Origin of the sequence: Streptomyces sp. NPDC051664, assembly GCF_044453545.1 — a bacterium.
Classification (GTDB): domain Bacteria; phylum Actinomycetota; class Actinomycetes; order Streptomycetales; family Streptomycetaceae; genus Streptomyces.
The window spans coordinates 1-56,548 of record NZ_JBITCU010000024.1; the positions used below are offsets into that span (position 1 = coordinate 1).

Here is a 56,548-nt window from a genome sequence, read left to right on the forward strand (position 1 = left end):
AGCCGGTGGCCGTTCGTCTATGCGGGCACCACACCGATGCCGGAGCAAACCCCCGGATCAGGTCGAACCCGTACACCACTTCCTTGGACGCAACCCCCCCAGACGGCCCGGCTAACCCCGGGTGGCCCCTGACCTGCGCTTACGTGCAGGTCAGGGGCCGTTTCCCCGATAGAACCCTCTGAAGTTGCTCAAGTCTGCTTTGGCTCCGCGGGGCCGGGGGCATCCCCCACTCACGCAAGAAGCGGAAGGAACATGAAGCGGGGGACCTCGCTTCGGGGGACGGAAGGACGTGAGGTCGGTGGGGGCTTTCTTCGGGGTGGTGGCCGGGATCGTTGTGATCGGCTGCGTCGTCGCGATGCGGCGGTCGGCGAACAGCAGCAAGTCGGTGTCCTCCCGGCGCTCCGGGCGCCGCGGTGCGGGTGGCGGCGCGGCCGCCGGTGGCAGCTGGTGGGCGGGCGGCGACGCCGGTGGCGGCGCGTCCTGCGGAGGCAGCAGTCACTCGGGCGGTCACTCCGGTGGTCACTCGTGCGGGGGCGGCTCCTCGTGCGGCGGTGGTTCGTCGTGCGGCGGCGGCGGGGGCGGATGCGGCGGAGGCAGCTGACACGGGGCAGCTGGTCCGCGTCACCGGGTACCCGGCGGGTGAACTCCCGCCGGGTACCTTTTTGTTGGGTCAGGCGGCGCGTAACCGGTGAACACGTGAACCGTAGGGCCCCCGAGGGGATGGAAACCACGTCAAGTTGGGCAAAAATGCTGTGGATCGTGGCACTTCGTGATTCCCTCGATGGAGAGAACATCCAGCCCTCGGACCCCAGTTGGACCTGATCGGGCGCTCCCCACCTCCCACGTATGTCGCCACGGGGGCGTCCCCTGTCCATGTGTCCACGCGTGTTTTGCGGAGCCGACCCATGCTCACGACCCTCCAGACGGCCTATTCCGACACCCGTGCTGCCGACCTGGCCTGGGCGCTGGGGCGCGAACCGCTCCCCGCCCTGGCCGTGCTCGACCTCCGGCTCGGCGGTGCCCAACTGCAACTGCGTCTGCTCGGCGCCTCCCATCAGGTGCTTCTCGAGGAGGACGGCGGCAGCTGCTCCGAGACGGTGGCCTGTATCCCCGGCAGCAGCACACCGCTGCCGCTCGGAGTCGCCAAACGGCTCGGGGAGTGGGAGTACGAATTCGCGGCGCGTGTCGAGACGCTCTCCGCGGACTCCTTCGCGGGGCGTGCGCAGGAGCTCCTCGCGCTGGTGACCGACCATCCGCACGGCCTCGCCGGGACGTTTCCCGGTAGTCCGCACGCCTTCACCGCCATGCTCGCGCAGCGGACGGAGGGCCAGGTGCGGTGGCGCACCTGGCATGCCTACCCGCAGGAGGGGCAACTGGTGGCGACCCGCACCTGCGTGGGCGTGCGGATGCCGGCGGTGGCTCACTGAAATTTCCTGAACACCGTTGCGTGCGCGGCACTTGCACCCTTGTGGGTGACAGGTGGCGACGCCCTCGTGACGTAGCGTTCGCATCATGATCGACCAGCAGGTGTCGCTGCGAGGGAGCGCGGCGCGAATCCCCGTGCGGCCGCGGACCGGCCGGCTCCTCGTGCTGGCCGCCGTGTTCGTCTGCGCCGCCTGCGGACTGGTGTACGAGCTCGAACTGGTCGCGCTCGCCTCCTACTTGATCGGAGACTCCGTCACCCAGGCCTCCGTGGTGCTGTCCGTGATGGTCTTCGCGATGGGAATCGGCTCGCTGCTCGCGAAACGGTTACGCAGCCACGCGGCAGTGGGCTTCGGACTGATCGAGGCGGGGCTCGCACTGATCGGCGGCTCCTCCGCGCTCGTGCTGTACGCGTCGTTCGCCTGGATCGGGGAGTCCCGGTTCGCGCTGGTCGGGTTCTCGCTCGCGATAGGCGTCCTCATCGGTGCGGAGATTCCGTTGCTGATGACTCTGATCCAGCGCGTCGACCGGCAGGACGCGGGCGGGACGGTCGCGGATCTCTTCGCCGCCGACTATGTGGGGGCGCTCGTCGGCGGACTGGCGTTCCCCTTCCTGCTGCTGCCGGTCCTCGGCCAGCTCACCGGGGCGCTGCTCACCGGCATGGTCAACGCGGCGGCGGGCGGGGCGCTGGTGCTGTGGGTGTTCCGCCGGGACCTCACCCCGCGGTCGCGGTGGCTGCTGATCCTCGTCAATGTGTCGGTGATCGCCCTGCTGGCCACCGCCACGGCCCTGGACGACGACTTCGAGCGGGCGGCGCGGCGCGCGGTGTACGGGGACGAGGTGCGGGTCGCCGTGCAGACCGATGTGCAGGAGGTGGTCCTCACCGGGACGGGCCGCAGCTCCCTGGACCTCTATCTGGACGGGCGGCTGCGGGTCAGCGCCCAGGACGAGTACCGGTACTACGAGGCGCTGGTCCATCCGGCGATGGACGGGCGCCACGCCCGGGTGCTGATCCTGGGCGGCGGCGACGGTCTGGCCGCCCGCGAGGTGCTGCGCTACCCGGACGTACGGAGCGTCACGCTCGTCGAGATCGACCCCGGTGTCACCCGACTGGCCCGTACGGATCCTGCGCTCTCCGCGCTGAACGCGCACGCGTACCGCGACCCGCGGCTGACGGCCGTGACGGCCGACGCGTTCAACTGGTTGCGGGCGGGGCGCGGCGGCTACGACGTGGTGATCTCCGATCTGCCCGATCCCGGCATCACGGCGAGTACGAAGCTGTACTCCGCGGAGTTCTACGGTCTGATCGCCGAGGCCCTGGCCCCGGGTGGCCGCCTGGTGGTGCACGGGGGGCCGCCGAATACCCGGCCGCGGACGTTCTGGACGGTCGAGGCATCCGTGCGGGCGGCGGGCCTGAGCTCCCGCACGTACGGCATCAGCGGCCGCCGCACCGGCTTCGCGGCGGGCCCGGACCGCGCGAAGGCCCCGCACGGCTGGGGCTTCGTCCTCGCCCGGCGGGGGCCGCGAGCCCCGGCGCTGGGACTGTCCCCCCGGGCGCCGAAGCTCCGCTCGCTGACCGAAGGGGTGCTGGCGGGCGCGGCCCGGTACGCGGAGCGGGGGCGGCTGCCGGAGCAGGCGCCGTCGACGCTGGTGCATCCGCGGTACTGGGAGGAGCCGTGAGGGGGCGGGGAGGTCTTGGGTGCCGAGTGCAGCTTCCGGGTGCGGAAGCGCTGACGGGGCGGCCGCGCCTGAGTAGGCTCGGTTTCCATGGAGCATGAGGTGTTCGTTCCGGTTCCGGTCCTGTCCCTTCGGCGGACGCTGGGCGATCCTGCCCGGGTCGCGCGCTGTGTACCGGGCCTCCAGCAGGACGCCGACGCGTCCGCGGGCCCCCTGTCCGGCCGGCTCAAGGTCAGGATCGGCAGCCACACGATCACATACCGCGGCACGCTGACTTCGGCCGCGCTGCCGGACGGGGCCGGGATCTCCGTCGAGGGCGAGGGCGTCGAGGCGCGGGGCGGCGGCTCGGCGAAGCTCGCTCTGACGATTCGCCTGACGGAGGCGGACGGCGGTACGACGATCGGTTTCACGGGCACGGCGGGCGGCGAGGGCCGCATCGTGGAACTGGAACACGAGGCGACGCTCGCGGCGGCCCACCGGCTGCTGGACCGCTTCACGCAGCAGTTGGTGACGGAGACGCTGGCGTCCCACGGACCGGCTGCCGACGGACCGGCGGGCGAGTCCGGCGGGGCGGTCGTGGACCTGGCCGTCGACGAAGCCGTGGACCGGGCGATCGAGGAGGCCGCGGAGACGGCGGACGAGACGACGGTGGGGGAGTCCCCCGAGGCGGCCCCCGACGGCTCTTCCGAAGAGTCGCCCGAGGGCGGGCCCGCCCAGGACGACGCCGGGTCACTCCCCGGTACCGGTTCGGTCTTCGACGCGCCCGTCCCCCCGCCGTCGCTCGACCCCGTTGCGGACATGGAGTTCACCGTCCCCGACGAACCGCCCGCCGAGGCCGCGCACGCCCGGCGGACCATGATCGGGCGCAGTGCCGAGGAGGTCGACCACGCGCCGCCGCGCGGGCGGTACGCCCCCGTGCCGTCAACCGAATCGACCACTGCGGGCGCCACCCTGCGCTGGGTGGCTCCGGCGGCCGCCCTCGCGCTCGCCTCCGCGGTCGTGGTGGGCCGGGCGCTGCGGCGCCGGAGGTAGCGACGCCAGTAGTGTCGTCGTGTGAGCAGTAGCGAGAAGAACGTCCGGCTGTCCGTCGGCGACACCGAGTTGACCGTGAACCCCGCCAACGGCTGCCGGATCAGCAGCCTCCGGATCGGCGGTACCGAGCTGCTGCGGCAGGGGGAGCGGTACGGCTGCTTCCCGATGGTGCCGTGGTGCGGGCGGACCGGGTACGGCCACTTCCTCAACGGCGATGTGCCTCATCAGCTGCCCCTGAACTCCCCGCCGCACGCCATTCACGGCACCGGCCGCGACACGGCCTGGTGCACCGCCAAGGCGGGCGAGTCGCAGGCCGCGTTCTACTACGACCTCGCCGAGCCGTGGCCGTATCCGGGCCGGGTGACCCAGACCTTCGAACTGGCCGAGGACTCACTCACGCTCGCGTTCGGTATCGAGACGTACGGGGACTCGTTCCCGGCGCAGGCCGGCTGGCACCCGTGGTTCCTGCGGAACCTCGGGACCGGCGCCGACGTACAGATCGCATTCGACGCCGCCTGGCAGGAGGAGCGGGGCGAGGACCATCTGCCGACCGGCCGCCGGATCCCGGCCATGCCCGGCCCGTGGGACGACTGCTTCGGGATGCCCGACGGGGTCGATGTGACGCTCACCTGGCCGGAGCAACTGGAGTTGAAGGTGAAGAGCCGGGCCGAGTGGGTCGTCGTCTACGACGAACAGGCCGAGGCGGTCTGCGTGGAGCCGCAGTCGGGCCCGCCGAACGGACTGAACACCATGCCCCGGTATGTGACCCCGATCGAGCCGCTGGAGATCGCGACGACCTGGAGCTGGCGCAGGCTCTGAGCCGGACTCGCCCTGAGGGCTGTCCTGTAATCCCCGGTGGATCAGCACGCGGCGTGGGATGCGGTGCATCGCAAGGCGGAGGGACGTCCGCACACTGGATGTATTCGGTGTTCCGACGACGTGGCGAGGTGCCGTAGCTGTCGTCGTGCGCCCGCCGGGGACTACGGGACAGCCCTTAAGCTCGTAGCCATGACTGACGTACGCGCTGAGCTGCTCCAGCAGATCAAGGACAAGGCCGTGGTGCACGGCAAGGTGACCCTCTCCTCGGGTCTGGAAGCCGACTGGTACATCGACCTGCGTCGCATCACGCTGGACGGCACGGCCGCTCCGATGGTCGGTCAGGTCATGCTCGACGAGACCGCCGAGCTGGACTACGACTGCGTGGGCGGGCTGACGCTGGGCGCCGACCCGGTGGCCACGTCGATGCTGCACGCCTCCGCCGCGCGCGGGAAGACCCTGGACGCGTTCGTCGTCCGCAAGGCGCAGAAGGCGCACGGCATGCAGCGCCGTATCGAGGGCACGGACGTGAAGGGCCGCCGTTGTCTGGTGGTCGAGGACACCTCGACCACCGGCGGCTCGCCGCTGACGGCCGTCGAGGCGGTGCGCGAGGCCGGTGGCGAAGTCGTCGCCGTCGCCACGATCGTGGAGCGGGGTGCCGCTCCGGCCATTGCCGAGGCCGGTCTTCCGTACGTCCACGCCTACACGGTGGCGGACCTCGACCTGGCCTGATTGCCGGCCTGATCTGCGATTTTCTTCGAGGGCGGACGGTTTCACGTGAAACCGTCCGCCCTTGTCGTATGCCTTCAGTTCCCCGGTCCGAACGTTGAGGGAGTACGCCGGGTGGAGCCGAAGCGAGAGTCTGGGAAGATGGGGGCGACGATGACGTCGCCCCCAGGTCAGGGAACCAGCAACGCACACCCGCACATCCCAAGGAGCGGACAGATGCCCATCGCAACCCCCGAGGTCTACGCCGAGATGCTCGACCGGGCGAAGGCAGGCAAGTTCGCCTACCCGGCCATCAATGTGACGTCGACCCAGACCCTGCACGCTGCACTGCGCGGCTTCGCGGAGGCGGAGAGCGACGGCATCGTCCAGATCTCCACCGGTGGGGCGGAGTTCCTGGGCGGCCAGTACAACAAGGACATGGTCACGGGCGCCGTCGCCCTCGCCGAGTTCGCGCACATCGTCGCCGCCAAGTACGACGTCACGGTCGCGCTGCACACCGACCACTGCCCCAAGGACAAGCTGGACGGTTACGTACGTCCGCTGCTCGACATCTCCGCCGAGCGCGTCGCCAAGGGCCTGAACCCGCTGTTCCAGTCCCACATGTGGGACGGTTCGGCCGAGACCCTCGCCGACAACCTGGCCATCGGCCAGGAGCTGCTGGCCAAGGCCGCCGCCGCCAAGATCATCCTCGAGGTCGAGATCACCCCGACCGGTGGCGAGGAGGACGGCGTCACCCACGAGATCAACGACGAGCTGTACACGACCGTCGATGACGCGCTCCGTACCGCCGAGGCGCTCGGCCTGGGCGAGAAGGGCCGCTACCTGCTGGCCGCCTCCTTCGGCAACGTGCACGGCGTCTACAAGCCGGGCAACGTCGTGCTCCGCCCCGAGCTCCTCAAGGACCTGCAGGAGGGCGTCGGCGCCAAGTACGGCAAGTCGTCCCCGTTCGACTTCGTCTTCCACGGCGGCTCCGGCTCCACCGAGCAGGAGATCGCCACCGCGCTGGAGAACGGCGTCGTGAAGATGAACCTCGACACCGACACCCAGTACGCCTTCACCCGCCCGATCGTGGACCACATGTTCCGCAACTACGACGGCGTGCTGAAGGTCGACGGCGAGGTCGGCAACAAGAAGTTCTACGACCCGCGCAGCTGGGGCAAGTCCGCCGAGGCGGGCATGGCCAAGCGCGTCACGGAGGCCTGCGCCAACCTGCGGTCCACCGGCACCAAGCTGAAGTAGTAGGTACGAACGGCGGCCGTGGGCCCGGTACTCCCTGGGATGCCGGGCCCACGGCATGTCCGCGAACGAGCACGAGGAGCCCACTGTGCAAGCGAACGCGCGCTATGACTTCGACACCGTCATCGACCGCAGGGGCACCTGGTGTGTCCAGTGGGACGGGGTCGCCGACCGGTTCGGTGTCGACGGGCTGCTCCCGTTCACCATCTCCGACATGGACTTCGAGACGGCCCCCGAGGTCCTGACCGCACTGCGGACCCGACTCGACCACGGCGTACTCGGCTACACCAGCTGGCAGCAGGACGACTTCCGGTCGGCGATCGCGCACTGGTACGAGACCCGGTACGGCACCGAGCTGGACACCGGCCGGCTGGTCTACGGCCCGTCCGTGCTCAGCCAGTTCTCGCAGCTCCTCCAGATGTGGACGGCCGAGGGCGACGGCGTGGTCGTCCACACCCCCACGTACGACGGCTTCCGCAAGGCGATCACCGGCCTCGGCCGCGAGCTGCGGGGCGTGCCGCTGGGGGACACCGGGGCGCTGGAACGGGAACTGGCCCGCCCCGACGCGAAGGTGCTGGTGCTCTGCTCGCCGCACAACCCGACGGGCCGGGTGTGGACGGAGCCCGAGCTGGTCGACATGGCAGCTCTGGCCGCGCTCCACGGGGTCGCGGTGATCAGCGACGAGATCCATGCCGACTTCGTGCACGACGGCCACCGGCATGTGCCGTGGACGCGGGTTTCCGGTGAAGCCCGCTGGGCGGTGATCTCGTCCGCGTCCAAGTCCTTCAATTTCCCGGCGCTGACCGGCTCGTACGGCATCATCGGCGATCCGGCCGACCGGACCGAGTTCCTGCGCCGCATGGAAACGGCGGAGGGCCTGGCCTCCCCGGCGGTGCTGTCGCTCACCGCGCACATAGCCGCGTACCGGCAGGGCGGGCCGTGGCTGGACGCGGTACGCGTGTACGTGGCCGGGAACCTGGCCCTGGTCGCGGAACGCCTGAACGCGGCGTTCCCCGAACTGTCCTGGCAGCCCCCGCAGGCCGGCTATCTGGCGTGGATCGATCTGCGTCCCCTGGGTGTGGACGACGAGGCGCTGCAGCGGGTGCTGATCGAGCGCGAGAAGGTCGCGATCATGCCGGGTGCGGTGTACGGGGCCGAGGGGTTCCTGCGGTTGAACGTGGGGTGCCCGCGGAGCAAGGTCGAGGCGGGCGTGCAGGCGTTGGTGCGGGCGCTGGAGGCCGTGAGGTAGCGGACGGCTGGCCGCCCGGCGGCGAAGGGCGAACGCGTTTTCCCTGGGGCGCCGTGCGTCAGCCGAGCGGGGAGGCGTGTCCCGGCCGGCATCCGGAAGGGACGCTGTTTCCACTGATGTCGAAGTCCCCGCAGGTGAGAAAGACGTGGTTCAACTGGCCGAGCCCGTAGGCGAGCGCGCCGACGACCACGACGACGCCGATGACCGTCCTTCGCTCGCGCGTGGAGAGTTCCGACTCCCCGAAGAGCAGGAGGTGCAGGAGCACCCAGACCAGCAGCGGGGTGCCGATGATGCTGAGGATGCCGCCCGCCAGGAAAAGAGTCTTGTCCGGCCAGCCGTCGTGGCGGGGCACGACGGCGGCGATGACGAGCCACACGCTGGGCAGGGCCAGACAGGACCAGTACATCCAGCCGTGCCGCGGCCCGCGTTCGCGCATCAGCAGGGCGGTCAGCATCACGGCGGTCGACACGGCCCAGAGGGTGAGCAGTTGGTAGTAGAAGACGACGTTGTAGGCGCCGAGTGTGAAGGCGGGCTCCCAGATCGCCAGCGCTCCGCCGCCGGCGATCACGGCGGTCCTCGGTACCACCTGGCCGATGGCGGCGCTGCGGCTGCGGTGGGGGCCCGGGCCCGTGCCTGCGCCCGTATCTGCGCCCGTGCCGGTACCCGCGCCTGCACCCGGGTCTGCGGAGCGGGTCTCGTCGTCATCCATGGAATCCATCTCCGGAACCGGGACATTTCCACACACATTACTCAGCGCTCACGCGCTGCGGGTGCGGGCGCGGGCGACGAGCAGGGCAGCCGGACCCGGACTGGCCGGAGCGCCCCGTAGCGGCGATGCTGCTCGCATGGGTGAGACACCGGCCGGTGAGATCCGTGCTGCCTCCACACCCGGGCGCTGGGTCGTCCTGACCACCGTCCTCGGGTCCAGCATGGCCATGCTCGACTCCACCGTCATCAACGTTGCCCTGCCCCGCATCGGCAAGGACCTCGGCACCGACCTGGCCGCCCTTCAGTGGACCGTCAACGCCTACATGCTGACGCTCGCGGGGCTGATCCTTCTCGGTGGGGCGCTCGGGGACCGGTACGGGCGGCGAAGGGTCTTCGTCGTGGGGGTGATCTGGTTCGCCAGTGCCTCGCTGCTGTGCGGCATTGCGCCGAATGCCGCCGTTCTGATCGGTGCCCGCGCCCTCCAGGGAGTGGGCGGGGCGCTCCTCACCCCCGGGTCGCTGGCGTTGATCCAGGCAAGTTTTCATCCGGACGACCGGGCGCGCGCGGTCGGGCTGTGGTCGGGGTTCGGTGGAGTGGGGGCCGCCATCGGGCCGTTCGTCGGGGGGTGGCTCGTCGACGGCCCCGGGTGGCGCTGGGTGTTTCTGATCAATGTGCCGGTCGCCGCCGTCTGCGTGCCGGTGGCGCTGCGCCACGTACCCGAGTCGCGGGACCCCCAAGCACACGGGCGCTTCGATGTTCTGGGCGCCGCGCTCGGCGCGCTGGCTCTTGCCCTGGTGACGTACGCGCTGATCGAGGCGCCCGGGCAGGGGGCATCCGCTGCGGTGATCGGGACGGCCGTGGGCGGAATCCTGCTCGGAGTGGCGTTCGTGCAGGTGGAGCGGCGGCGGGCGCACCCCATGCTGCCACCGTCGGTGTTCGCGTCCCGGCAGTTCACCGCCGTCAATGTCGTCACGCTCTGTGTGTACGCGGCGCTCGGCGGCTATTTCTTCCTCTCCGCCATCCAGCTCCAGGTCGTGGCCGGGTACTCCGCCCTCGGCGCCGGGACCGCCCTCCTGCCGACCACGGTGCTGATGCTGCTGTTCTCCGCCTCGTCGGGCGAGCTGGGGCAGCGGATCGGACCCCGTATCCCGCTCACCGTCGGGCCGCTGCTCGCCGCCGCCGGGATGCTGCTCATGCTGCGCGTGGGGCCCGGCGACGCCTCCGTCCAGGCGTACGTACAGCACGTGCTGCCCGCCGTCGCCGTGCTCGGACTCGGCCTGGTCACCCTGGTGGCGCCGCTCACCGCGACCGTCCTCGCCTCCGTCGACACCACGCGGGCCGGACTGGCGAGCGGGATCAACAACGCCGCCGCCCGCGCTGCCGGCCTGATCGCCGTGGCCGCGCTGCCGCTGCTGGCCGGGATGGGGCCGGAGGCGTACCGCGACGCCGGTCAGTTCGCAGCGGCCTTCAAGCGGGCCATGCCGATGTGTGCCGGCCTGATGGTGCTGGGCTCGGTGATCGCCTGGGCGACCGTACGGACACCGCCCGCGGTCCGGAAGAGCAAGGCGCGTCCCGCATGCACCGTGCACTGCGCTGTCGAGGCGCCTCCCCTGGAGCCCGCTCGGGACGAGAACGGGGACCCCGGCCGGACCTGACCGGTCCGAGGACGCCCGGCTACCCCCGGCGCGCATGTGCCAGGCACACTTGAACCCATGTCCATCCACGAGAACCTGCTCGGGGGGCCTCCCCCGACCCACCTGCCCGACGACCCCGAGCCGCGCGAGCTCCTCGCGAACGGCACGGCCCCGGCCGATGTCGCCGCGAAGTACCCGACCTCTTCGCTGGCCTGGGCACAGCTCGCCGACGAGGCGTTCGAGGGCGGCCGCGTCATCGAGTCGTACGCCTACGCCCGCACCGGCTACCACCGTGGCCTCGACGCACTGCGCCGGGCCGGCTGGAAGGGCCACGGGCCCGTACCGTTCGAGCACGAGCCGAACCGCGGTTTCCTGCGCGCCCTGCACGCCCTCGCGCGCGCCGCCCAGTCGATCGGTGAGCAGGAGGAGTACGAGCGCTGCTCGACGTTCCTCCGCGACTCGTCACCGACCGCCGCCGAGATCCTGGGTTAAGGCCTCCGGGACGGTATTCGGGCCCCGCAGACGTACCGCCGTCTGCGGGGCCTGCACGTTTCCCCGGGGTCCGCTTAGGATGCGGGCAGGGGACCGGAGCTCCATCACCTCACGGAAGGGGCGGACCGCTACCCGGAAGCTCGTGTCGAGGAGACAGCAATGTCGACGATCCACCCCGACCCCGAAGCCACCGGTGCGGACACCCCGCACCTGGACTTCGCGGGAACGACTCCGTACGAGGACTACGTCCAGGCGGATGTCCTGACCCACCTCCAGCACCTGCGCTCCGACGATCCGGGCGAGATGGTCTTCCTGGTCACCACCCAGGTCATGGAGCTGTGGTTCACGGTCATCGTCCATGAGTGGGAGACCGCGGCGCACGCCCTGCGTGAGGACCGGCTGCCGGTCGCGCGCGATGCGCTGAAGCGGTCGGTACGGGAACTGGAAGCGCTCAACGCGTCCTGGACGCCGCTCGCCCAGCTCACCCCCGCCCAGTTCAACTCCTACCGCGCCGCACTCGGCGAGGGCTCCGGCTTCCAGTCGGCGATGTACCGGCGGATGGAGTTCCTGCTCGGCGACAAGTCCGCTTCCATGCTCGTACCGCACCGGGGCGCGCCCCGCGTCCACGCCGAGCTGGAGAAGGCGCTCGCCGAGCCGAGCCTGTACGACGAGGTGCTCGCCCTGCTCGCCCGGCGCGGCCACGGGGTGCCGCAGTCCGTGCTCGGCCGCGACCTGACGCAGAAGTACGAGCCGTCCCCCGAGGTCGAGGCCGTCTGGACGGAGATCTACTCCGACCCCGAGGGGTACGACGAGCTCGTCCGGCTCGGCGAGGCTCTCACCGACGTCGGCGAACTGGTGTGGCGCTGGCGCAACGACCACCTCGTCGCCACCCGGCGCGCGATGGGCTCGAAGACCGGCACCGGCGGCTCCGCCGGGGTCGCGTGGCTGGAGAAGCGGGCCACGAAGAACGTGTTCCCCGAGCTGTGGACGGCGCGCAGCCATGTCTGAGACCTTCGCCGCGCGGGCCGCGGCACTCGACACCGCCGACGAACTCGCGGATCTGCGCAAGCTGTTCACCCTCGACGACGGGGTGTACCTCGACGGCAACTCGCTCGGCGCGCTGCCACGACACGTACCCGCCCGGGTGCAGGAGGTCCTCACCCGCGAGTGGGGCGAGCTGCGCATCCGGTCCTGGGACGAGAGCGGCTGGTGGACCGCGCCCGAGCGGATCGGCGACCGGATCGCCCCGCTCGTGGGGGCCGCCGCGGGACAGATCGTCGTCGGCGATTCGACGAGCGTGAACGTCTTCAAGGCCGTCGTCGCCGCGAGCCGGCTGGCGCCGGAGGGTCGCGACGAGATCCTCGTCGACGCGACGACGTTTCCCACGGACGGGTACATAGCCGAGTCCGCCGCCCGGATGACCGGGCACCGGCTCGTCCCCGTCGCACCCGGGGACGTGCCCGGCGCGGTCGGGCCCCGTACCGCGGTCGTCCTGCTCAACCACGTCGACTTCCGAACCGGCCGGCTGCACGACCTGCCCGGCCTCACCGCCACCGTGCACGCGGCGGGCGGCCTCGCCGTCTGGGACCTGTGCCACAGCGCGGGCGCACTGCCCGTGGGCCTGGACGCGCACGGGGTGGACCTGGCGGTCGGCTGTACGTACAAGTACCTGAACGGCGGGCCCGGTTCGCCCGCGTACCTGTACGTCGCCGAGCGGCATCAGGCGGTATTCGACTCGCCGCTGCCGGGGTGGACGTCGCATGCCGACCCGTTCGCGATGGATCCCGGGTACGCGCCCGCGGACGGTTCCGTACGCGGCCGGGTCGGAACCCCCGACATTCTGTCCATGCTGGCGCTCGAAGCGGCGCTGGACGTGTGGGACGGGGTGCCGGTCGAGGCGGTACGTGCCAAGTCGCTGGCCCTGACGGACTTCTTCCTGGAATGCGTCGGGGCGTATGCGCCGGAGGGTGTGGTCGTTCCGGTCACGCCGCAGGCGCATGCGGAGCGCGGCAGCCAGGTGTCGTTGCGGTGCGTGGAGGCGGGGATCGCCGAGCCGGTGATGCGTGCGCTGATCACGCGGGGCGTGGTCGGGGACCTGCGGCGGCCGGATGTGCTGCGGTTCGGGTTCACGCCGCTCTACGTGGGGTTCGCGGATGTGGAGCGGGCTGCGCGGGTGCTGGGTGAGGTGCTGGGCGAGGTGTCGGGCAGGGCGCTCGACGGGGTGCTCGGCGAGGTGTGACGCCCGCCGCGTCCCCACGGTGAACCCCGTGGGGACGCGGCGCCGCGTGCTGATACCGTCCCCGCTGGTCAGGCCAGTTGGGCATCTCTGTCGGATGGTTGGAGCAGCATGTCGGATTCCGCCGCGCGTGATCGGGACGCAGTCGAGACCGAGTCGGCCTTCTCGCATCCGGCCGTCGCCCCCGACGCCTCGGCCGCCTACGGCGACCACCCCGACCAGGTGATCGACTTCTACGCCCCGCGCGACGGGCGGGCCGGGGCACCCGTCGTGGTCGTCCTGCACGGTGGTGCGTGGCGGGGGCCGTACGACCGGCTCCATGTGACGCCGTTCGCGGACTTCCTGGCCCGGCGCGGGTTCGCCGTCGCCAACGTCGAGTACCGGCGCGGCAGCGAGCTCCCGCAGCAGCGGGGTTCCGGTCCGGTCGCGGGCCGCTGGCCGGAGACCTTCGACGATGTCGCCGCGGCGATGGACGCGTTGCCCGGACTGCTGGCCGTCGCGCTTCCGGAGGCCGATGCGCGACGGATCGTCGTCACCGGGCACTCCGCGGGCGGGCAGCTGGCGCTGTGGGCCGCGGCCCGGCACGTACTGCCGCAGGGGTCGCCATGGCGGCTTGCCTCGGCGCCGCCGCTGCGCGGGGTCGTCGCCCTCGCGCCGATCGCCGACTTCGCCACGGCGGTGGAGCTGGATGTCTGCTCCGGCGCGGTGGGGCAACTCCTGGGGCGGGAAGCGGACTTCGCCGCGCGGAGCCCGTACGCCGATCCGGCCGCGCTGCTGCCGACCGGGATCGCCACCGCGGTCGTACAGGGACGCACCGATCTGACCGTGCCGCACGCGGTCGCCGAGGCGTTCGTGGACGCGGCGGCCAAGGCGGGCGAGACGGTGGGGCTGACGCTGCTGGAGGAGGTCGGGCACTTCCCGCTGATCGATCCGGCGGCGGACGCGTGTGCGGTGGTGGCGGAGGAGATCGCCCAGTTGGCGTGGTGACAGGGGGTGCCGGGGGCAGCCGGCAGTCGCATTTGTCACCGATTTCCCGGGTCCAGTAGTCCTTGCGACGGATGCCGCAGGATCCGTATCACTGCTGACGACGTCGCGGGCACGGCCGCCTACCTTGGGAGCGTGACCGAGACCAACAGGACCAGAAGCCCCGAGTTCCGGCTGGCCGCCGGGGCGATAGGCGGCCTGCGGCAGGACCTCTTCCATGACGCGTTCGACTACCGTCCGCTGGCGCCCATGCGGACCGACGGGGCGCTGACCCGGCGGCTGTCCGAGCGGATGCGCGCGCGGGCCGCCCGGACGCCGCACGCACTGGTCGGGCTGGCCGCGCTGATCACGGCCCTCATAGGCATCGGCTTGGGGAACGGCTCCGGGCCCTGGTCCGGGATCGGGATCGTCCTGGCCGGGCTGCTCCCGGCGTTGACCGTCGTGATGACGCTGTTCCGGCCGGTCGGCGCGTTCTGGATGTCGATGGCGCTCACTCCGGTGACCGCCGCGATCGCCGGCGGCGAATGGCCGTGGGTGCCGAGCATGTTCTTCTCGCACCTGGTGGTGCTCGTCGTGGTCGCGGCCCGGACCCGGCCGCGTACCGCCGCCTGGATGTGGCTCCTGACCCTGGTGTTCGGCAGCTTCCTGGAGAATTTCGGCTGGCACTACTCGTCGACCACCGGGCCCATGGCCGTGGCCTCCGCGTTCGCCCTGCTCGTGGTGACCGTCGTGCAGACCCGCCGGGAGGCGGAGCGCGAGGTGACCGTGCAGCGCACCGTCACCGCCGTGGAACGCGACCGGCGCACGCTGCTGGAGGAGCGCACCACCATCGCCCGTGAGCTGCACGACGTGGTCGCCCACCACATGTCGGTCGTCGCGATCCAGGCCGAGGCCGCCCCGTACCGGGTGGAGAACCCGCCGCCCGAGCTGGAGCAGGCCTTCGTCACCATCCGGGAGAACGCCGTCGCAGCCCTCACCGAACTGCGCCGGGTCCTCGGCGTCGTACGGGCCGAGGACTACGAGGCGCCGGACGCCCCGCAGCCCACCCTCGCCGAGCTGGACGGACTGCTCGCCAATGTGGCGGACGCGGGCCTGGTGGCGGAGAAGACCGTCACCGGTGCGGTACGCGAACTGCCGCAGGGCGTCGAGCTGTCGGCGTACCGGATCATCCAGGAAGCCCTCAGCAACACGTTGCGGCACGCGCCCGGCGCCACCGCCAAGGTCGAGATCGGCTATGTGCTCGGCGGGCTCGGGCTGCGGGTCGTCAACGGGCCGCCGACCGGCCCGGTGAAGCCCTCGCCGGGCGCCGGGCACGGCATTACGGGGATGCGGGAGCGGGTCGCCATGCTGAACGGCGAGATGACCGCCGGGACGACCGTGGACGGCGGGTACGAGATCGCCGTGTTCATCCCCGTACCGCCGGCCCAGGAACCGACGCAGAGCGAGACCTCATGAACGACATCCGTGTACTGATCGTCGACGACCAGATGATGGTCCGCGAGGGCTTCTCGGTGCTCCTGGGGGCGATGCCGGGCATCGAGGTCGTCGGCGAGGCCGTCGACGGCCGGCAGGCCATCGCCCAGGCCGCCGCGCTGCGGCCCGACGTGGTGCTGATGGACATCCGGATGCCGGAGCTCAACGGCATCGAGGCGACCCGTGAGATCGTCGCCAACGACGCGGCAGCCAAGGTGCTCGTGCTGACCACGTTCGACCTCGACGAGTACGTGTACCAGGCGCTGCGCGCCGGGGCGTCCGGGTTCCTGCTGAAGGACGCCTCCGCCCGCCAGCTCGCCGACGGGGTACGGGTGGTGGCGTCCGGGGAGGCGCTGCTGGCGCCGACCGTCACGAAGCGGCTGATCACCGAGTTCTCCCGGCTCGCCGGGGCCCCGCGGCCGCCCGCGCTCGCCCGGATCGGCGATCTGACGGAGCGCGAGACGGAGGTGCTCGTCCTGATCGCGCAGGGTCTGTCGAACGCGGAGATCGCCTCGCATCTGGTGGTCGCCGAGTCCACCATCAAGACGCATGTGAGCCGCATCCTGGTGAAACTGGGGCTGCGGGACCGTACCCAGGCGGCAGTGTTCGCGTACGAGGCGCGGCTGGTCACCCCGGCCTGAGCTGCCCACCGGCGGGCCGGGCGGTTAGCGTCCTTCCATGCACCCGTCCCGACAGCCCGAGTCCGCCGCTTCGTTCGATCCCTGGTCGCCGGCGTTCGTCGCCGATCCGTACCCCGCCTACGCCGCGCTGCGGGCCACCGGCCGGGTGCACCGGTTCGAGCCCACGGACCAGTGGCTCGTCCCGCACCACGCCGATGTGTCGGCGCTGCTGCGGGACCGGCGCCTGGGCCGCACGTATCTGCACCGCTTCACCCACGAGGAGTTCGGCCGCACGCCCCCGCCCGCCGGGTACGAGCCCTTCACCACGCTCAACGGGCAGGGGCTCCTCGACCTGGAGGCCCCCGACCACACCCGGATCCGGCGCCTGGTCTCCAAGGCGTTCACCCCGCGTACGGTGGAGCAGCTCGTCCCGACGGTACGGCGGCTGGCCGCCGAGCTGGTCGACAGCTTCGTCGAGGCGGGCGGCGGCGACCTGCTCACCGCGGTCGCCGAACCGCTGCCCGTCGCCGTCATCGCCGAGATGCTGGGCATTCCCGCGTCCGACCGCGCTCCGCTGCGGCCCTGGTCGGCGGCGATCTGCGGGATGTTCGAACTGAACCCGTCCGAGGAGACCGCGAGCGCCGCCGTTCGCGCCTCGGTGGAATTCTCCGCCTATCTACGGGGGTTGATCGCGGAGCGCCGCAGGAACCCCGGTGCGGATCTGATCTCCGCGCTCATCGCCGCGCACGACGAGGGGGAGCGGCTGAGCGAGCAGGAGATGGTCTCCACCTGTGTGCTGCTGCTGAACGCGGGCCACGAGGCGACGGTCAACACCACGGTGAACGGCTGGTGGACGCTGCTGCGTCACCCCGAGCAGCTGGCGGCCCTGCGCGCCGACCACGGGCTGCTGCCCACGGCCGTGGAGGAGTTGCTGCGGTACGACACTCCGTTGCAGATGTTCGAGCGCTGGGTCCTCGACGACATCGAGATCGACGGCACGGTGATTCCGCGGGGTTCGGAGGTGGCGCTGCTGTTCGGGTCGGCGAACCGGGACCCGGAGCGGTTCACGGAGCCGGAGACGCTGGACCTGTCCCGGCGGGAGAATCCGCATGTCTCGTTCGGCGCCGGCATCCACTTCTGCCTGGGCGCGCCACTGGCCCGGGTCGAACTCGCGGCGTCCTTCGGCGAGTTGCTGCGCCGGGCCCCCGGCATGCGGCTGACGGCCGAGCCGGAGTGGAACCCGGGGTATGTGATCAGGGGCCTGCGGGAGCTGCGCGTGGAGCTGTGACGGGAAGCCGCCGGGCGCTGCTCGGCACGCCGGGCCGCACACGAGGCGCGGTCTCTCCAGGACGTCGAAGGCGGCACCGAAGGCGGTGACGCAAGCAGGGCCACGGCACAGGAGAGGGCCCGGTCCCACTTTCCTCCAGGAGACAGCGGCCGGCCCCCGGAAGAGTTCTGCCCTTCCGAGGGCCGGCCGCATGGAGGTCCGCCCGTGCATGCGGTTCAGCCGGACTCGGTCCGGCCGGACCGTTGCTCAGGTCAGGAGGTCGCGCCGCCGCAGCGCCGCCAGTCCCGCGGCCGTCAGCGCCACCGCCATCGCGGTGAGCAGCAGCACGGGAGCCCACTGCATCTCGGTGCCCGGCAGCTTCGGCAGATGGCCGAAGGGTGACAGGTCCATCACTGACCGGGGCAGGTCGAGCGCCGGGCCGATCCACCCGATCAGCAGGCACGCTCCGACCACACCCCAGGCCGCCGGAGCCGCTTTGGGAAGCGCTCCGTACAGCAGGACCGCCAGACCGCCGAGGAGCCAGATCGCGGGCACCTGGACCAGCGCCGCCCCGAGCACCGCGCCGAACTCGTCGCCGTATCCGACGGCCAGACCGAGCCCGCCGACCAGCATGATGGCGACCGCGCCGCCGAACGCGATCACCAGGTGCCCGGCTGCCCACCGCAAACGCCCCAGGCGGTTCGCGAGCAGCGGTTCGGCGCGCTGCGAGGTCTCCTCGCTGTGCAGGCGGAGGATCGATGCCACCACGTACAACGCGGCCATCATCCCCAGCATCCCGACCATCGTGGCCAGGAAGGCCTGGGTCATGCCCTCCTGTCCGCCCATCCGCGCGAAGATCTCCTTGGCCTGCTCGTTGTCGCCCACCAGGTCGGCCGCACCCTCGGCCATGCCGCCGAAGACGACGCCCGCCACGGCGAAGCCCACGGTCCAGCCGAGCAGTGTGCCGCGCTGCAGCCGCCAGGCCAGGCCACCCGCGGTGGCGAGTCGGCCCTCGGCAGGGCCCGGACGGGCCGGGAGGAAGCCCATGCCGATGTCGCGCCGCCCGGCCAGTGCGTACGCGGCCGCGGCCTGAGCCGCGATTGCCGCCACGAAGAGCAGCAGCACCCACCAGCGCTCGCCGGCGTACGGCCGCATGTTCTCGGCCCAGCCGATCGGCGACAGCCAGGTCAGTACGGACGACCCGTCGTTCACACCGGAGTCTCCGGCCGCCCGCAGCAGGAAGGCGAGGCCGAGCACGCCGCCGGTCATCCCCTTGGCGAGCCGCGCGCTCTCGGTGAGCTGCGCGACGATCGCGGCCATGGTGGCGAAGAGCATTCCGGTCGCGCCGACGGCGAGCCCGAGCGCCAGCGCCCCTGTTCCGCCCTGTGCGGCGAGGCCGCCCGTGATGAACAGCGTGACCAGCGCGTTGGCGGCCAGGGCGGTGAACAGCGCCGATGTCAGCGGGGCGCGCCGCCCCACCATTGCTGAGGAGAGCAGTTCCTGACGGCCTGTCTCCTCCTCCTCGCGGGTGTGCCGGATGACGATGATCAGGCTCATCACGGCGGCCAGTGTGGCGGCGAAGACGCCGAACCGCCAGGCCACCAGACCTCCGATCGAGTCACCGAAGACCGGTCCGTACATGGAGCGCAAGGAGCTGTTCGCGCTCATGGACGCGGCGACCTCGGCGCGGGCGGCCGGGGTGTCGTAGAGCTGCTCGATCGACGAGCCGCCGCTGACGACCATCAGGGTGAGCACGAGGACCCATACCGGAAGCATGATGCGGTCCCGGCGCAGAGCGAGTCTGAACAGTGGATTGATTCCCGTGAGTTGGCCGGCGCCGCCGCGTACCGCGAGTCCCGCGGTCATCGCGACATCGCCTCTTCCGTGACCGTGGCCGCATCGTCCTGGTAGTGCCGGAGGAACAGCTCCTCCAGGGTGGGCGGGGTGCTGGTCAGCGACCGTACTCCCGAGGTGGTGAGCGAACGCAGCACGGCGTCGAGCTTGTCGGTGTCCACCTGGAGCCGTACCCGCCTGCCCTGGACGTCGAGGTCGTGGACGCCGGGCAACTGGGCCAGCCCGTTCGGCGCGGCGGCCAGTTCGGCGGTGACGCTGGTACGGGTCAGGTGGCGCAGGTCGGCGAGGGACCCGGTCTCTACCGTGACGCCCTTGCGGATGATGCTGACGCGGTCGCAGAGTGTCTCGATCTCGCTCAGGATGTGCGAGGAGAGCAGTACGGTCTGGCCGCGTTCGCGGGCGGCCTCCCGCACGTAGTCGGTGAAGACCTCCTCCATCAGCGGGTCGAGCCCGGAGGTCGGCTCGTCCAGGATCAGCAGGTCGACGTCGGATGCGAGTGCGGCTACCAGGGCGACCTTCTGGCGGTTGCCCTTGGAGTACGTCCGCCCCTTCTTGGTGGGGTCCAGCTCGAACCGCTCGATGAGGTCGGCGCGCCGCTGCTTGTCGAGGCCGCCGCCGCGCAGCCGCCCGTACAGGTCGATCACCTCGCCGCCGGAGAGGTTGCGCCACAGGGTGACGTCACCGGGGACGTACGCGATGCGCCGGTGCACCTCCACCGCGTCCTTCCACGGGTCCTGGCCGAGGATCTGGGCGGCGCCTGAGTCGGCCCGCAGCAGCCCCAGCAGGACCCGGATGGTGGTGGACTTCCCGGAACCGTTGGGCCCGAGGAAGCCATGGACCTCACCGGTCTCGACCGCGAGGTCGAGGCCGTCCAGTGCGTGTGTCCGCCCGAACGACTTGTGCAGTCCGGCCACGGTGATTGCCTTCGTCATGTTTCTGAACGTACGCTACTTTCACAAAGTTGTGAAGTTAAGGAAGCGTATAAAGTCGAGGTGTGGTCCGGGGCCGGGGAACCCCGCCGGAATTCCAGGGGAGACGATGGGGCGATGAGCAGCGAAACCGGCGTAGGCGGGCATGGGCACGAACCCGGGCGCGAGCCCGGGCAGGGCCGTGACGAGGAGGCCGTGTCGCGGTTCGTGGAACGCTTCGCGGCCGAGATGACCGAGGCGGGCATGCAGCGGATGGCGTCCCGCGTCTTCGCCGCGCTGCTGGCGGACGACGACGGCTCCATGACCTCGGCGGAGCTCAGCGAGCAGCTGCAGATCAGCCCGGCGGCGGTGTCCGGGGCGATCAACTACCTCACCCAGGTCAGCATGGTCGGCCGCGAGCGCGACCCCGGCTCGCGCCGGGACCGCTACCGTCTGCACAACGAGATCTGGTACGCCACCTTCGCCAGTCGCGACCGTGTCCTGACCCGTTGGGAGCACACCCTCAGGGAGGGCGCGCGAACCCTGGGCCAGGACACGCCTGCCGGTGCGCGGCTCGTGGAGACTGCGGAGTTCTTCGAGTTCCTGCAGACGGAGCTGGTCGGCCTGATGGACCGCTGGCGCGACTACCGCAAGAAGTTCGACCTCCCGTAACGGAACGGCTGGGGACGGAGCGCCCGCCCCTGAGCCCCGGGACGGCTCAGGCCAGCGGGTGCGACGTCCGGCCGGACACCTCGTCGATCTCGTCGTGCGCCTTGGTCAGCAGGTTCATCGCGAGCTCGTTCATGGCTCTGGCTCCTGCGATCTCCTCGCCGACCCTCGGCTGCTGGGAGTCGGAGGGGTGGCGGCTGGCGTACCCGTGCGCACGTACCTCCTTGCCGTCAGGGAGTCGTACGAGCGCGGCGGCGCGGGTGCGGTGGTTGTCTTCCTCGAATTCCAGCTCGATGTGCCATCCGACAGCGGTCTTCATCATGACCATCACCTCCGGGACCTCTTACCAGAGTGCGCCCGTTCCCGCGCCCGCGCCCGCGCACGGTCGGCCCCGCGACGCGTGGACTACCCCTCGGCCACCGGGAGCATCAGTCCCCACGCGCCCGCCCGCACCGTCCAGGTCCGTGTCCGGACCGGGCCGGCGACCTTGGTGTCCGCCCGGTAGCGGAAGTCCGCGCCGGAGACCGTGACCGCCTTGGCCTCCGCCGTCAGCGCTTCTCCCTTCGCGGTGTGGACGACCACGTCCGCGAGGCCTCCGCCACCGCCCTGCGAGGTCACCGTCACCGATTCGACCGGGCTGTCCAGATCGTTCAGCACCACGCCGTCCGTCTCGACCCGCAGCCGATAGGTGCGAGGTGTGGCGGGTGAGGTGGGCGGGGCAGGGCGGACCAGGGTGCGCACCAAGGAGCGGCAGGTGTCCCAGACCGCCGTGACGCCCGTGTGCGCGGCCGCCGAGCCCGGCGCCGTGGGCAGAGCGGGGATGCGCAGGGCGCCCAGGACGACGCCGTCGCTGTCGTCGACCAGCAGGTCGAGGCGGCGTACGGCACCGTCCAGCGCGGCGCGCGCCGCGGCCACCGCGCCCATGGGCACGCCGAGCGAATGCGCGAGTTCCAGCATTGCCGCCGCGCCCACCGGAACCAGTGCGAGCGTCTCACCGGTCAGCTCCCTGTCCCGGTGCAGCAGCGTCACGGCGCGCAGCAGTGTTCGGTCGTCGCCGACGACCACCGGACGCCGACTGCCCCGGCGGGACAAGGCCCGCGCGAATTCCTCCGGTCCGTCCGGGAGGCAGATTTTTGCGTGCGAACCTGCGCTCAGCACGTCCTTCGCGATACGGACGGACTCGCCGTCGGTCCGGCGGGCGACCGGGTCGATCACCACCAGCAGTTGGTGCGCACCGTTGCCGGGGGGCTGGGCAGCCGACACCTCGGTCCTTCCTCGGGTAGCATCTTGGTGCAAGAGCCCCTTGCGCTATTGCGCCAGGGGCTTCGTCTATTCCGGGGCACCCGGTTCGACGGTTCAGGCATCGTCGTACATCGTCGTACGGCATGTACGACGTTTACGTACGCCCCCTGACCTTGGACATGCCCCGCCCGGAAGGGGTGTACGCCTGTGCCCGCACTTGTGCTGCTCGGTGCTCAGTGGGGTGACGAGGGCAAGGGAAAGGCCACCGACCTCCTCGGTGGATCCGTGGACTATGTGGTGCGTTACCAGGGCGGCAACAATGCCGGCCACACGGTGGTCGTCGGTGACCAGAAGTACGCACTTCATCTCCTCCCCTCCGGAATCCTTTCACCGGGGTGTACCCCGGTCATCGGTAACGGTGTCGTCGTCGACCCGGCCGTCCTGCTCTCCGAGCTGAGTGGGCTGAACGACCGCGGCGTGGACACGTCCAAGCTACTGATCAGCGGTAACGCTCATTTGATCACCCCGTACAACGTCACGATCGACAAGGTGACGGAACGGTTCCTCGGGAAGCGCAAGATCGGCACGACCGGCCGCGGCATCGGCCCGACGTACGCCGACAAGATCAACCGGGTCGGCATCCGCGTCCAGGACCTCTACGACGAGTCGATCCTGGAGCAGAAGGTCGAAGCGGCACTGGAGCAGAAGAACCAGCTCCTCGCCAAGGTCTTCAACCGGCGCGCCATCGAGGCCGGGAAGATCGTCGAGGAGATGCTCCAGTACGCGGATCAGATCAAGCCGTACGTCGCCGACACGACGCTGCTCCTGAACGACGCCATCGACGCGGGCAAGGTCGTCCTCTTCGAGGGCGGTCAGGGCACGCTGCTCGACGTCGACCACGGCACGTACCCCTTCGTCACCTCTTCGAACCCGACCGCGGGCGGCGCCTGCACCGGTTCCGGCGTGGGCCCGACGAAGATCAGCCGGGTCATCGGCATCCTCAAGGCGTACACGACGCGCGTCGGCGCCGGCCCGTTCCCGACGGAGCTGCTCGACGAGGACGGCGAGGCGCTGCGCCGGATCGGTGGCGAGCGCGGTGTCACCACCGGCCGTGACCGCCGCTGCGGCTGGTTCGACGCGGTGATCGCGCGGTACGCGACCCGGGTCAACGGTCTCACCGACTTCTTCCTCACCAAGCTGGACGTGCTGACGGGCTGGGAGCAGATCCCGGTGTGCGTCGCGTACGAGATCGACGGCAAGCGGGTTGAGGAACTCCCGTACAGCCAGACCGACTTCCACCACGCGAAGCCGGTCTACGAGATGCTGCCGGGCTGGTCCGAGGACATCACGAAGGCCAAGACCTTCGGCGATCTGCCGAAGAACGCGCAGGCGTACGTGAAGGCGCTGGAGGACATGTCCGGCGCCCCGATCTCCGCGATCGGTGTCGGCCCCGGCCGTACCGAGACCATCGAGATCAACTCGTTCCTGTAGGACGGGAAGACGCGGAGGGGCCGGGGCGGCTGTTGCCCCGGCCCCTCCGCGCTTTCACTCCTCCCCGCAGATCCGCAGACCCTTCGGCGTCGCGCACGGCAGATGTCCGTGCGTACGGATGACGTCCTGGCCGTTACCGCGGCTCAGATAGCCCAGGAAGCTGGAGGCCAGCGAGTCGGCCGGGGGCTGGCCGTACGTGTAGGCGTACTCGATCTCCCGGTACGGGTAGGTGCTGGAGCCGATCGTGTCGACGGACGGGACGGTGGAGTCGATCGCGAGCTGGTGCGCCCCCTTCAGCACGGTTCCGGAGCGCAGCTCGCTGTAGCCGATCGCGCCGTCGAGCCGGCCGACGGTGGCCAGGACCTGGTCGGTGGAGTCGAGTTCGCAGCGGGTGACCCGGGCCGCGGCATCGTCCTTGGTGGCACAGTCGCGGGACGACTGTGCGGGTTCGTTGTGGCCGAGGACGCGGCGCTGGAAGACCTCGCGGGTGCCGGAGTTGGCATCCCTGCTGACCAGGAGTATGGGCAGGTCGGGTCCGTCGAGCGTCTTCCAGTTGCGGATGTCGCCCCGGTAGATCTTCCGGACCGTGGCCAGGGAGAGGTTCTTGACGGGCACCCGGTCGTTGACGACCAGGCGGAAGAGCGAGACCGCGACCCGGTTCTCGCGCAGCTGCGGGTAGCCGTGCGGTTTGGGGCCGTCGGAGAGGGCGATCAGCGCGGGGGAGCCGGACGTCCCGGCTGTCGCGCCCCGGTCGGCGAGCTCCCGTATCCCCGCGTTGCTGCCGTGCGCGTCGACGGTGACGGCGGAACCCTCGCACTCCTTCTCGTACTTCTGCGCCAGCTCCCGCACGACCGGTTCGAAGGCGGTGGAGCCGGTCACCGTCAGGGTGCCCCGGGCGCAGCCCATCGGGGGCGGGGTGCCGTCGCGGACCAGGATGATCGACGCCAGGGTGATGACGCAGACGGTGAGTGCCACGGTGATGAGCCGGGCGGCCCGGCCGAACATCGGGGGCTTGTCGTCGGGGCGGGCAGCGGTGTTGGGTGTCACCTCGCCGTCCCGGATGCCGCCGGTGATCCTGATGGGGCTGCCCACGTGTGAGCCGGTGAGCAGCACCAGCAGCTTGAAGTGCTCCCCCCGGTTGAGGGGGACGCGCGGCAGCCGGATGAGCCGGCCGCTGTGACGCATCCCGCCCGCCGGGGTGAAGTGCTCCATCAGATGGTCGGCGCCGGGTGCCTGGGTGACCGCGATGCCGCGTACGGTGCGGCCGGTGAACTCCACGGTCAGTCCGTGCAGTTCACGACCCGTGTAGTCGTTGTCTGCGATGGACTGCGAGCCGTCGTTCTCGACGCGCAGCAGGACGAGCGTGGCATCGGCCATGTCGGGCGTCTCGCTGAAGAGCCCGAGCCGGACATTGGCCCGGCCTTCGCTGACGTCGCTGCCGATCGGGGTGTCCATCTGGACCCGGTAGCCGATGCGCTTGCGGCGGGGTACGCGGCGTTCGTACCAGAGCACTCCGATGGAGGCCAGGACACCGAGCACGGCGGTGCACACGGCCACGATGTTCTCGGCGCTGAACCACTCCACGGCTTCCTCGCGCTCCCCTCGTCGAACGCGTGCACGCGTGCACCACCGGCCCCCGGTTCGGGTCACCGTATGTGTGCGGTAGGGGAGTTGGGGCGGGCAACCGGATCCTTTCGGCTGACGTTCGCCTGCCGTTCGCGCAGCGGCGGGGTCCGGCAGGCCGACCGGTTCGTCGTTCCGCATGCTGGACGGGCCCGAAGGTTTTTCCTTCGGGTACGACCACCTGTCCGCCCCTTGATCCGGATGAACTAATTCCGGAATTCCTCCTGTTGAGGGCCGCTTCGGCGCGGCGTATTCGCTGTGGACGCACTCTGCGGCACCTCTTCGGAAAGATTTCACGCGCTGGTCTAGACCTTGACAGGTACAGACCAGCGGCGCTTGAGTGACGGTCACCCCCCATGGCGGTGCACCGATGAGCTCGGTGCACCGCACCGAAGGAGTGATCACATGATGAGACGCGTCATGGGCATGCTGGCCGCGCTGGGCGCGGTCGTCGCGATGCTCGTCGTTCTCCCCGCCTCCACCGCCTCGGCGGCCGAGTGCGCGGCACCCTGGAACGCCTCGTCCGTCTACACGGGCGGCGGAGCGGCCTCGTACAACGGGCGCAACTGGACCGCGAAGTGGTGGACCCAGAACGAGCAGCCGGGCAGTTCCGACGTCTGGGCGGACCAGGGCAGCTGCGGCGGCGGCACGGATCCGGGCACCCCGTCGGGATTCGTCGTCAGCGAGGCGCAGTTCAACCAGATGTTCCCGAGCCGGAACCCCTTCTACACGTACAGCGGACTGACTGCGGCCCTGAGCGCCTACCCGGGCTTCGCCAACACCGGAAGCGACACGGTCAAGCGTCAGGAGGCGGCGGCGTTCCTCGCCAACGTCAGCCATGAGACCGGCGGACTGGTGTACGTGGTCGAGCAGAACACGGCCAACTACCCGCACTACTGCGACACCAGCCAGCCCTACGGCTGCCCGGCCGGACAGTCCGCCTACTACGGTCGCGGCCCGATCCAGCTCAGCTGGAACTTCAACTACAAGGCAGCGGGGGACGCACTCGGCATCGACCTGCTCGGCAACCCGTACCTGGTCGAGCAGAACGCGTCCGTGGCCTGGAAGACGGGTCTTTGGTACTGGAACACCCAGAACGGTCCGGGCACCATGACGGCCCACAACGCGATGGTCAACGGCGCCGGCTTCGGCGAGACGATCCGCTCCATCAACGGCTCGCTGGAATGCAACGGCGGCAACCCCGCCCAGGTCCAGAGCCGTATCGACCGGTACCAGGCGTTCGTGCAGATCCTCGGTACCACCCCCGGCTCGAACCTGAGCTGCTGATCCGCCGCTGAATCGACCTGCCGATCCACAGCCTGTGGATCCCTCCGCCCGACGGGGGCGTGTCCGGCCACGGCCCGGACCCGCCCCCGCTTTCGGTCTTCCGGAAGGTTCGCCGGAGGTTCCGGTTGCCGGAGTCCGGTCACTGCGCCGGCCTCAGACCAGTGGTTTCAACGACATCAACAGGTGCCGGTGCGTCGGACGAGGTGCGGCGACCTGGTCCGTCTCCGCCGTGCTGTCCTCGGCCGTCCGGCCGGTGATCATGGCGCGTTGCCCCGGACCCATCAGGCCGAACTGGACGACCGGCGCGTCGAACGAGGCCAGGGCGTCCATCAGGTACGAGGGCTTGAACGCGACCGTCAGCTCATCGGCGCCCTCCAGGACAGCAGGCAGCCGCTGGGACGCGACATCGTCCTCGTACCCCGCCTGAAGCAGCACCGAGTCGCCGGAGAAGGCCAGTTGGAGCGGGCTGTCGCCGTCCGCGACCACCGCCACGCGCTTGACGGCCTCGACCAGGGGCGCCCGGTCCGTCACCGCGGTCGTCGGGTCCGCCATCGCGAACAGCTTGTCGTGCCGGGGGAGCCGGCCGTCCAGGAGCCGGACCGTGGTGCGCATTCCGGCGAGTTCGAAGCCGGCCGATCCGGCGTCCAGGGCGACGCTGACCATGCCGGAACGGCCGAAGGAGCGGGTGATCTCCGTCAGGCGCCGGGCCGACACCACCACGTCGGCCGAGACATCCGCCGTCGCCGGCTTCCATCCGAGCGTGCGCACCGCGAAGCGGTACCGGTCGGTGGCGGCCAGCGTCATCGTGTCGCCGTCGAGTCCCACCCGGATCCCGGTGAGGGTCGGCAGTGTGTCGTCCCGGCCCGCGGCCACCGCCACATGCGCGACGGCCGCGGCGAACTCCTCCGAGTCCACTGCCCCCAGCACCCCGGGCAGCGGCGGCAGCGCCGGATAGTCGTCCAGCGGCAGCACCGACAGCCCGAACCGGGCATCGCCGCCGGTCACCGAGAACCGTGAACCCTCCACCGCGCACACCACCGGACTTTCGGGCAGCACCCGGCACACATCGAGCAGCCGTCTCCCCATGACCAGCACCCGCCCGGCCCGTACGGTCTCCGCCTCGACCTCGATGCAGGCGGACGCCTCGTAATCGAGGCCGGAGATCCGCAGCCACCCGCTGTCCGCCTCCAGCAGCAGCCCGCCGAGCACCGGCACGGGGGAGCGGGTGGGCAGCACGCGGGCCGCCCAGGCCACGGCATCGGTCAGTGCACTGCGATCGATACGGAACTCCATGGCGGGGCGCCCTTCTCCGTCGGTCCAGGTGATGACCCGACGTTAGGCGGTGCCACTGACAATCGGCCCAGGGCCGGTGCGGCCGACGACAGCGACCACCCCCGTGGGTCGCTGCCGCCGTGCCTCCCCGTCGTCCCCCGAGTCCGAGGCGGCCGCGTGTTCCCCCGACGCCCCCGGAACACGTTCGGACTCTAGGACCGTGGGTAGACGGCAGGGAGATTCAATTCGCACTGTGTGAGCGGTACAGGGGTATCAGTTCGCACAGTCAAACCGGTACGCTGCACTCCGCTTTTCTGTGGAGTGCGGGACGAGGAGGGAGCAGGGGACCGGTGCGAGCAGGGGAACGTGCCGACGACGTGCTGCGGATGCACCGCCTGGCCCGCGCCGGCGGCTCGAAGGAGCTGCTGCGCTGGGTGTCGGGGCGGGCCGGCGGCTGGGCCGGTCTGCTCGACAGCGACGGCACCGTCCTGCGCGGCGTGGCCCGCACCCCGGACCTCACGAGCGCCTCGGCCCTCGCGCTGGCCACCGAGGGCGTGAAGGAGCTGACAGCTCTCCGCGGCCGCTCCTTCGCTCTCGACAAGGGCCCTGACACCGCCCTGCTGTTGCCTCTCGACGGCACTCCCGACGCCCCCGCACCGATCCTCGCCGTCGTCGCCCGCCGGCCGTTGCCGGACGGACTGGCCGCGCTTCTCGCCGACGTGGCGATGCCCCTGACCATGTGCTGGGCGGCCGAGACGGTCGAACGCAAGCGCCGCCGCGTCGACCTCGCCGAGTCCCGCGGCCGGGAAGCGGTGCTGCATCTGCTGATGACCGGCCAGCTCTCCATCGCCCATCAGGTGGCGGGCGCGCTGAAGCCCACGCTGCCGGACCCCGTCCAGGTCTGTGTGGTGCAGTGCTCGGGCGGCCGGCGGGACGAGGTGGCGCGGGTGTGCACGGACATCTCCGGCGGCCGGTCCTGGATCGTGCGGTGCCCGGTGTACGCACGCCACCTGATCCTCATCGTGCCCGCCGGGCCGGACGGCGCCGATCCGCGACTCGGCCTCGACGTCGCCGCCGTGGTGGACGACTGTGTCGTGGGGGTGAGCGAGGACGTGCCGCTGAGCGACACGGCGACCGGATACCGGCAGGCGTTCCACGCCCTGGCCGTGGCGCGCGGAATGCCCGCGCGGCACGCCCGGTTCGGCTCGGCACCGGAACCGGCCCTGGTCGTCGGCGAGGCGGGCGCGCAGTGGGCCGACACCCTGCTGGCACCGCTGCTCACCCACCTGCCACGACGCATCCAGGACCCCGGCAGCCAGGAGCTGGCGGCAACCCTCTCCTCCTGGCTGGCGTTCTCGTCGCATGCGACGCAGCACCTGAAAATCCACCGCAACACCCTAGCCGCACGACTGCGGTTGATCGGCGAGCTGCTCGGCCTGGACCTCAACCGGGTCGCCGATCAGGCGGCGCTCGACCTGGCTCTGCGTATCCGGGCCGCACCCGCGCGCGCCGCCCGGCCCACGGAGCCCGTACCGGCCGGCGCGCTGGACGAGATCCTGCGGCGTCCCGCCGTCGGGCAGTGGGCGGACGAGCAGCTGCGCCCGCTCGCCGCGGCCGGTGCGGCGGCCGAGACCACCCTGCGCACCTGGCTGAAGTGCGAGGCCCAACTCGGGCCGACCGCAGCAGCGTTGGGCATCTCCGTGCCGGGTATCCGCAAACGCCTCACACGCCTCGAAGCCGTACTTCAACGCTCGCTGCTCCAAACCCCCAGCGCGCGCTACGACTTGTGGCTGGCGTTCCACGCGCTGGACGTCGCGGACGGCACCGAAACCGTGTGAGGACCGCCCCGCAGCCGGTCAGGGTGGTCGATGCCTACGGACAGCGCTGCGGGGCCGGGCATCCGCCCGGCCCCGCAGTCGACCCTCTCGCCCGGTTACTTGGTGAAGTAGAAGTACTTCCAGGCGCCGTAGGTGGTGGAGTTCACGTTGTCGCCGGACGAGCCGTTGATGTACGAGGCGCGCATGCGCATCCGGTAGCCGGTGTCGTGCGTGCCGGTCAGCGTCACGACGGACTTGCCGTTGGTCCCGAGCTTGAAGTACTGCGAGCCCGCGTCGTACCACTTGCCCTGGTAGTAGATCTCCAGGTTCAGCCTGTGCGAGCGGTTCTTGTAGTACGTCATGGTCGTGGTGAAGACCGGGTTGGTCTTCTTACGGGACAGCCCTTGGACCGGGCGCCGGACCGGTCCGACGGTGGATCAGTCGTTCTTCGTGTAGGTGAGCTGCTCGCCGGTCTCCGTGTTCTCGCGGCGCAGGGTGCCCTCCGGGAGCAGCGTGAGTGTGGTGGCCTTGCCCGGGGTGCAGGACGACATGGGTTCGCCGAGCGTCACCGTGGAGGGGCCGATGTTGATCGGTCCGTCGGGGGAGGGCTCGGAGGTCAGGTCCGCCTGGAAGACGCAGCGGTAGGTGCCACCGCTGTCGATGGGGCCCTCCGCGGTGAGGGTGAGGACGGCCTGGCCCACCTTGCCCTGCTGGATGACGAGTTCGCGGGTGGAGTGCCCCGTGGCGTTGTCGATGGTGCCGGACCAGGTGCCGAGGTAGGCCTCGGGGATGGGCCCGTCGTCGTTCTTCGATTCGTCACCGGGGGCCGGGCCGGTGGAGGACGGGGAGTCGTCAGGGACGGGGGAGTCCGACGGGTCGGAGGAGTCGGAGGGGGATGCGGTGGGCGATGCGGCGGGCTTCTTGCCGTCGTCGCTCATGAGCGCGTACACCGAGCCGCCGGCACCGATCGCGACGAGCACCGCGACCGCGACGAGCGCGATGGTCGACCCCGTGCTGCGTCGCGTCGGCGCGGGCTGCGCGCCGGGCGCGACGGTGGGGTGGAGCGGGCCGTACGGGGGCGTGGAGCCGAAGCCTGGGTGCTGCTGCGGGTAGCCGTAGCCCTGGCCGGGGTGCGGTGGGGCGGGCAGCTGCGGGTAGCCGTACCCGGGGGCGGGCTGTCCGGGCGGCGGAGGTCCGAACCCAGGGACCGGGTGCGGGGCCGGGGCCGGCGCGGGGGGCTGGGTGCCGATCACCGTGGGGAGCGCGTGGACTGCGCCGGGCGCCTGGGCCGATGGAGGCTGCGGATCGCCCACGGGGGGCACCGCGTCCTGCGGCCCCGCGACCCCCGCCGATTCCTCCGGATCCTCCGAGTCCAGCAACTCCACCGCGTGGCGGCCGAGTTGGGCGATCAGTGCGCCCGGCAGCCACGGTTCGGCCGTCTCGCCCTCCACCAGCCGCTCCAGGATCGCCTCCGTGGCCGGCCGGTCGGCCGGGTCCTTGCGGAGGCAGTCCCGGACGAGGTCGACCAGGTCCACCGGGACACCGGTCAGGTCCGGCTCCTCCTGTGCGATCCGGAAGAGGAGGGCATGGACCTCGTTGTCCGCCCCACTGAACGGAAGCCGGCCCGTCGACGCGTACGCCAGCACCGAGCCGAGGCAGAACACATCGCACGCGGCGGTCACCCGCTCACCCCGCACCTGCTCCGGCGCCATGAAGCCAGGTGATCCGACCAGCGAGCCGGTGCGGGTGAGACCCCCGTCGGTGACGGTGTCGAGCGCCCGGGCTATACCGAAGTCGATGACCCGCGGACCGTCGATCGTCAGCAGGATGTTGGACGGCTTCAGGTCCCGGTGGATGAGGCCGGCGGAGTGGATGGACCGGAGTGCGTGGGCCAGTCCGGCCCCCAGGATGCGGACCGAACGCTCGGGCAGCGGACCGTACGCCCCCGGACCCGGACCCGCCGCGGCGCCCGCGCGACCGGAGACGGTGGCCTGGAGGGACGGCCCGGCGACGTACCCGGTCGCGACCCACGGCACCGCGGCCTCGGTGTCGGCATCGAGTACGGGGGCAGTCCAGGCCGACCCGACCCGGCGGGCGGCCCGCACTTCCTGACGGAAGCGGTCGCGGAACTCCTGTTGTTCGGCGAGCTCCCGGCGTACCAGCTTGATCGCGACCGTACGGCCCCGGTCGGAGCGGGCCAGATAGACCTGCCCCATGCCGCCCGCGCCCAGCCGCCCCAGCAGGCGGTATGCGCCGATGCGTTGCGGATCCCCGGAGCCGAGCTTGTCCATGGTGTGCAGTCCTTCCCCCTCCGGCGACACGCCGCCGATGCGGCATGAGGATAGCGTCCGGCGGAAGGCCGGGCCGGGACACGGCGGCCGCCGACCCGACACCCTGCCCACCAAACCGCCCCACGCCATACAAGATGGCCATGTCGAGCCGCTCACCGCACGACCTACGCTCGCCGCATGACCCCTCATGCCTCCCATGGATCCCACGCTCCGCAGGTCGACTCCGCGGCCGGTGCGGCCGTGAAGGCCGCCGATCGTGCGCACGTGTTCCACTCCTGGTCCGCCCAGGGCCTGATCGACCCGCTCGCCGTCGCCGGCGCCGAGGGGGCGTACTTCTGGGACTACGACGGCAACCGCTACCTGGACTTCACCAGCGGCCTCGTCTTCACCAACATCGGCTACCAGCACCCCACCGTCGTCGCAGCGATCCAGGAGCAGGCGGGCAAGCTCGCCACCTTCGCCCCCGCGTTCGCGATCGAGGCCCGCTCCGAGGCCGCACGCCTCATCGCCGAGCGGACCCCCGGCGACCTGGACAAGATCTTCTTCACCAACGGCGGTGCCGAGGCCGTCGAGAACGCCGTCCGGATGGCCCGGCTGCACACCGGCCGTACGAAGGTGCTCTCCGCCTACCGCTCGTACCACGGCGCCACCTCGACGGCCATCAATCTGACCGGCGACCCGCGCCGCTGGCCGTCCGACAACGGTTCGGCGGGCGTCGTCCGGTTCTGGGCCCCGTTCCTGTACCGCTCGCCGTTCTACGCCGAGACCGAGGCCGAGGAGTGCGCCCGCGCCCTCCAGCACCTGGAGGACACCCTCGCCTTCGAGGGCCCCGCCACCATCGCCGCGATCATCCTGGAGACGATCCCCGGCACGGCCGGGATCATGACGCCGCCGCCCGGCTACCTCGCCGGTGTCCGCGAGATCTGCGACCGGTACGGCATCGTCTTCGTCCTCGACGAGGTGATGGCCGGATTCGGGCGCACCGGCAAGTGGTTCGCCGCCGAGCACTTCGACGTCACGCCCGACCTGATGACCTTCGCCAAGGGCGTCAACTCGGGTTATGTGCCGCTCGGCGGCGTCGCCGTCTCCGCCGAGATCGCCGCCACCTTCGAGACCCGCCCCTACCCGGGCGGACTCACCTACTCCGGTCACCCGCTGGCCTGCGCCGCCGCCGTCGCCACCATCGGTGTGATGGAGGACGAGAAGGTCGTCGAGCACGCGGCCCACATCGGCGAGACGGTCCTCGGTCCCGGCCTGCGCGAGCTCGCCGAGCGCCACCCGTCGGTCGGCGAGGTGCGCGGCCTCGGCGCGTTCTGGGCGCTGGACCTGGTCCGTAACAGGGAGACCCGCGAGCCGCTCGTCCCGTACAACGCGTCGGGCGAGGCCAACGCTCCGATGGCGGCCTTCGGCGCTGCGTGCAAGAAGAACGGCCTGTGGCCCTTCATCAACATGAACCGCACCCACGCCGTTCCGGCCTGCAACGTCACGGAGGCCGAGGCCAAGGAGGGTCTGGCGGCACTGGACGTGGCCCTGTCGGTCGCGGACGAGCACACCGTCTGACGCATCCGTCCGACGCATCCGTACGCATCCCGCATGGCGCTCCTCCCCGTGCCCGGAACCGGGCACACCGGCCCTGGCTTAAGGTGGCCGCAGCCGAAGAGGGAGGGTCGCCATGGGCGCGGGCGGAGCTGTGACCCGCAGTACGCTGCGGCAGCAGATCGCGGACGCGCTGCGTGACGAGGTGCTCGCCGGGCGTATGCAGCAGGGGCGGGAGTTCACCGTCAAGCAGATCGCCGAGCAGTACGGGGTCTCCGCGACGCCCGTGCGCGAGGCGCTCTTCGACCTCTCGGCGCAGGGCCTGCTCGAATCCGATCAGCACCGCGGATTCCGGGTGCACGAGTTCACCGTGGCCGACTACCGGGCGATGGTCGAGGCCCGCACCCTGGTCATGGACGGAGTCATCCGCGACATCTTCTCCGGACCGCCGCCCTCGCGCATGCAGGCGGCGAAGTACCGCGAGTCACTGGTCTCGGTGCGACGCAGAGCCGATGAGGCCGCGCGGGCGGCGCGCGGCGGCGACCTCGACATCCTGATCGGCTACGACCTGCGTTTCTGGCGTGAGCTCGGCGCACTCGTCGGCAACACGTACATCACCGACTTCCTGCACCGGCTGCGCGTCCAGTGCTGGGTGTTCGCCGTGCCGTACCTTCGCGGCGACGTGGACGTACGGGACTGGCTCTGGAACGGCCATCCCGCCCTGGTCGCGGCCATCACGCTGGGCGACCACGACGCGGTTCGTGCGGTGATCGACGACTACAACGCCCGCTCGCTGATGTGGGCGGACCGGCTCGCGGCCGGCAACCCGGCGCACCCGGGGCACGGCGGGAAGCCGAAGGCGCCGTAGGGACGACCGGCTCGGCAACAAGGTGTTCCCGAGCCGGTCATGAGGGACCACTGTGCGCAACGTGCCGATCGCATTACGCTGTCCCGACCATCGCACGCACCCTTGCGAGAACCCGTTGGAGAGCGAGACTTCGTGGCCTGTGACCTGTGGCTGGTCCCCCTCGTCGATGTGCTGTGCCACAGCCCCGACAATCCGTTCGCCGAAGAGATAGCCCTCTACGACAAGGCGCTGGGCGATGCCGGACTGCCGGCCGTACCCGTGTACGCCTACATGCCGGGCCTGACCGGCGACGTGGCCCCCGTGGCGGGCTTCGACTACGACGCCCTGCACTTCCTGCGCCGCGCCTATCTGCTCCAGCTGAGCGGCCTCGCCGTCACACCCGTCGACGAACTGGGCGGGGACTACGAGCAGCTGCTGGAGATGTTCGAGCCGACGGCGCAGCAGTCCCATCTGGTCTGGCACTACGACCACGCGGGGGCGTACGTCCCCGTGGACTTCCCCTCCCCGCTCACCAACGACGAGCTGCTGGAGGGCGGTGGCCCGCTGGGCTCGGCACACGGGCTGCTGCGGGAGCTGGAGTTCGTCGCCCCCTCCATCGGCATCGACCCGGCGAACCCGCCGGCCGCCCCCGCACCGCCCGCCGCACCGACCTCCCTGGAGGAGCCGGCGAGCCCGATTCCGTACGACGACAGTCCGTTCGCCCGGGAACGGCACGTCTGGCTGGGCCTGCACGCGGCGGTGACCCGAAGTCTCGCCCAAGGCTCAATGATCATCTTCAGCTGACGCGACGGCCGGGCCCCCGCCCCGGAGTCACCAGCCCGCCCGGAGCCGCCGATCGCCGGTCACCGCGGTGGCTCCGGGGGCCGTTGCCGCGGCATGTTCGGGCGGGCCATCGACTGGAGCGGGAACCGCCCCGGCGGCATCCACTGCTCCGTACGCCCCCCGACCCCGCTGCCGGACACCAGTGCCTGCATCCCCATCGGCGCGGGCCCGGCCCGGAACTCGACCATCCAGTCCGCGGTCTCGGACCGCACGAGCTCCGTGATGTCCTCCGAGAAACGTCGCAGCACCCCGAGGCACCGCTCCGCCGCCTCGCTCGCCGTCCCCTCGGTCGGCCCGAGCACCTCCCGTACGCACTCCGACGCCCAGTCGAACTGCAGCACCTGGAGCCGTCGCTGCACGGCCTGGGCCGTGGCGAGGTTCCTTATCCAGCCGGAGGTCAGGCCGAAGAACCGATCGCAGGCCATGCACGCGGCGCCCAGCAACAGCGACAGATAGCCCCAGCCGGCTGAGCCGTCCAGTGCCCCCGTCAGATCGAGGAGCGGCAGCGCGGCACCCGCGACCACTCCGGCCGCCGTGCCGATCCGCAGCGCCCTGGCGCCGCGCCGCTTCCACACCCGGTCGGCCAGGTACCAGCCGGCGGTGCGCAGCGCGTCGGCCTCGACGTAGCGGTACAGCTCGTCGAGGCGTTCCGCGGGTTCACCCCAGTCACCGAGGGGGAACGGCTGCCCGGTCAGATCCCCGCCCCGCGCACCGGAACCCAGACCCGGGCCCAGGCCCGAGCTCGTCTCCGGGCCCGAACCCGGCGGAACGGCCGAACCCGGCGCACCGGGCTCGTTGCGGGGCGCTCCCTCGGGCTGCATCTCCGGCTGGCTCACCGGGGCACTCCTCTGCACTCTGCGTATCGACGTACCAACGCGTGCTTCGACGCGTGCACTCGACGGCGGGCGGACTTTCGACGTGGCCGACCTGTCCCGCTTACGTAACCCTGCGTGACGGGCGGTGCACGTGTGCGTACTGATACGCATGCCCTTCCTACCGCCGAATGGTGGGCCGTGGGGTCGAAATCGCAGTATTTCTGGGTGGGTAGGGCCTGTGATCAGGTATAGGAGTCGCTGTCGTTGACGGGATCTCACCCGAAAGGGTTGCTCGCCAGTGGGTGGGGCGTGGTGCCCGGGGACCACGTAGGCTCGGCATACCCGAAACTTTTGTCGTCGAATTGCCAGGAGTGACCGTGATTCCCGGTGGTGGTCAGCCCAATATGCAGCAGCTGCTGCAGCAGGCCCAGAAGATGCAGCAGGACCTCGCCGAGGCCCAGGAGGAGTTGTCGAGGACCGAGGTCGAGGGGCAGGCGGGCGGCGGTCTGGTGAAGGCGACCGTGACCGGTTCCGGCGAGCTCCGCAGCCTGGTCATCGACCCCGCGGCCGTCGACCCCGAGGACACCGAGACGCTCGCCGACCTGGTCGTCGCCGCCGTCCAGGCGGCGAACGAGAACGCGCAGCAGCTTCAGCAGCAGAAGCTGGGCCCGCTGGCCCAGGGGCTGGGCGGCATGCCCGGTCTGCCCTTCTGATCCGTCAGCACACCAACTACCGTACGTACCACGACGGCGACAGCCGCGGGTCTCAGCTCAGGAAGGCGTTCCGTTGTACGAAGGCGTGGTCCAGGACCTCATCGACGAACTGGGCAGGCTGCCCGGCGTCGGCCCCAAGAGCGCGCAGCGGATCGCTTTCCACATCCTGCAGTCCGAGCCCACCGACGTACGCCGTCTCGCCCATGCCCTCCTGGAGGTCAAGGACAAGGTCCGGTTCTGCTCGGTGTGCGGCAATGTCGCGCAGGAGGAGCAGTGCGGGATCTGCCGCGACGCGCGTCGCGACCGGACGGTGATCTGTGTGGTCGAGGAGCCGAAGGATGTCGTGGCGATCGAGCGGACCCGAGAGTTCCGCGGCCGTTACCACGTCCTCGGCGGGGCGATCAGCCCGATCGAGGGCGTCGGTCCGGACGATCTGCGCATCCGTGAGCTGCTGGCGAGGCTCGCCGACGGGTCCGTCACGGAACTGATCCTGGCCACCGACCCCAACCTGGAGGGCGAGGCCACCGCGACGTATCTGGCGCGGATGATCAAGCCGATGGATCTGCGGGTGACGCGACTGGCCAGCGGGCTGCCGGTGGGCGGCGACCTCGAGTACGCGGACGAGGTCACCCTGGGCCGCGCGTTCGAGGGGAGGCGGCTGCTCGATGTGTAGCACCTGTACCACCACGTCTCACGACGGTTTTACGTTCAGCGACGCTATCTTCTACTCACCGTTCGTGACCGTGCCCACGGGAGGTCCCCTCGATGTCTGACGCCACGCTGAACTCCGTCACGCAGGATCCGGACGACTTCGCTGTCCAGATCGCGGACCAGATCAAGTCGTTCATCGTCGCCGTGACCGAGGTGTCCAAGGTCGACGAGCCGGAGCAGGCCGTCCCGATCCTGCTTCTCCAGGTCTCCCAGCTGCTGCTGGCGGGGGGCCGCCTCGGCGCGTACGAGGACATCGTCCCGGACGAGCGCTACGAGCCGGACCTGGGCGCCGAACCGGACGCGGACGGCCTGCGCGAGCGCTTCGCGACCCTCCTCGAGCCGATCGACGTCTACTCCGAGGTCTTCGACCCGTACGAGCCCCGCAAGGCCCCGGTCCCGTGCCGCATCTCCGACGGCCTGGCCGACCTGGTCACGGACCTGCGCCACGGCCTGGCCCACTACGAGGCGGGCCGCACGACCGAGGCGCTGTGGTGGTGGCAGTTCTCGTACTTCTCCAACTGGGGCTCCACCGCCTCCGCCACCCTGCGTGCCATCCAGTCCCTGGTCGCCCACATCCGCCTGAACCAGCCCCTCCAGGAGCTGGACGGGCTGGACACGGACCAGGACGCGGGCGAGGACGACCTGGCCGAGGAGGCGGGCCGGGTGATGGCGGAGGAGATCGCGGGACCGCTGGGCCTGCGCCCGGTGAAGTAGCCGTTCGGCCGCACCGAGCGGCCCGGCGTGTGGAGTGGGGCACATACAGGAGTGGATTCCGGTGCGCCGGGCAGCAGCCCGGTACGAGCAGTTCGGGGCGACACGTCGAGATCACGTGGTGAGCGGGACATCTCACGATGCGATATCGGCGGGGCGTTTCCGGACTGCTCGTTAAACTGAGCGGACCGAAGCAATGGAATGAGCGAGGAGCGCACGTGGGCCTTGTCGTGCAGAAGTACGGAGGCTCCTCCGTAGCCGATGCCGAAGGCATCAAGCGCGTCGCCAAGCGAGTCGTCGATGCCAAGAAGAACGGCAACCAGGTGGTTGTCGTGGTGTCTGCGATGGGCGACACGACGGACGAGTTGATCGATCTCGCCGAGCAGGTGTCACCGATGCCTGCCGGGCGTGAGTTCGACATGCTGCTGACCGCAGGAGAGCGGATCTCCATGGCCCTGCTGGCGATGGCGATCAAAAACCTGGGCCACGAGGCCCAGTCGTTCACAGGCAGCCAGGCCGGCGTCATCACCGACTCGGTCCACAACAAAGCGCGCATCATCGATGTCACGCCGGGCCGTATCCGGACCTCGATCGACGAGGGCAACATCGCCATCGTCGCCGGGTTCCAGGGGGTGAGCCAGGAAGGCAAGAACATCACCACCCTCGGCCGCGGCGGGTCCGACACCACCGCCGTCGCACTGGCGGCCGCGCTGGACGCCGAGGTCTGTGAGATCTACACCGATGTGGACGGTGTCTTCACCGCCGACCCGCGGGTCGTGAAGAAGGCCCGGAAGATCGACTGGATCTCCTTCGAGGACATGCTGGAGCTGGCCGCGTCCGGCTCCAAGGTACTGCTGCACCGGTGCGTGGAGTACGCACGCCGCTACAACATCCCGATCCACGTCCGCTCGTCCTTCTCCGGACTGCGTGGCACCTGGGTCAGCAACGAGCCGCAAGGGGACCAGAAGGTGGAGCACGCGATCATCTCCGGAGTCGCCCATGACGTCTCCGAGGCCAAGGTCACCGTTGTCGGCGTGCCCGACAAGCCGGGCGAGGCCGCCGCGATCTTCCGCACCATCGCGAACGCGGAAGTCAACATCGACATGGTGGTGCAGAACGTCTCCGCCGCGTCGACCGGTCTGACCGACATCTCGTTCACGCTGCCGAAGGCCGAGGGCCGCAAGGCCATCGACGCCCTGGAGCGCAACCGCGGCACGATTGGCTTCGAGTCGCTGCGCTACGACGACCAGATCGCGAAGATCTCCCTGGTCGGCGCGGGTATGAAGACCAACCCCGGGGTCACCGCCTCCTTCTTCGAGGCGCTGTCCGACGCCGGTGTGAACATCGAGCTGATCTCGACGTCCGAGATCCGCATCTCGGTGGTCACCCGCGCCGACGACGTCATCGAGGCCGTGCGCGCCGTGCACACGGCCTTCGGTCTCGACAGCGACTCCGACGAGGCAGTCGTGTACGGGGGCACCGGCCGATGACACCCCGCCGCCCTTCGCTCGCGGTCGTCGGAGCGACCGGGGCGATCGGCGGCGTCATGCTCCAGATCCTTTCGCAGCACGCGGACGTCTGGGGCGAAGTGTCGCTGATCGCCTCGTCGCGTTCGGCCGGCCGCAAGCTGGTCGTACGCGGTGAGGAGACCGAAGTCCTCGAACTCACCGAGGACGCGTTCGACGGCGTGGACGTCGCCCTCTTCCTGGTGCCCGACGACGTGTCCGCGCGCTGGGCGCCGATCGCCGCGTCCAAGGGCGCGGTCGTCGTCGACGACTCGGCGGCGTTCCGGCTGGACGCGGATGTGCCGCTGGTCGTGCCCGAGATCAACCCCCACGCCGTACGGATGAGGCCCCGGGGCATCGTCGCCAGCCCCAACTGCACCACGGCGTCGCTGATCGTCGCGATCGGTGCGCTGCACGCCGAGTTCGGGTTGCGGGAGCTCGTCGTCTCCTCGTACCAGGCGGTGAGCGGAGCGGGCCGAGAGGGCGTCGCGGCGCTGCGCGAACAGCTGTCGATGGTCGCGGGTACGGAACTGGGCACCAAGCCCGGAGACGTACGCCGGGCCGTCGGGGAAACCGAGGACTCGCCCTTCGCCGCTCCGGTGGCCCTCAACGTCGTGCCCTGGGCCGGAACGGAGGCCGGGGACGGCTGGTCGTCCGAGGAGCTGGCGATCCGCGACGAGTGCCGCAAGATCCTGGACCTGCCGAATCTTCCGGTGGCGGCGACCTGTGTGTACGTACCCGTCGTCGCGACGCACTCGATGTCCGTGCACGCCCGCTTCGAGAACGAGGTCGAGGTCGACCGGGCGCACGAGATCCTGGCGACCGCACCCGGTGTGGTCCTGTTCGACAGCCCGGCCTCCGGCGACTTCCCGACGCCGTCCGATGTCGTGGGCACCGACCCGACCTGGGTGGGGCGGGTGCGGCGGGCGCTGGACGATCCGCGCGCCCTGGAGCTGTTCGTATGCGGCGACAACCTGCGCAAGGGGGCGGCGCTGAACGTGGCGCAGATCGCCGAATCCGTGGCTGCCGAGTTTCCCCGCGCCTGATCCGGCCCGACGGTTCACGATCGAACCTGTTTTGTACGTTCTGTGAAGCCCTTGTGAGCAAGACGCTGGTCTGAACCTCTTGAGCTGGGGCGTTGTGGTGTCCGACGATGACCTTCGGCCCGCTGGAACCAGTAGTCGGGCAGCGCGCGTCTATGCCGTCACTTCGCGAGTGGTGGGGCGCGAAAACGGGGCATTTGTGGAAGAGCAGGTACGTATGAGGGCATGTCGCACAGCGTCAAACGCGGTGCCGCACGCGTACAACCCTGACGGGGGGACGCGTGTCCAACTGGCGTGGCAGAGGTTCTCGACATCACAGTGGTGGGCCCGTTGCGAGGCGCTTCAGTGCGTCCGCTCCGGCGGCCCCGCGCACCCGGCGGTATGCCGGTGATTGCGCCCATGCCTGCTGCGCGCCCGGCCCAGCTGCCGTCGCAGCGCGGGGGTGCTGAGGAGACCGTGGCAGCAGCCGGTACCACGGTCGACCATCTCACCGAGACCTACCGCGCCCACTACCGTTCGCTGCTCGGCCTCGCGGCTCTGTTGCTGGACGACACCGCGTCGTGTGAGGACGTGGTGCAGGAGGCGTTCATCCGCGTGCACTCGGCGCGGAACCGGGTACGTGAGCCGGAGAAGACACTCGCGTACCTGCGCCAGACGGTCGTCAACCTGTCGCGCTCCGCGCTGCGCCGCCGCATCCTCGGGCTGAAGCTGCTCTCCAAGCCGATGCCCGACATGGCGAGTGCCGAGGAGGGTGCGTACGACCAGCTGGAGCGGGACGCGCTGATCAAAGCGATGCGGGGGCTGCAACGGCGCCAGCGGGAGGTGCTGGTGCTGCGTTATTTCGCAGATATGACCGAGGCCCAGGTGGCCGAGACACTGGGGATTTCCCTGGGTTCGGTCAAGGCGTACGGCTCCCGCGGTATCGCGGCGCTGCGCGCCGTGATGGAGGCTCAGACATGAGTTGGCGCGAGCACAAGGACCCCGCGCAGGAACGCACGCACGAGCGTGAGATCGACCGGACTGGAAACGGAATTGTGAACCACGGGCCGGAGAATGCGTCCAACTCGCCGAACGTGAACTCGGACGGGAACCCGGATACGGGCGCCATGTCCGTCGAGGGAGTGCCGGAAACGCAGGGCGGGGGAGACGACACCGCCGAAACGGAACGGCTCGCCGGCCTGACGGCCCTCTTCGGCGCGGTACCGGGCGTGGGCCCGGGTGCAGGATCGGGCCGGGGTGCCGGTGGCGGCTCCGGTGACTTCGACGGCTCCGGTTCGGACCTGGACGAGGTCGTCCTGCGTCGTATGCTGCGGGGCGCTGTCGAGGGCCTCGAACCCGGCGACGGCACCCTCGACCATCTGAAGCGCGCCGTCCCCGCCCGGCGCGCCAGGAAGCGGCAGGCCGTCGTCGGAGCGGCGGCGGCGGTGCTGCTCATCGGCACCGCGATCCCCGCGTTCGTACACGTCGCCAACTCCGACGGCTCGGGCACCGCCAACCCGGCCATCGCCGCGCACGGCGAGCAGGCACAGGGCGGCAGCGGCTCCGACACCGGCTCGGCAGCCGGTGAGAAGGCCGGTGGCGGCGCGGCCGACGGACAGGGCACCGGCGGCAACGGCCACCCGAACAGTGCCAGCAGCCCCTCGGACACCGACGGCCAGGGCGCCGACGACGACGCGGCCGACGGCGGTGCGGGCCTCGCCGACAGCACGGCGGCCTCGATGCCCGTCTGCGACCCGAGCCAGCTCGGCGTCGCCTCGGCCGAGACGGGCGCGGCAGGTGCCGACGGCACGGTGTACGGCAGCTTCCGGATCTCCAACGTCTCCGGCAAGGACTGTTCGGTGACCACCAGCGGCACCGTGGGCTTCCAGGCGAGCGGCGCGGCCGACCCGGCCAAGATCGACGTCGTGCAGCACACCGCGGGCGATGCGGCGGCCGGACTGCCCGACCCGTCGCAGGAGGCGGGCACAGTGCTGCTGAAGCCGACCCAGGCGTACGAGGTGCAGTTCGCCTGGGTCCCGAAGGACACCTGCCCGACCTCCGGCGGATCGCCGACCCCGACCCCGACCGACGGTGCGGCGGGTACCTCCGACGGCACCGGTGACAACAGCACGTCGCAGGCGGATGTGCAGCTCGGCAGCGAGGACGGCGGCACGACGCTCGACGGCAGCGTCGCTGTGACGCACACCCCGGAGCCCGGGGCGCCGGTCGCGGAGGCGAAGATCCCCAACGCCTGCGCGGGCACGATCTACCGGACGGGCGTGCTCCCGCCGACGGCCTGAGGGCCGTCCCGTAATCCCTGGTGGATCAGCGCGCGCCGTCGGATGCGGTGCATCGCAAGGCGGAGGGGCGTCATCGTACCGGTCGTATTCGGGCGTTCCCACAACGCAGCGAGGTGCCGTAGCTGTCGTCGTGCGCCCGCCAGGGGTTACGGGACAGCCCTCAGCACCATGACGCATACGTGAGGGGGGCCCACCGGTCGAACCGGCGGGCCCCCCTCACGTATGTGCGCACGCCGGGACGGCTCAGGCTGTGCGCGTACCCGTGTCCGTGTCCGTGTCGGGCACGAGGCCCAGCTTCACGTCCCGCGCGGCCTCCGCCTCGCGGCGGACCAGCCGGAACCACATGAAGAGCACGAAGGCGGCGAAGACGAACCACTCGCCGGTGTAGCCGAGGTTCTGGAACGCCTTCAGGTCGAGACCGCTGCCCTGCGGCGCCACGGCCGGTACGGGGCGCAGCGCGCTGTCCTCGGCGTCGCCGCTGCTGTCGGTGTCCTGGAGCGTCACCCATGCGTCGTACACGTCGTACGGCACGAGGTTGACGAGGGACGCGGCGCTGATCATGCCGAGCTGCCCGTCGGGGAGGCCTCCCGCCGCGTCGACGCCGTCGGTGCCCGTGTTCTCGGACGCCTGGAGGTCGCCGGTCACCGTGACCTCGCCGGTCGGCGCGGCGGGCACCGCAGTGTGCCCGGGCCTGCCCGGCAGCCAGCCGCGTACCACCGGCAGGGCCTTGCCGCCGTCGGTGCGCAGCATGTTCAGGACGTAGAAGCCGCTCCTGTCGTCCAACTCGCGGCCGGGCACCAGGAACTGGTCGGCGTACCGGCCGGTGGCGGTGGCCGGGCGGCCGGACGTCACCGTGTCGACCGGCAGCAGATCATCGAGAGGCTTTGCGGCTCTCGCCCCCGGGGCCGGCTGCTTCGCGGCCTGCTCGTGCGACTGCACGCGGTCCTCGAAGCGGCCGAGCTGCCAGGTGCCCATGAAGACGCAGAGCGGGATGGCCAGTACGGCGAAGAGGTTGATCCCCCACCATCGTGGGGTCAGCAGGAACCGGTACACCCCTCCACGGTACGGTCCCCGCTCCGGAACCCCGGAGCGGGGTGCCGCCGACGTCACCACCCCGGTGGCCGGGGCGCCCGCTACCCGAGGTGGCGCCGGGCGAAGCCCAGCTCCAGCCGTACCTGCTTGATGCGCTCCTCGACGACGAGCGAGCCGTGCCCCGCGTCGTACCGGTACACCTCGTGCACCGCCTGCCGGGCCTTCAGCCGCTCCACATAGTTCTCGACCTGGCGGATCGGGCAGCGCGGGTCGTTGACCCCCGCCGAGATGTGGACCGGCGCCCGCACGGCGTCGACGTACGTCAGCGGGGACGAGGCCTCGAACCGCTCCGGCACCTCCTCCGGTGTACCGCCCAGCAGCGTGCGGTCCATCGCCTTCAGGGCCTCCATCTCGTCGTGGTACGCCGTGACGTAGTCCGCGACCGGGACCGCGGCCAGGCCCAGCGCCCAGTCCTCCGGCTGCGTACCGAGGCCGAGCAGCGTCAGATAGCCGCCCCACGAGCCCCCGGCCAGGACCAGCTTCGCGGGGTCCGCGAGCCCGGACTTCACCGCCCACTCCCGGACCGCCGCGATGTCCTCGAGCTCGATCAGGCCGACCCGGTGCTTGAGCGCGTCCGTCCAGGCCCGCCCGTACCCCGTCGAGCCGCGGTAGTTGACGCGGACGACCGCGTAGCCGTGGTCCACCCAGGCGGCGGGCCCGGACGCGAAGGCGTCGCTGTCGTGCCAGGTCGGGCCGCCGTGGATCTCGAAGACGGTCGGAAACGGACCCTCGGCCGGGGCAGCGGGCCGCTGCACGAGCGCGTGGATCCGGCCGCCGGGCCCGTCCACCCACACGTCCTCCACCGGCACGGACGCCGGAGCCTTCGCACCCGGCGGATCGAGCACCACCGCCCCCGTCGTGGACCGCACGGCGGGGGGCTGGTCGGCGGACGACCACAGGTACTCCACGGTGCCGTCCGGCCGGGCCGTGGCACCCGACACCGATCCGGCGGGTGTCTCCACCCGCACCGGGGCGCTGTCGGCCCCCGGCTCGTACCGCCACAGGTCGCTGCGGGCCTCGAAGCCGTGCACGATCAGCAGCGCGGAGCCGTCCGGATACCACTCGGCGCCCACGTCACCGGGCAGATCGATCGCAAGATCCGTCTCCGTCCCCGCCACCGGGTCCCAGATCATCGGCTCCCAGCGGCCCCGCCGCTGATGCCCGACCAGCAGCCGGGTGTCCCCGGCCACCGGCGCGAAGCCCAGCACCGACAGGCCCAGCTCCTGCGTACCGCCCTTGGTGTCGTCGAGCTCGGCGACCGTTGTCCCGTCCGGCCGCACCACGCGCAGCGCCGAATGCATCGCGTCGCCGTGCTCGGTGTGCTCCAGGGCGATCAGCGTCCCGTCGTGCGACAGGTCCCCGACGCCCGCCGACTCACGGTGCCGGTAGATCTCGACGGGCGGAGCCCCGGGGCGTACGACATGGATCGTCGTCCCGTCCTCATCGGTCGACCGGCCGACCACCGCCGTCCCGTCCCGCCCGATCGCGAGCCCCGCGGGGTACGAGGGTTCGAGCCCGGGAGCCGCGGGCTCGTCCGCCGCCCCGCCGCTCTCGCCGCCGTGGAACGGCTGGCGCATCCACACCCCGAACTCGTCGCCGTCGGTGTCGTCGAACCACCAGATCGTCTCGCCGTCCGGCGTCAGTATCCCGTCCGTCGTCCCGTTCGGCCGGTCGGTGACCTGCCGCTGCTCCCCGGTCGACCGGTCCCACGCGTACAGCTCGTACGTCCCCGTCGCGTTGGAGACGAACAGCGCACGGTCCGGCGCGTCCTCCGCCCAGTCGGGCAACGACACCCGGGGCGCCCGGAAGCGCTGCTCCCACTCCGGAACGGAATCGGTCGTCGGCGCCGGAACGGAATCGGTCGTCGAGCCAGTGATCTCAGTCATGCCCCCCATTCTGCGCCGGGGGCCGGACACTCGGCTCGCATCGTCCGCAGCCTGTGGAAAACTGCCGGACCGGCCGGCCCGGGCACGGCGTCGCGCACGCGGTACGGCTGACGGGCTGTCAGGGTGTCGTCGGTTCGGGTGCGGGGCCGGCCCGGTCCCAGCCGGGGGAGCGGACGTCGACGGTGAGGGTGCCCCTCGCGATCTCCTCGCCGCAGGTGCGGCAGATCCACGCGGCGTCCAGGTCATGCCCGTGTGCGCCGTCGCCCTCGCCACGGCTCTCCGCGTCCGTGGTGGCCGCCGGTCCATGGACCACGACGACCGGCGGCTCCTCGTGCACCCAGCGGTCGCCCCAGTTCAGCAGGGCCCGGATCACCGGAGCGAGGTCCCGGCCCGCCTCGGTCAGGTGGTACTCGTGGCGCAGCGGCCGTTCGTTGTACGGGCGCCGCTCGACCACCCCGGCGTGCTCCAGTGACCGCAGCCGGGCCGCGAGTCGGTCCCGGGGTGCACCGGTGTTCCGGGCGATCGCCTCGAACCGGTGATTGCCGAAGAAGATCTCGCGCACCGCGAGCAGCGCCCACTTCTCGCCCACCACCTGCAGTGCGGCGGCGGCGGAACACGGGCGGCCGGGCAGTGCGCCGATGTCGATACGGCTGCCGGAACCATTCATTGCACTCACCCCTGCAAGGTTGCCATCTCAAACTTGCTGGCGCTACCTTGCCGTCATGACAGTTGGAAAATCAAACTCACTCGCGGGCCCGGCCGACCCGAGGCCGCCCGCCCCGCCCGCGGAGCCCGGGCCGCCCACGGCGAACAGGCCCGCGAAGGGCCCGGCGAACGGGTCCGTGAAGAGTTCATCCACTGGATCCCGTGCGACGGCCTGGATCGTCTCGGCCGGGGTCTTCGTCGTGAACCTCGACCTGTTCATCGTCAACGTGGCCGTCCCCGCCCTCGGTGACTCCTTCGACGGCAGCTCGCTCGCCTCGCTGTCCTGGGTGCTCAACGCGTACGCGATCGTCTTCGCCGCACTGCTCGTCGTCGCAGGCCGGCTCGCGGACCGGTACGGGCACCGGCGCGGCTTCCTCCTCGGCCTGGCGGCCTTCACCGTGGCCTCCGTGCTGTGTGCCGTCGCCCCCGGGGTCGGCTGGCTGGTCGCCGCCCGTGCCCTGCAGGCGGCCGGAGCCGCCGCCCTGATGCCCACCTCGCTGGCTCTGCTGCTGGTCAACACCGCGCCGGAGCGCCGGCCGCAGGCCATCCGCAGCTGGGCGGCGATCGGAGGAATCGCCGCCGGTCTGGGGCCCGTGATCGGCGGGCTGCTCGTGGAGGCCGACTGGCGCTGGGTGTTCCTCGTCAACGTGCCGGTCGGTGCGGTCGGCCTGGTGGCCGGGGCCCGGCTGCTGCCCGATGCCCGCCCGGACCGCGACGGGCGGCTGCCGGACCTGGCCGGCGCCGCGTTGCTCACGCTCGCCATCGGCGCACTCGCGCTCGGCCTGGTCAAGGCGGACGCCTGGGGCTGGAGTTCGCCGGAGGTGATCGGCTCGCTCGTCGCGACGGTCGTCCTCGCAGGGGCCTTCTGGCTGCGCTCGGCCCGGCACAGCGCCCCGATCGTCGAACTGCCGATGCTGCGCACCCCGGCCTTCGCGGCGGCGACCCTCGCTGCGCTGCTCTTCTCCGTCGCGTTCGCGGCGATGCTGCTGACATCGGTGCTCTGGTGCCAGCAGGTGTGGGGCTACTCGGCGATCCGTACCGGACTGGCCATCGCTCCCGGGCCCCTGGTCGTACCGGTGCTCACCGTCACGTCGGGCCCCGTGATCCGCCGCTTCGGCGCGGGCCGCACAGCGGCGTTCGGCTGTCTGCTGTTCGCCGTGGGCCTCGGCTGGTGGGCCGTCGCGCTCGATACGGCCCCGCACTACGCGGCCGGACTCCTGCCCGGCATGCTGATCACCGGTATCGGCGTCGGCTTCGCCCTGCCCACCCTGGTCGGTGCGGCCGCGGTGGCCCTGCCGCCCACCCGGTTCGCAACCGGGTCGGCCGTCACCACGATGGCCCGTCAGACCGGTTCCGTCCTCGGCGTGGCCCTGATGGTCACGCTGCTCGCCACCCCGGACGGCCCCGCCGAGGCGCTCGACGCGTTCCGGCACGGCTGGTGGGCGGCGGCCGCCACCGCCGTACTGGCCGCGGCGACCGCCCTCGCACTGCCCCGGCCGGGCGCCGCGGGCCGCGCCTGACACGTAACAGACGGAACGGAACGGGACAGAGAGGTGGCGGTCCACCGGTGTCGTGCCGGCGGACCGCCATCTCGAACAGGGCTGCGTAAGACTGCTCCCAGGTCCGCTGCTGCTTCGACTGTCGAAGGTGACGATGTACGCGATTTCCCTGGGTGACGACGGCGCCGAGCTGCGCCCGCTGGAGCCGTGGCGGGCCGAGGAGTTCCTGGCCCACATCGACCGAGGGCGGGAGTTCGTCGGGCAGCACAACGCGCTGCCCGACGTCGTTACGGACCTGGAGTCGAGCCGGGCGTTCCTCCAGGCGTACGCGGAGAAGGCCGCCGCCGACGCCGGGCGGCTCCACGGCATCTGGACGGGTGACAAGCTCGTCGGCGCGGTCCTCCTCCGGACCATGGACATCGAGCAGGGCACCGCCGAGGCAGGCTGCTGGCTGGAGCCGTCGGCGGTGGGCAGGGGGCTGGTGACCCGGGCCGCGCGTGTGATCATCGATTGGGCCATCGAGCAGCGGGGCATCCACCGCGTGGAGTGGTGGGTCTCGGCGACGAACGAGGCCGGCATCGCCGTGGCCCGGCGGCTCGGGATGACGCGAGACGGCGTGCTGCGGGCAAGCTACCTGTACCGGGGGAAGCGGCACGACGAGGAGATCTGGTCGGTGCTTGCACCGGAATGGCGTGCGGGCAAGCAGTCGTCCTGAGGCCGGTGCCCTCGCCTACGCCCCCGTGCAGGGCCCGATCGTCGCTGCCGTAGCGGCCGCCGCGGCCCCCGCGTCCGCGCCCGGGGCGGCAGACGCGGCGCCCCACTTCTCGCCCGACGGAACTCCTTCCCTTGCGCGATGTCTGCCAGGCCTCGGTCAGGCGCCGACGTAGTCCGCGAGGTGTTCACCGGTGAGGGTGGAGCGGTCGGCGACGAGGGCGGCCGGTGTGCCCTCGAAAACGATCTTGCCGCCGTCGTGGCCGGCGCCGGGGCCGAGGTCGATGATCCAGTCGGCATGCGCCATCACCGCCTGGTGGTGCTCGATGACGATGACCGACTTGCCGGAGTCGACGAGCCGGTCGAGCAGGCCGAGCAACTGCTCGACGTCGGCGAGGTGGAGGCCGGTGGTCGGCTCGTCGAGGATGTAGACGCCGCCCTTGTCGGCCATGTGGGTGGCCAGCTTGAGCCGCTGCCGCTCGCCGCCGGACAGCGTGGTGAGCGGCTGGCCGAGGCTGAGGTAGCCGAGCCCGACGTCGGCGAGCCGGTCGAGGATTCTGTGCGCGGCCGGCGTGTGCGCCTCGCCGGCGCCGAAGAACTCCTCGGCTTCCGTCACCGACATCGCGAGCACCTCGCTGATGTCGCGGCCGCCGAGGGTGTACTCGAGGACCGAAGCCTGGAACCGCTTCCCCTCGCAGTCCTCGCAGGTGGTCTCCACGCCGGCCATCATCGCCAGGTCGGTGTAGATGACGCCGGCGCCGTTGCAGTTGGGGCAGGCGCCCTCGGAGTTGGCGCTGAACAGGGCCGGCTTCACGCCGTTGACCTTCGCGAACGCCTTGCGGATCGGGTCGAGCAGTCCGGTGTACGTCGCCGGGTTGCTCCGTCGCGAGCCGCGGATCGGCGCCTGGTCGACCGACACCACGCCCGCGGAGGCGGGGACGGAGCCATGGATCAGTGAGCTCTTACCGGAGCCGGCGACGCCGGTGACGACGCACAGCACCCCGAGCGGGATGTCGACGTCGACGCCCTGCAGGTTGTGGCGGGTGGCGTCGCGGATCTCCAGCGTGCCGGTGGACTTGCGCACCGTCTCCCTGAGGGCGGCCCGGTCGTCGAGGTGGCGGCCGGTGACGGTACCGCTGGCCCGCAGCCCCTCGATGGTGCCCTCGAAGCAGACGGCGCCGCCCGCCGTACCGGCGCCGGGGCCGAGGTCGACGACGTGGTCGGCGATCGCGATGGCCTCGGGCTTGTGCTCCACGACCAGCACCGTGTTGCCTTTGTCCCGCAGTCGCAGCAGCAGGTCGTTCATGCGCTGGATGTCGTGGGGGTGCAGGCCGATGGTGGGCTCGTCGAAGACGTACGTGACGTCGGTGAGCGAGGAGCCGAGGTGGCGGATCATCTTGACGCGCTGCGCCTCGCCGCCCGACAGCGTGCCCGACGGCCGGTCGAGCGCGAGGTAGCCGAGGCCGATCTCCACGAACGAGTCCAGGGTGTGCTGCAGTGCGGTGAGCAGCGGCGCCACCGACGGCTCGTCGAGGCCGCGGATCCATTCGGCCAGGTCGCGGATCTCCATCGCGCAGGCGTCGGCGATGCTGATCCGCTTGATCTTCGACGACCGGGCCCCCTCGCTGAGCCGGGTTCCGTCGCACTCGGGGCAGGTCGTGAAGGTGACCGCACGCTCCACGAAGGCACGGATGTGCGGCTGCATCGCTTCCTTGTCCTTGGACAGGAACGACTTCTGGATCTTGGGGATCAGCCCTTCGTAGGTGAGGTTGACACCGTTGACCTTCACCTTGGTCGGCTCGCCGTAGAGGAAGTCCTGCATTTCCTTCTTGGTGAACCTGCGGATCGGCTTCTGCGGGTCGAGGAAGCCCGACTGGGCGTAGAGCCCCACGGTCCACTGGCTGTCCGACTTCCAGCCGGGGATGGTGAACGCACCCTCGGCGAGCGACTTGGAGTCGTCGTAGAGCTGGGTGAGATCGATGTCGGAGACCGTGCCCCGGCCCTCGCAGCGCGTACACATGCCGCCGGTGCGGTTGAACGTCGCCTTCACCGTCTTCTTGGCACCGCGCTCGACGGTGATCGCACCGCTCGCCCGGACCGAGGCGGTGTTGAAGGAGTACGCGCTGGGCGGCCCGATGTGCGGCTTGCCGAGCCGGCTGAAGAGGATGCGCAGCATCGCGTTGGCGTCGGTGGCGGTACCGACGGTGGAGCGAGGATCGGCCCCCATCCGCTGCTGGTCGACGATGATCGCGGTCGTCAGCCCTTCGAGTACGTCGACCTCCGGCCGCGCCAGCGTCGGCATGAAGCCCTGCACGAAGGCGCTGTAGGTCTCGTTGATCATCCGCTGCGACTCCGCGGCGATCGTGCTGAACACCAGCGAGCTCTTGCCCGAGCCGGAGACGCCGGTGAACACCGTCAGGCGGCGCTTGGGGATCTCGATGCTGACGTCCTTGAGATTGTTCACGCGCGCGCCGTGCACGCGGAGCAGATCGTGGCTGTCGGCGGCGTGCAGCGCAGGCGACTGCGTGTTCCTCTTGGCCGGGCTCATGGTGTCTCCATCTGTCGGGTGGGCCCGCCTTCGCGGTCTCCGTCGGTGTCGCCTGGCTCGATCCAACCAAAATTCGAGCAGTACGTCCGATTCTCTTTTGCTTCGGCCCGTGGAACCTCCGGTTCCCGGCGAAGCGTCCCGCCCACCGACATGTCGGACCGGCCGGCGGCGTGCGGGGCGATGCGGAACGAGAGGTACAGGGTGGCCGAACGCACACGGGTCGAGGCCGGTGCGCGCGGTGAACTGGCCACCCCGCTCCTGCCTCAGGCCGTCGATCCCGAGGACCTCGACATCACCCCCGATCCAGGACACCTCGCGGGTGGGCCAGGGGGCGGGGGCCGCGGCACTCAGTCGGCGCTCATCGGTCCTGAAGCAGCCCGAGGACGTTGCCGTCGGGGTCGGTGACGGTGGCCACCAAGCGACCGCCACCGACATCGTGAGCGGGCTCCTTCACGGTGGCACCCGCGGCGGTCACCTCGGCCAGCTTCGCCTCGATGTCCGGCACGTGCCAGTAGGCCACCGGTGAGGTCATGCCCTGCGGTCCACCGCCCGGCACCAGCCCGATGTGCTGGCCCGCGGCCTCGAAGCCGACGTAGTAGGACTCGTCGGCCTGCGGCGGTACGCCGAGCAGGGCGGCGTACACCTTCTTCGCCGTCGCCAGGTCGGAAACGGGATGCAGCACGGTCTTGATTCCCTGGGTGGAAGAGCCGGTCATGGTCACTCCTGAAGTCGTGGGTCCGGTCGGGGTTGTCCGGCAATCGGCAGCCCGATCGCCTCGGACGGTGATTTCTCCGTTGGCCGTTCGTCTTGACCGGGCCCGGCCCGCAAGAGAAGGAGAACCACCGGAACCACCTCCGCGCGGTCACGCTAACTGCGGCTCGGGGGTCCGCGCTTCTCGAATCCTGATCGGTCCGGGCACCTGTTTCGCGACGCACGACGGGATGCCCGCCGTCGCGCGGAACTGTCCTGCCCAGCGTCGGTGAGCCTGAGCAGTGCCGAGGGGCCCGCGCAGTACACCGCACACGTCGTCGTCGGCCTCCTGCGATTCGCGGGCGAGGTCCGGGCTTACGCGGGCGTGAGCGCCGCCGGACTGCGCGGAGCGGCCGGCTTTCGGCGCTGCCGTCGGCTGAGCGCGTCGCATGAGGCGGGACAGAACAGGCGTCCTGCACATACGACGTGTCCTGTCCCAGATAACTGTGGGCAGGGCGAGGTTCTGACCTGCGGTGCCTATGGTTGAGTGGGACAGCTCGGCGGTCGGTGTCCCGCTCAACCGTAGGCAGCGTGATGGTTCACCCGCGGAGCCAAGCCAGCAGGCGTCGTGGAGTCGGTCGCCATGTGCTGGCTGGCATGGATCGGCGGACCGATTTGGCCTTCCTGACTTGTTGGGCGAGTCGGTATTCGTCCGCCTTGCGGATGAGTTCGTGAGAGCGGATCTGGTGCAACTCGAAGTGCATGCCGCTCGCTCCTACTGCTGGAGCTCCATGACGTCGGCGACCACGCAGCTGACGTTGTCGGGGCCGCCGGAGCCGTTGGCGAGGGCGATGAGTTCGCAGACCGCCTGCTCGGGTTCACTGATCTCGGAGAGCACCCGGTGGATCTCTTCGGTCGGCACGACGGTCGACAGGCCGTCGGAGCAGAGCAGGTAGCGGTCTTTCCGCTGGGCGTCGTGCAGACGCATGTCGGGGGTGCCATCGGCTCCTTGGCCCAGGGCTCGTAGCAACAGGGACCGCTGGGGGTGGGAGGCGGCTTCCTCCGGGGTGAGGCGTCCTTCGTCGACCATCGACTGCACCATGGTGTGATCGTGGGTGATCTGGAACAGCTCTCCGTCGCGCAGGAGGTAGACGCGGGAGTCGCCGATGTGGACGAGGGCCAGCTGTGAGCCGGTCCAGAGCATCGCGGTGAGTGTGGTGCCGGCCTCTTCGGGCGATGAGGCGGGTCCGGCGACGCCGTTGACGGCCTGTTTGGCCTGTTCGATGGCGTCCTCGAGGAGGTTGAGGAGATCGCCTGCCGGGATGCTGTCGGTTTCGAGGCGCTTGAGCGCGTCGACGGCGGCGGCACTTGCGGGGGCTCCTCCGCTGCCGAAGCCGTCGGCGACTGCGAGCAGGCGGGACCCTGCGTAGGCGGTGTCCTGGTTGCTCTCACGGACAAGGCCCGTGTCGGAAAGAGCGGCGTAACGGATTCCCAGGGGCTTAGCAGTCGGAGACATAGCGGGGTCCTTCCAGGACAGATGGCCGATGAGGAAGGAAGCGAGGTCTCGCCGCGCGGCGGTGTCGGCCTCGACCTGGGCCCAGAACGCGCGGACCTCCCGGGCTGCCGGGCCTGCCTCCAGCGTGCAGACGTGCTGGATGCGGGCCAGGGGCATCCCCAGGCGCCGGAGCCAGGCGACCAGCCGGGCTTGCTCCAGCTGTTCCGGGGCGTAGAGACGGTAGCCGGTCACCGGGTCGACGCGAGCGGGAGTTAGCAGACCGAGCTCGTCGTAGAGACGCAGCGCCTTCGGTGACAGCCGGGATGCCTTCGCGAACGTCCCGATAGTCAGCAACCCCATGCCCGCTCTCCTCCTCATGCCGAGCATGTCGCCCGGCCTCACCGATGCTGTGGCTTCCCCCAAGGTGAAGGTCAACCAGAGTCCTGCTCCGGCTCGGTCAGATGGTCTCCCACTCGCTCGTCGGCTGAGCGATCAGTCAAGGACGCCGACCGTCGGTGGGCATCGATGCCTCACCGGGCCGTGGACGCGGTTTGCGCCTCTTGAAGGGTTCAGGAGGCCTTCGATCTGCCTGGCTGTGGCCTCGATGGTGGTGCTGAGCCACGTGCGGCTGGTGCCCCGCAGGGGCGTCTGCAACGGGAAGCGGCGGTGGAATTCGGCGAGGGCATGTGTGGCGGCGAGGAGATCTTCGCTGAGGATGGACTGTCTCCAGTGGACGGATGCGAACAAGCTGATCAATGTGATGTGTTCGGGATATCCAGCTGCGATCCGCCAGGGGGCCGTCTTGTCCGGTTCGACCGTCGGTCCCTTGACTCGGACCAGGTCGTGGAGGAGTTCGACCCGGCGGTTGAGCCGGTAGTGGCGATGGGCCAGACCGCTCCAGAGCTTGCCGGTGGCGTCCAGGCTGGCCAGCGAGCGGCGGGTGCGTGCCGAGCCCAGCGTGTGCCGCCCGGAGCTGACCGCCTTCAGCAGCCGGTAGAACACCGTGCGCGACGGCGGCGGCACCACTCCGGGCCCGTGCTCGGCCTCCAACAGGCGTTCCATCCGGCGCCGCAGCACCTGCGCAGAGACTGTGGACCGGCCCGTCTGCTCGTCCACGACCTTGCGCAGGGCCTCGACCACCCGCCGGTCGGCGCGGCCCGTGCCGTCCGGGGCGGCCCGCAGCCGCGGGTCGACCAGGCCCAGCACTCCTTCGTTCTCGAAGCGGCGCCGCATCCTCTGGATCAGCGCCAGCGACGTACTGTGCCCGGCCGCGGCCAGTTCGGCGGCCTTGGCCAGCTCCCGCTGCCGGAGCGACCTCACCGCCGGGTCGTACTCGGCCCGCGCCGGCCCCTGTGGAGCGTCCAGCGGACGGCCCGTGAGCATCTCCACCAAGTGCCGCTGCCACCACTTGGCCCGCTCCACTGCTTTGGCCGGAAACCCTTCCAGCACCCCAGCCGCCGGGACCACCGTCCGCACCGAGGCCGGTGTGACCACCTCGAAGCCGCTGGAGGACAGCAGGTGGGCCAGCATCACCACGCTCGCCGACTGTGTCTCGTCGACCAGCCGGACAGCGGTCCCTTCCAGGGCGGCAACCGTGTGCAGGCGTCCGTCGAACCGGACCAGGTCACCCGCTCGCAACAGCCGCGGCTGCGACGGCATCCCCGCCCCCTTCCCGCACCACGCCGAGCCGGACCCGCGTGTCCGCCGACAACAGCCCGGACTCCAGATTCACGGCCGGGACCCAGCCGTACATGCCTACAGAAGAGCGGGACTGCCTACACATCGCAGAGACAGGACACCTGCACATACGACGCTCGGGCTCACTCGGTCACGTACCGTGATGCGGAACACTATTGCAAGCACGTGCTTGCAATAGTTAGCGGTGATGGCGCACTATCGAGGCATGGCATCACTCAACGTCGGCAATCTCGGCGAGTACCTGCGCGAGCAGCGTCGCACTGCTCAGCTGTCGCTGCGGCAGCTCGCCGATGCCGCCGGGGTGTCCAATCCGTATCTCAGCCAGATCGAACGCGGGCTGCGCAAGCCGAGCGCCGAGGTGCTGCAGCAGGTCGCCAAGGCCCTGCGGATCTCCGCGGAGACCCTCTATGTGCGGGCCGGGATTCTGGACGAGCGGGAGCGGGAGGAGCTGGAGACCCGGGCGGTCATCCTTGCCGATCCGTCCATAAACGAGCGGCAGAAGAACGTGCTGCTGCAGATCTACGACTCCTTCCGCAAGGAGAACGGGTTCGAATCCGGCTCCGGCGACACCGATGACGAATCCGGCCTCAGCGCCGACGGCACAGATGCCGATACAGCTTCAAAGCCTTCACCACCCTCAAACTGAGTCTGATGATCCGGGAGGACCACAGTCATGGCCATCACCGATGACCTGCGTAAGACCCTCACCGACCCGACCCCTCTCTACTTCGCCGCCGGTACGGCCGACCTCGCCGTCGAGCAGGCGCGGAAGGTCCCGGCACTGATCGAGCAGCTGCGGGCCGAGGCGCCCGAGCGGTTCGAGGCCGTGCGCAACGCCGACCCGCGGGCCGTGCAGGAGAAGGTGACCACGCAGGCCAAGGAGGCGCAGGCCACCGTGCAGGCCAAGGTCACCGAGGTGCTCGGCTCGCTCGACACCGATCTGAAGAAGCTCGGCGAGTCCGCTCAGGACCTGGCGCTGCGGAGCCTGGGTGTGGCCGCGGAGTACGCGGTCCGGGCCCGGGAGACGTACGAGAAGGTCGCCGAGCGCGGCGAGCAGACCGTGAAGACGTGGCGTGGCGAGACCGCCGAGGATCTTGTCGAGATCGCCGTCGTGGTCGAGCCGCGGCGGGAGTCCGAGCCGAAGCCGAAACCGGCGCCTGCCGCGAAGAGCGAGCCGAAGAGCGCTGCCAAG

General features: G+C 70.7%; 50 protein-coding genes and 1 pseudogene (1 of these 51 cut by a window edge). 34 read left to right on the top strand and 17 right to left on the bottom strand.

Annotated features, from left to right (window positions below):
- The first annotated feature begins 298 nt into the window (after positions 1-298).
- From ACIA8E_RS30940 to ACIA8E_RS30975, 8 genes are all read left to right on the top strand, one after another.
- Complete coding sequence (locus tag ACIA8E_RS30940; protein WP_399302957.1) at positions 299-601, top strand: hypothetical protein; 303 nt, start codon at positions 299-301, stop codon at positions 599-601.
- Positions 602-905: 304 nt separating this feature from the next.
- Positions 906-1,427 (top strand): DUF2617 family protein, encoded by a 522-nt coding sequence (locus ACIA8E_RS30945; protein ID WP_399302959.1) that lies wholly within the window; start codon positions 906-908, stop codon positions 1,425-1,427.
- An 85-nt stretch (positions 1,428-1,512) separates the two neighbouring features.
- Positions 1,513-3,102, top strand: coding sequence for a polyamine aminopropyltransferase (locus tag ACIA8E_RS30950; RefSeq protein ID WP_399302961.1), 1,590 nt, complete (start codon positions 1,513-1,515; stop codon positions 3,100-3,102).
- Positions 3,103-3,189: 87 nt separating this feature from the next.
- Complete coding sequence (locus tag ACIA8E_RS30955; RefSeq protein WP_399302963.1) at positions 3,190-4,131, top strand: SRPBCC domain-containing protein; 942 nt, start codon at positions 3,190-3,192, stop codon at positions 4,129-4,131.
- 21 nt (positions 4,132-4,152) lie between these two features.
- On the top strand, positions 4,153-4,950 hold the full coding sequence (locus ACIA8E_RS30960; protein ID WP_399302965.1) for an aldose 1-epimerase: 798 nt from the start codon (positions 4,153-4,155) through the stop codon (positions 4,948-4,950).
- Positions 4,951-5,139: 189 nt separating this feature from the next.
- Positions 5,140-5,679, top strand: a complete 540-nt coding sequence (gene pyrE, locus ACIA8E_RS30965) for an orotate phosphoribosyltransferase (protein ID WP_267003667.1) — start codon at positions 5,140-5,142, stop codon at positions 5,677-5,679.
- Positions 5,680-5,892: 213 nt separating this feature from the next.
- The gene (gene fbaA / locus ACIA8E_RS30970) at positions 5,893-6,915 is read left to right on the top strand and encodes a class II fructose-bisphosphate aldolase (RefSeq protein ID WP_399302967.1); all 1,023 of its coding nucleotides are present in this window, start codon (positions 5,893-5,895) and stop codon (positions 6,913-6,915) included.
- 55 nt (positions 6,916-6,970) lie between these two features.
- Positions 6,971-8,161: a MalY/PatB family protein gene (locus ACIA8E_RS30975; RefSeq protein ID WP_399302969.1), complete on the top strand. Its 1,191-nt coding sequence runs from the start codon at positions 6,971-6,973 to the stop codon at positions 8,159-8,161.
- 58 nt (positions 8,162-8,219) lie between these two features.
- Here the strand turns inward: ACIA8E_RS30975 and ACIA8E_RS30980 are convergent, their stop codons facing one another.
- On the bottom strand, positions 8,220-8,870 hold the full coding sequence (locus tag ACIA8E_RS30980; RefSeq protein ID WP_399302971.1) for a hypothetical protein: 651 nt from the start codon (positions 8,868-8,870) through the stop codon (positions 8,220-8,222).
- A gap of 136 nt (positions 8,871-9,006) precedes the next feature.
- Here ACIA8E_RS30980 and ACIA8E_RS30985 point away from each other — a divergent pair, with 136 nt between their 5' ends.
- The 8 genes from ACIA8E_RS30985 to ACIA8E_RS31020 all read left to right on the top strand — a co-directional run bounded on the left by ACIA8E_RS30985 (position 9,007) and on the right by ACIA8E_RS31020 (position 17,596).
- Positions 9,007-10,524 carry an MFS transporter gene (locus ACIA8E_RS30985; protein WP_399302973.1) on the top strand — a complete coding sequence of 506 codons (1,518 nt, stop codon included), beginning with the start codon at positions 9,007-9,009 and terminating at the stop codon, positions 10,522-10,524.
- A 57-nt stretch (positions 10,525-10,581) separates the two neighbouring features.
- Entirely contained in the window at positions 10,582-10,995 is a 414-nt protein-coding gene (locus tag ACIA8E_RS30990) for a DUF3151 domain-containing protein (protein WP_030977723.1), read from the top strand.
- A 159-nt stretch (positions 10,996-11,154) separates the two neighbouring features.
- Entirely contained in the window at positions 11,155-12,003 is an 849-nt protein-coding gene (locus ACIA8E_RS30995) for a tryptophan 2,3-dioxygenase family protein (protein ID WP_399302975.1), read from the top strand.
- The gene (gene kynU, locus ACIA8E_RS31000) at positions 11,996-13,234 is read left to right on the top strand and encodes a kynureninase (RefSeq protein ID WP_399302977.1); all 1,239 of its coding nucleotides are present in this window, start codon (positions 11,996-11,998) and stop codon (positions 13,232-13,234) included. Before ACIA8E_RS30995 ends, kynU begins: the two co-directional genes overlap by 8 nt.
- Positions 13,235-13,342: 108 nt before the next feature.
- Positions 13,343-14,218, top strand: a complete 876-nt coding sequence (locus ACIA8E_RS31005) for a S9 family peptidase (RefSeq protein ID WP_030977728.1) — start codon at positions 13,343-13,345, stop codon at positions 14,216-14,218.
- A gap of 132 nt (positions 14,219-14,350) precedes the next feature.
- Positions 14,351-15,670 carry a sensor histidine kinase gene (locus ACIA8E_RS31010; protein ID WP_399302980.1) on the top strand — a complete coding sequence of 440 codons (1,320 nt, stop codon included), beginning with the start codon at positions 14,351-14,353 and terminating at the stop codon, positions 15,668-15,670.
- Positions 15,667-16,329: a response regulator gene (locus ACIA8E_RS31015; protein WP_399302982.1), complete on the top strand. Its 663-nt coding sequence runs from the start codon at positions 15,667-15,669 to the stop codon at positions 16,327-16,329. The genes ACIA8E_RS31010 and ACIA8E_RS31015 overlap by 4 nt, the downstream gene beginning before the upstream one ends.
- A gap of 37 nt (positions 16,330-16,366) precedes the next feature.
- Positions 16,367-17,596 (top strand): cytochrome P450, encoded by a 1,230-nt coding sequence (locus ACIA8E_RS31020; RefSeq protein ID WP_399302984.1) that lies wholly within the window; start codon positions 16,367-16,369, stop codon positions 17,594-17,596.
- A 246-nt stretch (positions 17,597-17,842) separates the two neighbouring features.
- Here ACIA8E_RS31020 and ACIA8E_RS31025 read toward each other — a convergent pair whose 3' ends face one another.
- Entirely contained in the window at positions 17,843-19,441 is a 1,599-nt protein-coding gene (locus ACIA8E_RS31025) for an ABC transporter permease (RefSeq protein ID WP_399302986.1), read from the bottom strand.
- Entirely contained in the window at positions 19,438-20,361 is a 924-nt protein-coding gene (locus ACIA8E_RS31030) for an ATP-binding cassette domain-containing protein (RefSeq protein ID WP_399302988.1), read from the bottom strand. Before ACIA8E_RS31030 ends, ACIA8E_RS31025 begins: the two co-directional genes overlap by 4 nt.
- Positions 20,362-20,475: 114 nt before the next feature.
- Here ACIA8E_RS31030 and ACIA8E_RS31035 point away from each other — a divergent pair, with 114 nt between their 5' ends.
- Positions 20,476-21,009 carry a GbsR/MarR family transcriptional regulator gene (locus ACIA8E_RS31035; RefSeq protein ID WP_399302990.1) on the top strand — a complete coding sequence of 178 codons (534 nt, stop codon included), beginning with the start codon at positions 20,476-20,478 and terminating at the stop codon, positions 21,007-21,009.
- Positions 21,010-21,055: 46 nt separating this feature from the next.
- Here the strand turns inward: ACIA8E_RS31035 and ACIA8E_RS31040 are convergent, their stop codons facing one another.
- Positions 21,056-21,328 carry a DUF1876 domain-containing protein gene (locus ACIA8E_RS31040; protein ID WP_399302992.1) on the bottom strand — a complete coding sequence of 91 codons (273 nt, stop codon included), beginning with the start codon at positions 21,326-21,328 and terminating at the stop codon, positions 21,056-21,058.
- An 83-nt stretch (positions 21,329-21,411) separates the two neighbouring features.
- On the bottom strand, positions 21,412-22,269 hold the full coding sequence (locus tag ACIA8E_RS31045) for a diacylglycerol kinase (RefSeq protein ID WP_399302994.1): 858 nt from the start codon (positions 22,267-22,269) through the stop codon (positions 21,412-21,414).
- Between the two features lie 186 nt (positions 22,270-22,455).
- Between ACIA8E_RS31045 and ACIA8E_RS31050 the strand changes: the two genes are divergently transcribed.
- Positions 22,456-23,739 (top strand): adenylosuccinate synthase, encoded by a 1,284-nt coding sequence (locus ACIA8E_RS31050; protein ID WP_399302996.1) that lies wholly within the window; start codon positions 22,456-22,458, stop codon positions 23,737-23,739.
- A 54-nt stretch (positions 23,740-23,793) separates the two neighbouring features.
- Here the strand turns inward: ACIA8E_RS31050 and ACIA8E_RS31055 are convergent, their stop codons facing one another.
- A complete protein-coding gene (locus tag ACIA8E_RS31055; protein ID WP_399302997.1) occupies positions 23,794-25,323 on the bottom strand; it encodes a substrate-binding domain-containing protein in 1,530 nt (509 codons plus the stop codon).
- Between the two features lie 444 nt (positions 25,324-25,767).
- On the opposite strand from ACIA8E_RS31055, the gene ACIA8E_RS31060 reads away from it, so the two are divergent.
- The gene (locus tag ACIA8E_RS31060) at positions 25,768-26,649 is read left to right on the top strand and encodes a glycoside hydrolase family 19 protein (RefSeq protein ID WP_399302999.1); all 882 of its coding nucleotides are present in this window, start codon (positions 25,768-25,770) and stop codon (positions 26,647-26,649) included.
- A 153-nt stretch (positions 26,650-26,802) separates the two neighbouring features.
- Here ACIA8E_RS31060 and dnaN read toward each other — a convergent pair whose 3' ends face one another.
- Entirely contained in the window at positions 26,803-27,942 is a 1,140-nt protein-coding gene (dnaN, locus tag ACIA8E_RS31065) for a DNA polymerase III subunit beta (protein WP_399303001.1), read from the bottom strand.
- Between the two features lie 365 nt (positions 27,943-28,307).
- Here dnaN and ACIA8E_RS31070 point away from each other — a divergent pair, with 365 nt between their 5' ends.
- The gene (locus tag ACIA8E_RS31070; RefSeq protein ID WP_399303113.1) at positions 28,308-29,759 is read left to right on the top strand and encodes a helix-turn-helix domain-containing protein; all 1,452 of its coding nucleotides are present in this window, start codon (positions 28,308-28,310) and stop codon (positions 29,757-29,759) included.
- A 95-nt stretch (positions 29,760-29,854) separates the two neighbouring features.
- Here the strand turns inward: ACIA8E_RS31070 and ACIA8E_RS31075 are convergent.
- Both ACIA8E_RS31075 and ACIA8E_RS31080 read right to left on the bottom strand, forming a co-directional pair.
- A pseudogene (locus ACIA8E_RS31075) lies at positions 29,855-30,130 on the bottom strand (Ig-like domain repeat protein); the annotation flags it as partial.
- 45 nt (positions 30,131-30,175) lie between these two features.
- Positions 30,176-32,029, bottom strand: a complete 1,854-nt coding sequence (locus ACIA8E_RS31080; RefSeq protein WP_399303003.1) for a serine/threonine-protein kinase — start codon at positions 32,027-32,029, stop codon at positions 30,176-30,178.
- Positions 32,030-32,206: 177 nt separating this feature from the next.
- On the opposite strand from ACIA8E_RS31080, the gene ACIA8E_RS31085 reads away from it, so the two are divergent.
- From ACIA8E_RS31085 to ACIA8E_RS31095, 3 genes are all read left to right on the top strand, one after another.
- The gene (locus ACIA8E_RS31085) at positions 32,207-33,589 is read left to right on the top strand and encodes an aspartate aminotransferase family protein (RefSeq protein WP_267003625.1); all 1,383 of its coding nucleotides are present in this window, start codon (positions 32,207-32,209) and stop codon (positions 33,587-33,589) included.
- Between the two features lie 112 nt (positions 33,590-33,701).
- Positions 33,702-34,433, top strand: coding sequence for a GntR family transcriptional regulator (locus ACIA8E_RS31090; RefSeq protein WP_399303005.1), 732 nt, complete (start codon positions 33,702-33,704; stop codon positions 34,431-34,433).
- 132 nt (positions 34,434-34,565) lie between these two features.
- Positions 34,566-35,216: a hypothetical protein gene (locus tag ACIA8E_RS31095; RefSeq protein ID WP_399303007.1), complete on the top strand. Its 651-nt coding sequence runs from the start codon at positions 34,566-34,568 to the stop codon at positions 35,214-35,216.
- A gap of 59 nt (positions 35,217-35,275) precedes the next feature.
- Here the strand turns inward: ACIA8E_RS31095 and ACIA8E_RS31100 are convergent, their stop codons facing one another.
- Entirely contained in the window at positions 35,276-36,076 is an 801-nt protein-coding gene (locus tag ACIA8E_RS31100; protein ID WP_399303115.1) for an SLATT domain-containing protein, read from the bottom strand.
- A 371-nt stretch (positions 36,077-36,447) separates the two neighbouring features.
- Between ACIA8E_RS31100 and ACIA8E_RS31105 the strand changes: the two genes are divergently transcribed.
- The 7 genes from ACIA8E_RS31105 (at position 36,448) to ACIA8E_RS31135 (ending at position 43,032) form a co-directional block, all read left to right on the top strand.
- Positions 36,448-36,783, top strand: a complete 336-nt coding sequence (locus ACIA8E_RS31105; protein WP_078852974.1) for a YbaB/EbfC family nucleoid-associated protein — start codon at positions 36,448-36,450, stop codon at positions 36,781-36,783.
- Positions 36,784-36,856: 73 nt separating this feature from the next.
- Positions 36,857-37,456, top strand: a complete 600-nt coding sequence (gene recR, locus ACIA8E_RS31110; protein WP_399303009.1) for a recombination mediator RecR — start codon at positions 36,857-36,859, stop codon at positions 37,454-37,456.
- A gap of 92 nt (positions 37,457-37,548) precedes the next feature.
- Positions 37,549-38,208, top strand: coding sequence for a DUF5063 domain-containing protein (locus ACIA8E_RS31115; RefSeq protein WP_326604982.1), 660 nt, complete (start codon positions 37,549-37,551; stop codon positions 38,206-38,208).
- 215 nt (positions 38,209-38,423) lie between these two features.
- The gene (locus ACIA8E_RS31120; protein ID WP_267003613.1) at positions 38,424-39,695 is read left to right on the top strand and encodes an aspartate kinase; all 1,272 of its coding nucleotides are present in this window, start codon (positions 38,424-38,426) and stop codon (positions 39,693-39,695) included.
- Positions 39,692-40,756 (top strand): aspartate-semialdehyde dehydrogenase, encoded by a 1,065-nt coding sequence (locus ACIA8E_RS31125; RefSeq protein WP_399303011.1) that lies wholly within the window; start codon positions 39,692-39,694, stop codon positions 40,754-40,756. Before ACIA8E_RS31120 ends, ACIA8E_RS31125 begins: the two co-directional genes overlap by 4 nt.
- A gap of 291 nt (positions 40,757-41,047) precedes the next feature.
- Positions 41,048-41,713 carry a SigE family RNA polymerase sigma factor gene (locus tag ACIA8E_RS31130; protein WP_399303013.1) on the top strand — a complete coding sequence of 222 codons (666 nt, stop codon included), beginning with the start codon at positions 41,048-41,050 and terminating at the stop codon, positions 41,711-41,713.
- Positions 41,710-43,032, top strand: a complete 1,323-nt coding sequence (locus tag ACIA8E_RS31135; protein WP_399303015.1) for a hypothetical protein — start codon at positions 41,710-41,712, stop codon at positions 43,030-43,032. The genes ACIA8E_RS31130 and ACIA8E_RS31135 overlap by 4 nt, the downstream gene beginning before the upstream one ends.
- 243 nt (positions 43,033-43,275) lie before the next feature.
- On the opposite strand, the gene ACIA8E_RS31140 is transcribed toward ACIA8E_RS31135, so the two are convergent.
- The 3 genes from ACIA8E_RS31140 to ACIA8E_RS31150 all read right to left on the bottom strand — a co-directional run bounded on the left by ACIA8E_RS31140 (position 43,276) and on the right by ACIA8E_RS31150 (position 46,677).
- The gene (locus ACIA8E_RS31140; protein ID WP_399303017.1) at positions 43,276-44,085 is read right to left on the bottom strand and encodes an SURF1 family protein; all 810 of its coding nucleotides are present in this window, start codon (positions 44,083-44,085) and stop codon (positions 43,276-43,278) included.
- Between the two features lie 80 nt (positions 44,086-44,165).
- Positions 44,166-46,010: a S9 family peptidase gene (locus ACIA8E_RS31145; RefSeq protein ID WP_399303019.1), complete on the bottom strand. Its 1,845-nt coding sequence runs from the start codon at positions 46,008-46,010 to the stop codon at positions 44,166-44,168.
- Positions 46,011-46,128: 118 nt separating this feature from the next.
- Entirely contained in the window at positions 46,129-46,677 is a 549-nt protein-coding gene (locus ACIA8E_RS31150; protein ID WP_399303117.1) for a winged helix-turn-helix transcriptional regulator, read from the bottom strand.
- Positions 46,678-46,852: 175 nt separating this feature from the next.
- Between ACIA8E_RS31150 and ACIA8E_RS31155 the strand changes: the two genes are divergently transcribed.
- Both ACIA8E_RS31155 and ACIA8E_RS31160 read left to right on the top strand, forming a co-directional pair.
- The gene (locus ACIA8E_RS31155) at positions 46,853-48,235 is read left to right on the top strand and encodes an MFS transporter (RefSeq protein WP_399303021.1); all 1,383 of its coding nucleotides are present in this window, start codon (positions 46,853-46,855) and stop codon (positions 48,233-48,235) included.
- Positions 48,236-48,368: 133 nt separating this feature from the next.
- On the top strand, positions 48,369-48,929 hold the full coding sequence (locus ACIA8E_RS31160; RefSeq protein ID WP_399303023.1) for a GNAT family N-acetyltransferase: 561 nt from the start codon (positions 48,369-48,371) through the stop codon (positions 48,927-48,929).
- Positions 48,930-49,085: 156 nt separating this feature from the next.
- On the opposite strand, the gene ACIA8E_RS31165 is transcribed toward ACIA8E_RS31160, so the two are convergent.
- The 4 genes from ACIA8E_RS31165 to ACIA8E_RS31180 form a co-directional block, all read right to left on the bottom strand.
- Positions 49,086-51,473 carry an ATP-binding cassette domain-containing protein gene (locus ACIA8E_RS31165; protein WP_399303025.1) on the bottom strand — a complete coding sequence of 796 codons (2,388 nt, stop codon included), beginning with the start codon at positions 51,471-51,473 and terminating at the stop codon, positions 49,086-49,088.
- A gap of 358 nt (positions 51,474-51,831) precedes the next feature.
- A complete protein-coding gene (locus ACIA8E_RS31170) occupies positions 51,832-52,188 on the bottom strand; it encodes a VOC family protein (RefSeq protein WP_399303027.1) in 357 nt (118 codons plus the stop codon).
- A 750-nt stretch (positions 52,189-52,938) separates the two neighbouring features.
- Positions 52,939-54,018, bottom strand: a complete 1,080-nt coding sequence (locus ACIA8E_RS31175; RefSeq protein ID WP_399303029.1) for a protein phosphatase 2C domain-containing protein — start codon at positions 54,016-54,018, stop codon at positions 52,939-52,941.
- Positions 54,019-54,150: 132 nt separating this feature from the next.
- Entirely contained in the window at positions 54,151-55,317 is a 1,167-nt protein-coding gene (locus tag ACIA8E_RS31180) for a hypothetical protein (RefSeq protein WP_399303031.1), read from the bottom strand.
- Between the two features lie 244 nt (positions 55,318-55,561).
- On the opposite strand from ACIA8E_RS31180, the gene ACIA8E_RS31185 reads away from it, so the two are divergent.
- Together ACIA8E_RS31185 and ACIA8E_RS31190 are read left to right on the top strand one after the other, a co-directional pair.
- Entirely contained in the window at positions 55,562-56,002 is a 441-nt protein-coding gene (locus tag ACIA8E_RS31185; RefSeq protein WP_030977785.1) for a helix-turn-helix domain-containing protein, read from the top strand.
- A gap of 27 nt (positions 56,003-56,029) precedes the next feature.
- Positions 56,030-56,548: the 5' portion of a hypothetical protein gene (locus tag ACIA8E_RS31190; RefSeq protein WP_399303033.1), read on the top strand. Its footprint extends 96 nt past the window's final position; only the first 519 of its 615 coding nucleotides appear in the window; it begins with the start codon at positions 56,030-56,032; its stop codon lies off the right edge, out of view.

What these genes read in the sequence shown, in the direction of transcription:
- ACIA8E_RS31180 (WP_399303031.1), bottom strand. Translation starts at nt 55,317, where the DNA reads ATGCCGTCGCAGCCGCGGCTGTTGCGAGCGGGTGACCTGGTCCGGTTC.
- ACIA8E_RS31135 (WP_399303015.1), top strand. Translation starts at nt 41,710, where the DNA reads ATGAGTTGGCGCGAGCACAAGGACCCCGCGCAGGAACGCACGCACGAG.
- ACIA8E_RS31085 (WP_267003625.1), top strand. Translation starts at nt 32,207, where the DNA reads ATGACCCCTCATGCCTCCCATGGATCCCACGCTCCGCAGGTCGACTCC.
- ACIA8E_RS30975 (WP_399302969.1), top strand. Translation starts at nt 6,971, where the DNA reads ATGTCCGCGAACGAGCACGAGGAGCCCACTGTGCAAGCGAACGCGCGC.
- ACIA8E_RS31020 (WP_399302984.1), top strand. Translation starts at nt 16,367, where the DNA reads ATGCACCCGTCCCGACAGCCCGAGTCCGCCGCTTCGTTCGATCCCTGG.
- ACIA8E_RS31115 (WP_326604982.1), top strand. Translation starts at nt 37,549, where the DNA reads ATGTCTGACGCCACGCTGAACTCCGTCACGCAGGATCCGGACGACTTC.
- kynU (WP_399302977.1), top strand. Translation starts at nt 11,996, where the DNA reads ATGTCTGAGACCTTCGCCGCGCGGGCCGCGGCACTCGACACCGCCGAC.
- ACIA8E_RS30995 (WP_399302975.1), top strand. Translation starts at nt 11,155, where the DNA reads ATGTCGACGATCCACCCCGACCCCGAAGCCACCGGTGCGGACACCCCG.
- ACIA8E_RS30985 (WP_399302973.1), top strand. Translation starts at nt 9,007, where the DNA reads ATGGGTGAGACACCGGCCGGTGAGATCCGTGCTGCCTCCACACCCGGG.
- ACIA8E_RS31005 (WP_030977728.1), top strand. Translation starts at nt 13,343, where the DNA reads ATGTCGGATTCCGCCGCGCGTGATCGGGACGCAGTCGAGACCGAGTCG.
- ACIA8E_RS31170 (WP_399303027.1), bottom strand. Translation starts at nt 52,188, where the DNA reads ATGACCGGCTCTTCCACCCAGGGAATCAAGACCGTGCTGCATCCCGTT.
- ACIA8E_RS31015 (WP_399302982.1), top strand. Translation starts at nt 15,667, where the DNA reads ATGAACGACATCCGTGTACTGATCGTCGACGACCAGATGATGGTCCGC.
- pyrE (WP_267003667.1), top strand. Translation starts at nt 5,140, where the DNA reads ATGACTGACGTACGCGCTGAGCTGCTCCAGCAGATCAAGGACAAGGCC.
- ACIA8E_RS31035 (WP_399302990.1), top strand. Translation starts at nt 20,476, where the DNA reads ATGAGCAGCGAAACCGGCGTAGGCGGGCATGGGCACGAACCCGGGCGC.
- ACIA8E_RS31165 (WP_399303025.1), bottom strand. Translation starts at nt 51,473, where the DNA reads ATGAGCCCGGCCAAGAGGAACACGCAGTCGCCTGCGCTGCACGCCGCC.
- ACIA8E_RS30950 (WP_399302961.1), top strand. Translation starts at nt 1,513, where the DNA reads ATGATCGACCAGCAGGTGTCGCTGCGAGGGAGCGCGGCGCGAATCCCC.
- ACIA8E_RS31030 (WP_399302988.1), bottom strand. Translation starts at nt 20,361, where the DNA reads ATGACGAAGGCAATCACCGTGGCCGGACTGCACAAGTCGTTCGGGCGG.
- ACIA8E_RS31150 (WP_399303117.1), bottom strand. Translation starts at nt 46,677, where the DNA reads ATGAATGGTTCCGGCAGCCGTATCGACATCGGCGCACTGCCCGGCCGC.
- ACIA8E_RS31175 (WP_399303029.1), bottom strand. Translation starts at nt 54,018, where the DNA reads ATGGGGTTGCTGACTATCGGGACGTTCGCGAAGGCATCCCGGCTGTCA.
- ACIA8E_RS31025 (WP_399302986.1), bottom strand. Translation starts at nt 19,441, where the DNA reads ATGACCGCGGGACTCGCGGTACGCGGCGGCGCCGGCCAACTCACGGGA.
- ACIA8E_RS31070 (WP_399303113.1), top strand. Translation starts at nt 28,308, where the DNA reads ATGCACCGCCTGGCCCGCGCCGGCGGCTCGAAGGAGCTGCTGCGCTGG.
- ACIA8E_RS31160 (WP_399303023.1), top strand. Translation starts at nt 48,369, where the DNA reads ATGTACGCGATTTCCCTGGGTGACGACGGCGCCGAGCTGCGCCCGCTG.
- ACIA8E_RS31060 (WP_399302999.1), top strand. Translation starts at nt 25,768, where the DNA reads ATGATGAGACGCGTCATGGGCATGCTGGCCGCGCTGGGCGCGGTCGTC.
- ACIA8E_RS31145 (WP_399303019.1), bottom strand. Translation starts at nt 46,010, where the DNA reads ATGACTGAGATCACTGGCTCGACGACCGATTCCGTTCCGGCGCCGACG.
- ACIA8E_RS30955 (WP_399302963.1), top strand. Translation starts at nt 3,190, where the DNA reads ATGGAGCATGAGGTGTTCGTTCCGGTTCCGGTCCTGTCCCTTCGGCGG.
- ACIA8E_RS31090 (WP_399303005.1), top strand. Translation starts at nt 33,702, where the DNA reads ATGGGCGCGGGCGGAGCTGTGACCCGCAGTACGCTGCGGCAGCAGATC.
- ACIA8E_RS30945 (WP_399302959.1), top strand. Translation starts at nt 906, where the DNA reads ATGCTCACGACCCTCCAGACGGCCTATTCCGACACCCGTGCTGCCGAC.
- ACIA8E_RS31040 (WP_399302992.1), bottom strand. Translation starts at nt 21,328, where the DNA reads ATGATGAAGACCGCTGTCGGATGGCACATCGAGCTGGAATTCGAGGAA.
- ACIA8E_RS31080 (WP_399303003.1), bottom strand. Translation starts at nt 32,029, where the DNA reads ATGGACAAGCTCGGCTCCGGGGATCCGCAACGCATCGGCGCATACCGC.
- ACIA8E_RS31185 (WP_030977785.1), top strand. Translation starts at nt 55,562, where the DNA reads ATGGCATCACTCAACGTCGGCAATCTCGGCGAGTACCTGCGCGAGCAG.
- ACIA8E_RS30990 (WP_030977723.1), top strand. Translation starts at nt 10,582, where the DNA reads ATGTCCATCCACGAGAACCTGCTCGGGGGGCCTCCCCCGACCCACCTG.
- ACIA8E_RS30980 (WP_399302971.1), bottom strand. Translation starts at nt 8,870, where the DNA reads ATGGATGACGACGAGACCCGCTCCGCAGACCCGGGTGCAGGCGCGGGT.
- ACIA8E_RS31100 (WP_399303115.1), bottom strand. Translation starts at nt 36,076, where the DNA reads ATGCAGCCCGAGGGAGCGCCCCGCAACGAGCCCGGTGCGCCGGGTTCG.
- dnaN (WP_399303001.1), bottom strand. Translation starts at nt 27,942, where the DNA reads ATGGAGTTCCGTATCGATCGCAGTGCACTGACCGATGCCGTGGCCTGG.
- fbaA (WP_399302967.1), top strand. Translation starts at nt 5,893, where the DNA reads ATGCCCATCGCAACCCCCGAGGTCTACGCCGAGATGCTCGACCGGGCG.
- ACIA8E_RS31125 (WP_399303011.1), top strand. Translation starts at nt 39,692, where the DNA reads ATGACACCCCGCCGCCCTTCGCTCGCGGTCGTCGGAGCGACCGGGGCG.